Here is a 47,572-nt window from a genome sequence, read left to right on the forward strand (position 1 = left end):
ATGAGATTTCCCATAGCGCAAGCTAGTAAGATCCCTGAAAGATGATCAGGTTGATAGGTCAGAGGTGGAAGCGTGGCGACATGTGTAGCTGACTGATACTAATCGATCGAGGACTTAACCAAACTTTAAAAGCGTAAGCTTTACTCAGCAAACTGTTACCTAGTTTTGAGAGAACAAAACTTTTTAAAAAAGTCTTGCTTTCTTTATCAAATCATGTATAATATAATATGTCTGGTGGCGATAGCGAAGAGGTCACACCCGTTCCCATACCGAACACGGAAGTTAAGCTCTTTAGCGCCAATGGTAGTTGGGACTTTGTCCCTGTGAGAGTAGGACGTTGCCAGGCTGTTATTATTCCACAGTAGCTCAGTGGTAGAGCTATCGGCTGTTAACCGATCGGTCGTAGGTTCGAGTCCTACCTGTGGAGCCAACTGGCCCGTTGGTCAAGCGGTTAAGACACCGCCCTTTCACGGCGGTAACACGGGTTCGAATCCCGTACGGGTCACCATTTATTTTTATCTACATAATAGTGGAGGATTAGCTCAGCTGGGAGAGCACCTGCCTTACAAGCAGGGGGTCGGCGGTTCGATCCCGTCATCCTCCACCACCGTGCCGGTGTAGCTCAACTGGTAGAGCAACTGACTTGTAATCAGTAGGTTGGGGGTTCAAGTCCTCTTGCCGGCACCATTTATATCGGAGGGGTAGCGAAGTGGCTAAACGCGGCGGACTGTAAATCCGCTCCTTCGGGTTCGGCAGTTCGAATCTGCCCCCCTCCACCATTTTTATTGGGCTATCGCCAAGCGGTAAGGCAACGGATTTTGATTCCGTCATGCGTTGGTTCGAATCCAGCTAGCCCAGCCATAGAGAGCCATTAGCTCAGTTGGTAGAGCATCTGACTTTTAATCAGAGGGTCGAAGGTTCGAGTCCTTCATGGCTCATTTTAATAAGCGGAAGTAGTTCAGTGGTAGAACACCACCTTGCCAAGGTGGGGGTCGCGAGTTCGAACCTCGTCTTCCGCTCCATTTCTATATAAAAAAGATTTTGGGGCCTTAGCTCAGCTGGGAGAGCGCCTGCCTTGCACGCAGGAGGTCAGCGGTTCGATCCCGCTAGGCTCCACCATACATATAAACGTATAACCTTTAAGCAATTTGCTTAAAGGTTTTTTTGTGCAGTTTCTACAAATTAGAATTGTATATATATTCAAAAAAGTGTCGAGTTGAGCCATCGCTCATTTAGCCGTTACAATAAGAGAGTAGCAACATTTGTGATGGGGGGACATATTATGAATAAGCTTTCAATTATTGGAGTACCAATGGATTTAGGTCAAACTCGCCGTGGGGTCGATATGGGGCCAAGTGCGATACGATATGCAGGTGTTATTGAACGCATCGAGAATATTGGCTATAGTGTAGAAGATAAAGGGAATATTGAAATTGCCTTAGCTGAACGAGTACATAGTGATGAAAATACAAACTTAAAGAATTTAAAAGCTGTAGCAGATGCTAGCGAGAGGCTTGCTCAGACCGTAAGTGATGTTATTACAAATAAAAGGTTTCCTTTAGTGCTAGGGGGAGATCACAGCATCGCTATCGGAACACTAGCAGGAGTAAGTCGTCATTATCAAAACTTGGGCGTGATTTGGTATGATGCACACGGAGATTTGAATACAGCAGATACGTCTCCTTCAGGAAATATTCACGGTATGCCATTGGCGGCAAGTATAGGTATAGGAGACGACGCATTGACTCGAATTGGCGGTTATACACCTAAAGTCAAGCCGAAAAATATTGTGATTATCGGAGCACGTTCTTTAGATGAAGGAGAAAAAGAGCTAATAAAGGAAAAAGGGATTAAAGTGTATACGATGCATGAGATAGATCGAATGGGTATGACAAAAGTAATGGAAGAAACAATTTTATATTTGCGTGATAAAACAGATGGGGTTCATCTATCACTCGATTTAGATGGACTAGATCCACATGATGCACCTGGAGTAGGAACGCCAGTGATTGGTGGAATAAGCTACAGAGAAAGTCATTTAGCTATGGAGATGTTGGCAGAATCTCAGCTAATCACTTCTGCGGAGTTTGTGGAAGTGAATCCTATTTTAGATGAACGGAATAAAACAGCTACTGTAGCTGTTGCATTAATGGGCTCACTTTTAGGAGAAAAATTAGTATAAAACATTAGTACCTACCAAAAGGTACATCAAACATATATGAAGATAAAAAAAAGAAGCTCTTAGTTCGGATTCGAGAGCTTCTTTATATAGAGAAAAACTTTTCATATTCATTTAATAAACCATCTAACTCTGAACTTACTCTTACCACTGTTAGTGATGATAAAGGGTTTTCTGCTGCAAGAGTGACCATGTTATTTCTGCATTCTTCAATTTGATTCAAAAGGTTCTCTTTTGTATGAGTCAAGCTTTCCACTCCTCTTCTTTTCATCTATACTAATTACATAACCTACGTACGATCTTTTTAAACATATTTGACAAATTTTTGTTAAAATAATTAAGCATAAGTGAAACTTTATGATAAAGTACACGTATATATACTATCCCGCAATGGGCGGAGGTAACCGTTACATGGATTTATTATTAAAAAGGAAAATAAAAAAAGTAAAAAAAGGTGACCAGGATGCGTTTGCTGACATAGTAGAATATCACAAGGATAAACTTTTTCATCTATGTTATCGAATGTTAGGAAACCGGGAAGAAGCGCAAGACGCTGCACAAGAGGCGTTTATTCGAGCCTATGTAAATATTCATAGCTATGACACGAGTAAAAAATTTTCCACCTGGTTATATCGAATTGCTACAAATCTTTGTATTGATCGAATTCGTAAAAAAAAGCCAGACTATTATTTAGATGCAGAAGTAGCCGGGACCGACGGGTTAAATATGTACTCTCAAATAGCTGCCGATCAGGCCTTACCAGAGGAAGAACTAGAGCAAGTAGAATTGCAAGAATTCATTCAGTCGGAAATATTAAAGCTACCTGAGAAATATCGAACTGTCATTGTCCTAAAATATATAGATGAGCTGTCGTTAAAAGAAATCAGCGATATTTTAGACCTGCCGCTTGGTACGGTAAAGACTAGAATTCACAGAGGACGTGAAGCTTTAAGAAATCGACTTCGCCACTTGTAAGGAGTGAACTAAGAATGAAATGTCCAAAAATGTATGTAAATCTCATTCATGAACATTTGGATGGAGATATTACAAAAGAAAATGAACTATTATTAAAAGAGCATTTGCATCAATGCAAAGGTTGTCAGCAGCATATGCATCAGTTAAAAAGAACCATTGCATTTGTGCAAAGCACTTCTCATATAGAATTACCTATGAACTTTACAGCAGGTGTTATGGCTGGGTTACCACGTGAGAAGAATCGAATTCGAATGAATAGATGGTTTACAAACCACCCGATTCTTAGTGCAGCCGCTGTATTTGTGCTGTTAATGTCCGGCACGGTGTTTTCAGCTTGGGAAACGGATGAAGACTTTTCTGTTTCAAAGCAGCCGAACTTGGTCATTCACGATAAAACAGTCGTTGTACCAAAAGGTGAGACCGTCGAAGGTGATATTACTGTGAGAAATGGCGATATTAAAATTGAAGGAAAAGTAGATGGAAATGTTACTGTTATACATGGTGATAAGTACCTAGCTTCTGCAGGAGAAGTGACAGGCAATATTGAAGAGTTAGACAAGATTTTTGACTGGGTGTGGTATAACGTCAAAACTCATGCCAAACAAGCTGTTGACTTTTAATAGTTGAAACATACAACCGTCCGCTTATCTTGTTAGAGAGGAATAGTGGACGGTTTTATTTATATAAAAAGAAGGCTACATTATATAGGAACAAGGATTTAAAAATAAGATGTAATTTACAGTGTAATTTTGTTTTATGGTATAATAAAACGGTTATGTTATCTTTATTACATATATAGAGGAAGTGAGAAGATGCCTATTGGAGACCTGCCAATCCTCTCATATTTAGGAAAAATTGTTGATGTTCTCCTGGTATGGTTCGTCATATATAAATTAATTATGGTCATAAGAGGTACAAAAGCAGTACAGCTTTTAAAAGGAATCACGGTGATTTTAGTTGTCCGCTTTATAAGTAACTTCCTTGGACTAAATACGCTCCAATGGTTAATGGACCAAGCGTTAACGTATGGGTTTTTAGCTATCATTATTATCTTCCAGCCAGAGCTGCGCCGAGCGCTTGAACAGCTTGGGAGAGGACGTTTGTTTTCACGCAGCAATTTGCCTGAAGAAGATGAACGTACCGTTACGATTGAGGCGATTATAAAAGCAACGCATTATATGGCTAAAAGACGCATAGGTGCATTGATCTCAATCGAAAGAGAGACGGGTATGGGTGACTATATTGAAACAGGTATACCGCTCAACTCTAATATTTCTTCTGAATTATTAATCAACTTATTTATACCGAATACACCACTTCATGATGGAGCGGTTATTTTACAGCGGGATCAAGTAGCCGCTGCAGCATGTTACTTACCTTTATCTGAAAGTCCTTTTATTTCAAAAGAATTAGGTACTCGCCATCGTGCTGCTGTAGGAATAAGTGAAGTAACGGATAGTGTGACTGTCATTGTATCTGAAGAAACTGGAGGCATTTCCGTTACCAAAAATGGTGAATTGTATCGTGAATTGACAATTGATACATTGAGAGAAATGCTCGAAAAAGAATTAGTCACAATTTCTAAAGCAACTTCTTCCACTCGTTGGCAATGGAGGTTGAAGAAGAATGGATAAATTGATGAATCGATCGTGGGTTATGAAAATTATCGCGTTGCTATTAGCCTTCATGTTATATTTATCTGTTAATTTAGATGATGGTGCCAGTTCATCAAATAAGTTTCTGAACCGAAGCAGTTCTGCCAACACCGGAGTAGAAACATTAACAGATGTTCCAGTTCAAGTATCCTATAATGAGAAGAACAGAATTGTAAGAGGTGTTCCGGATACGGTTATTATGACACTGGAAGGTCCTAAAAATATTTTGGCTCAAACAAAACTACAAAAAGATTATCAAGCTTATATTGACCTTGATAATTTAAGCTTAGGGCAGCATAGAGTCAAGGTTCAGTATCGAAATATCTCTGATAATTTAAACGTAGTGGTTAAGCCTGATATTGTAAACGTAACAATTGAAGAACGCGATTCAAAGCAATTTTCCGTAGAGGCAAGCTATGATAAAAACAAAGTCAAGAATGGATATGAAGCAGGGGAAGCAATCGTTAGTCCAAGAGCCGTCACGGTAACGGGCGCATCAAGTCAATTAGACCAAGTTGCTTATGTGAAAGCTATTATTGATTTAGATAATGCTTCAAAAACAGTCACGAAACAAGCAACTGTTGTCGCACTAGACAAGAATTTAAATAAATTGAATTTAACAGTTCAACCAGAAACGGTCAATGTAACAATTCCAGTGAAAAATATTAGTAAAAAAGTGCCGATCGATGTGATTCAAGAAGGCACGCCAGGCGACGGTGTCAACATTACGAAGCTAGAGCCTAAAACAGATACAGTGAAAATTATCGGTCCATCTGATTCTTTAGAAAAAATCGATAAAATTGATAATATTCCAGTCGATGTTACCGGTATTACGAAATCTAAAGATATTAAGGTGAACGTCCCTGTTCCAGACGGAATAGATAGTGTAAGTCCTAAACAAATTACCGTTCATGTGGAAGTAGACAAACAAGGTGATGAGCAAGACGCAGAAGAAACGGACGCAAGTGCAGCTGAGACTAAGTCATTTAAGAATTTACCAGTTTCTTTAACTGGTCAATCCTCAAAGTACACGTATGAACTGCTTTCCCCTACTTCAGTAGATGCGGATGTAAAAGGACCAAAATCTGATTTAGATAAGTTAACGAAAAGCGGCATTACCTTGTCAGCGAATGTAGGGAATTTATCTGCCGGGGAGCACACGGTTCCTATTATAATAAATAGTCCCGACTCTGTTACATCAACTCTATCGACTAAACAGGCAAAAGTTCGTGTAACAGCGAAAAAACAATCAGAGACAAATGATGAGCAAACAGATAAAGAAACAAGTGGAAGCACGAGCGGTAAAGAAACAAAGCCAGACACGGGAACTGGATCAGGAACAGGAACAGGAACAGGAACAGGAACAAATCCTGGGACGGGAAATTCAGGTGATTCAGCTGATAAACCAAGCGAAGAGACCGATACACCTGAAGATAATACAGATACACCAACAGATAGTACAGAAACTGGTGACGACAGTAGTAATCAAAGTGATGAAAATTCTACACCCGTAGATGGACAGACAGATAATACATCAGGAAACTAAATGTTTTGACATAAAGGAGAGAAAATTAATGGGTAAGTATTTTGGAACAGACGGAGTACGAGGAGTTGCCAATAGTGAATTAACTCCTGAGCTTGCTTTTAAAATTGGACGCTTAGGTGGTTACGTTCTAACAAAAGATTCAGAGCGACCAAAAGTATTAATCGGACGCGATACACGCGTTTCTGGTCATATGTTAGAAGGAGCGCTTGTTGCAGGATTGCTTTCAATTGGAGCAGAAGTTATGCGACTAGGCGTTATTTCAACTCCAGGGGTAGCGTATTTAACAAAAGCACTTGGCGCACAAGCAGGAGTCATGATCTCTGCTTCGCATAACCCAGTTCAAGATAACGGAATTAAATTCTTTGGTCCAGATGGATTTAAACTTTCAGATGCCCAAGAGAATGAAATTGAAGCGTTAATGGATAGTGAAACAGATCAATTACCAAGACCTGTTGGGGGAGACTTAGGTCAGGTAAATGACTACTTTGAAGGTGGACAAAAATATCTTCAATACTTAAAACAAACGGTTGATGAAGACTTCTCAGGTATTCATGTAGCATTAGACTGTGCGCACGGGGCAACGTCATCGTTAGCAGCACATTTATTTGCGGATTTAGATGCAGATATCTCTACAATGGGAGCATCTCCAAACGGATTAAACATCAATGACGGTGTAGGATCTACACATCCGGAAGCATTAAGTGCCTTCTTAAAAGAAAAAGGAGCGGATGTTGGATTAGCATTTGATGGAGACGGAGATCGTTTAATCGCAATCGATGAAAAAGGCGAGATTGTAGACGGTGATCAAATTATGTTCATTTGTGCAAAATACTTATATGAACAAGGACGTTTAAAGAAAAACACGCTTGTTTCTACCGTTATGAGTAACTTAGGCTTCTATAAAGCACTAGAAGCTAGCGGGATTGAAAGTGCACAAACTGGTGTAGGAGACCGTTACGTAGTAGAAGAAATGAAAGCTAATCAATATAACCTAGGTGGAGAACAGTCAGGTCATATTATTTTCTTAGATTACAACACAACAGGTGACGGTATGCTTTCAGCTATTCAGCTTGTAAACATTATGCAAGCAACGAAAAAGCCTTTATCAGAACTAGCAGCTGAAATGAAGAAATATCCTCAGCTTCTTGTAAATGTAAAAGTAACAGATAAGCATCATGTTACAGATAACGAGAAGGTAAAAGTGGTTATTGAAGAAGTGGAAAAAGAAATGAACGGTAATGGCCGAGTACTTGTACGCCCTTCAGGAACAGAGCCGTTAGTACGTGTTATGGTTGAAGCACAAACACAAGAAGAATGTGAAACTTATGTAACACGTATCGTAGAAGTAGTAAAAGAAGAAATGGGCTTAGAGTAATTCATTAATTATATGCATAAGCGGTGACGTTTCAAGCTGCTTATGCATATTTTTATATTGTTGAGAAAAATTCTTGGAAATTATCTAATGCTAAAGGCTGTTTTTACAGATAGTAAAGAAGATAATTGACGTTTTCTCACTTCTTATTGTAATATTAAATCTGTTCGTCTCTTAATTTATGTAAAGGAGTGAACAATCTATTTTAAAATTGAATACAAAGCGCCTGAACTAAGTAAAGGGACGGAAACGACTTAGTTGACGAGGAGGAGGTTTATCGAAGTATCGGCGGATGCCTCCCGGTTGTTGATTATCACGGCCGAAAACTTGATGTGAAAAACAATGAGGTGACTTATTGGACAAAAGCATTGAGATGATAATCATTGATGATGAAAAGAGACTCTCTTTTCATACATGAAGGAGGATTTTATCTATGTGCGGAATTGTAGGATATATTGGAACAGAAGATTCGAAAGAAATTTTATTACGTGGTCTTGAAAAGTTAGAATATCGTGGCTATGACTCAGCGGGTATTGCAGTTGTTAACAATGAAGGCGTACACGTATTCAAAGAAAAAGGCCGTATTGCAGAATTGCGTCAGGCAGTAGATCACAGTGTTGTAGCACCAGCAGGTATCGGTCATACGCGTTGGGCAACTCATGGTGTACCAAGCCAAGAAAATGCTCACCCGCATCAAAGTACATCTGGACGCTTCACACTTGTGCATAACGGTGTAATTGAAAACTATGCTATTTTGAAACGTGAATATTTACAAGATGTAACGTTCAAAAGCGAAACGGATACAGAAGTAATCGTTCAGTTAATTGAAAAAATCGCAGCAGAAGGCTTAGATGTAGAAGAAGCGTTCCGTAAGACAGTAAGCTTGCTTCACGGTTCTTATGCACTAGCTCTTGTTGATAACGAAGATAAAAATACAATCTACGTAGCTAAAAACAAAAGCCCGCTTCTTGTAGGTGTTGGCGAAGGATTTAACGTTGTAGCGAGTGATGCTATGGCAATGCTTCAAGTAACAGATCAGTACGTAGAATTAATGGATAAAGAAACAGTAATTGTGACAAAAGAAGGCGTAACAATTAAAACGCTTGATGGTGAAGTGGTAGAAAGAGCACCTTATACAGCAGAGCTTGATGCAAGTGATATTGAAAAAGGTACGTACCCTCACTATATGTTAAAAGAAATTGATGAGCAGCCTTTAGTTGTTCGTAAAATCATTCAAGAGTACCAAAATGAGAACAATGAACTGCACATTGATGCAGACATTTTAGGAGCAATGGATGAAGCAGACCGCATCTATATCGTAGCATGTGGAACAAGCTATCATGCAGGCCTAGTAGGTAAACAATTCATTGAAACGTGGGCGAAGGTTCCAGTAGAAGTGCACGTAGCAAGTGAATTCTCTTATAACATGCCGCTTTTATCTGAAAAGCCATTGTTTATCTTTATCTCTCAAAGTGGAGAAACAGCTGACAGCCGTGCAGTATTAGTTCAAATTAAAGAACTAGGTTACAAAGCGTTAACAATCACAAACGTTCCGGGATCAACATTATCTCGTGAATCTGATTATACGTTATTACTTCATGCAGGTCCGGAAATTGCTGTAGCATCAACAAAGGCTTATACAGCTCAATTAGCAGTCCTATCAATTCTAGCGGCTGTAACAGCAAAAAAACGCGGCATTGAATTAGAATTTGATTTAGTTCAAGAGTTAGCAATCGTAGCAAACACAATGGAAGTACTTTGCGACGACAAAGAAGAAATGGAAAGCATTGCTCTTCAATTCTTAGCAACAACTCGCAACGCATTCTTTATTGGACGTTCTGTTGATTATTATGTAGGTTTAGAAGGTGCGTTAAAACTAAAAGAAATCTCTTACATCCAAGCAGAAGGATTTGCTGGAGGAGAGCTTAAGCACGGAACAATCGCTTTAATTGAAAACAATACGCCAATTATTGCATTAGCAACACAAGAACATGTAAACTTAAGCATCCGTGGTAACGTAAAAGAAGTAGTAGCACGTGGAGCTAATCCTTGTATCATTTCAATGAAAGGATTAGAAACAGAAGAAGATCGCTACGTGATTCCGAAAGTTCATGAAACACTTTCACCACTAGCAGCGGTTATTCCTTTACAATTAATCTCTTACTACGCTGCATTGCACCGCGATTGCGATGTAGATAAACCACGTAACTTAGCAAAATCAGTTACTGTAGAATAATAAGGTTCTAGACACCCTTCTATTATAGAAGGGTGTTTTTGTATATAATTCTCATTGAGCTAAAAAATATATTTGCTTGCTCAATTTATTTTATATAATAGAGTAGGTAAATGAACGAAACTCACTTATAAAAAAGGAAGTGAAAAGTATTAGTGGAGTAGCTCAAAGTATAAGGTACGTGTTGCGAGGCATCTTTTTTGTCTTGTATTTCCCCTTTTATTTTGTATTTCAAATTTTGTGTAAGCTATGGATATATTTTATCGCTAAGCCCCTCATATGGATAGGAACAAGAATTATTCAACCTGTCATTGATTTCATTTGGAGATACATTATACGTTTCTTGTTCGTTTATCCTATTTCTTGGCTATGGAGTGTCCTCATCTATCCTTTTATTCTCTTCGTTTGGAAACGATGTTTTTTGCCTATAACTAGATTTATATGGAAGTGCGTTTTATACCCTGTGTTGTATCTAGTTTGTTACCCTTGTTATCTTTTCTGGAAATATGTTGTGCTGCCATTTTACAATGAAATTGTTATTCCTGTGGTTTCATTTTGTCAGCGTATATTCCTCTGTTTCTGGAAAGGAGTTAAGTGGATCATAATTCATATGATCTACTATCCTTTACGGTGGATTTGGATGAGATGTATATACAAACCGCTTAAAGATGTATATACAAAAATCATTCAGCCGGTTATCAAATGGTTTTCTCATTTATTTAGTTAATGAAATATACCAAAAGATTGCTTTTCTTTTTTAAGTATTAAACTCGAAAGATAAGAGGGAATTGATGTATAATAAAGACGGATATATCATTGCCTATTTATTTTATTAGATTCAATTTTGAAAGAGAGTGAAACAATATGGGCCGTAAGTGGAACAATATTAAAGAAAAGAAAGCTTCAAAAGATGCTAATACAAGTCGTATATATGCCAAGTTTGGCCGTGAGATTTATGTGGCTGCGAAACAAGGCGAGCCAGATCCAGAATCAAACCAAGCGTTAAAAGTTGTATTAGAACGCGCGAAAACATACAATGTGCCAAAAGCAATTATTGACCGTGCGATTGAAAAAGCAAAAGGCGGATCAGAAGAAAATTACGATAATCTTCGTTACGAAGGTTTTGGACCAAATGGCTCAATGGTTATCGTAGATGCTCTTACGAATAACGTAAACAGAACAGCTTCAGACGTGCGTGCTGCTTTTGGTAAAAACGGCGGTAATATGGGAGTAAGCGGATCAGTAGCGTACATGTTTGATCCAACAGCTGTTATTGGTGTAGAAGGTAAGGATGAAGAAGAGACGCTAGAACTGTTAATGGAAGCAGATGTAGATGTGCGTGACATTTTAGAAGAAGAAGATTCTGTAATTGTTTATGCTGATCCGGATCAATTCCATGCGGTACAAAAAGCGTTCAACGATGCTGGGATTACGGAATTTACAGTAGCTGAGCAAACGATGCTTGCTCAAAATGATGTAACTCTTCCTGAAGATGCACAAGCTCAGTTTGAAAAAATGATTGATGCATTAGAGGACCTAGAAGATGTGCAGCAAGTATATCACAACGTTGATTTAGGATAATAGTGAAAGAGGCAGACCTATCAAAGAGGTCTGTCTTTTTTTATAGGCCGTGTGAAAAGCATCTATTGACCCTTTCCCTTCGTTTGGAATATGGTAAGATAATGAATTAAGAATAGAAAATAGTAGAATTTTATAAGAGATAAATGGAGGGAAAGCAGTTGAAAAAATTAATGGTGGGGATGGCGTTAACAGCTACACTTGCAACGGCTGTAACGCCTGGCTTTGGCTCAATCGTGGGAAATCAAGAAAAGGCATATGCAGCGACAGTTACATATAAAGTAACGGCAAGCAAGCTAAATGTGAGAAGTGGAGCGGGAACGACTTACGGGATTATTGGCAGCGTAGTGAAAGGTCAAATGCTATCTGTGGTGAGCAAAAGCGGAAGCTGGTACAAAATTAACTACAACGGCCGCACGGGCTACGTAAGCAGCGATTATGTACAAGCATCAGGAACAACAACCCCACCAGCAGAAAGCACAACGTACATAGTAACGGCAAGCACGCTAAATGTAAGAAGCGGAGCAGGCACCAACTATGCATCCATAGGAAGTGTGACAAAAGGCCAGAAGCTGTCCGTGGTGAGCAAAAGCGGAAGCTGGTACAAAATTAACTACAACGGCCGTACAGGCTACGTAAGTAGTGACTACGTACAGGTATCGGGAACAGGAGCAACGCCGCCGGCAGAAAGCACAACGTACACAGTAACGGCAAGCACGTTGAATGTAAGAAGCGGAGCGGGCACTAGCTATGCATCCATAGGAAGTGTGACAAAAGGCCAGAAGCTGTCTGTGGTGGGCAAAAGCGGAAGCTGGTATAAAATTAACTACAACGGCCGTACAGGATATGTAAGCAGTGACTATGTACAGGCTTCAGCTACAGCGTCTCCAAAGCTCGTAGTCGATTCTTTTAAAACGTTAGGTAACGCTCAGCAAGTCATCTTGGTTACAGCAGATAACTACGATACGAAGTCTGCTAAAATTCAAACTTTTGAAAAGGTCGATGGAAAATGGAAGCAAGTTTTAACTGCGAACGGTGTACTTGGACAAAAAGGATTCGCTTTATCTAAAAAAGAAGGAGATATGGAATCTCCGACAGGGAAATATACAATTGGCACAGCATTTGGACGCTATGCAAATCCTGGAACTAAGCTTCCATATCGAAAGATTACAGCAAATGATGTGTGGGTAGACGATTCAAAAAGCTCTCTATATAATACGTGGCAGCAAAAGCCGGCGAATGGCCGCTGGACAAGCGCTGAGAACATGGATATCCCGGCTTATGATTATGGGTTTGTCATTAATTATAATGAATCTAGAACCCCAGGAAAGGGAAGTGCAATCTTCTTTCATGTAGGAACAAATTATACCGCAGGATGTACGGCCACTTCTAAAGAACAAGTTGTCTCTATTTTAAAATGGTTAAATCCAGAGAAAAATCCGGTGATTATTCAATCTCCTGTAAGTGAATTAGATAAATATTAAGTTAGAAAGCAGCTGAATTCGTGTAATTCAGCTGCTTTTTTATGTAATTAAAAGCTTTGTCCGTCTGTGGTACGACAAAGTTAGTTTTCCTATTCATTGAATGAAAGCGTTTAATCTCTTACGATTAAAGTATCATCACGTAGAGAAAGGAAGAGAGCAAATGGCTCAATCTAATATAAAAGTAGCTGTACAAAAGTTTGGGAACTTTCTAAGTTCAATGGTTATGCCAAATATCGGAGCATTTATTGCATGGGGACTTATTACTGCTTTATTTATTCCAACAGGCTTTTTTCCAAATGAAAGCCTTGCCAAACTAGTGGATCCAATGGTCAAGTATTTGCTTCCGCTGCTAATCGGCTACACAGGAGGAAAGCTTGTAAACGATCAGCGCGGAGGCGTTGTAGGTGCTATAGCGACCATGGGCGTCATCGTTGGATCTGATATTCCGATGTTTCTAGGCGCTATGATTATGGGACCGCTTGGCGGTTATATCATCAAGAAGTTTGATCAGTTTATTGAAGGTAAAGTCAAAACAGGATTCGAGATGTTAATTAATAATTTCTCAGCAGGTATTCTTGGAGGAATTCTAGCGATTCTAGCCTTTTTAGGAGTTAGCCCGGCTGTTGATGGATTTACAGGTGCACTTGTAGTGGGTGTAGATTGGATGGTTGCACATGGCCTTCTTCCACTTACAAGTATTCTAATTGAACCAGCTAAAATTTTATTCTTAAATAATGCTATTAATCACGGTATCTTATCTCCGATCGGAGCAGAACAAATTCGAACAAACGGACAGTCCATTCTATTGTTATTAGAAACAAATCCTGGTCCGGGATTAGGAATTCTGTTGGCGTATTGCTTCTTTGGAAAAGGAACAGCAAAACAGTCAGCGCCGGGAGCGGCCATCATTCATTTTATTGGCGGAATTCACGAAATTTACTTCCCTTACGTTTTAATGCGTCCTCTTCTAATCATTGCGGCTATTTTAGGAGGAATGAGCGGCGTATTTACATTTGTTCTTTTAGGCGGAGGCTTACAAGCGGTTGCTTCACCAGGAAGTATTTTGGCTATTTTAGCTGCTACACCAGGTAATGCAGGCAGCTATGTTGCAAATATCTCAGGTGTTCTTGTTGCAGCCGTCGTATCGTTTATTGTAGGTTCGTTAATTTTAAAAACGGGCAAGCAAACAGAAGATTTGGACGAAGCAGCTCGCAAAATGCAAGAGATGAAGGGCAAGAAGAGCTCTGTAGCAGGAAGCTTTACAAAACAGCAAGGCGACGTACCAGCAAGCGTTCAAAAAATTGTTTTTGCCTGTGACGCAGGTATGGGATCGAGTGCAATGGGCGCCTCTCTTCTTCGCAAGAAAGTTAAACAAGCAGATTTAAATATTTCGGTAACAAATACAGCTATCAGTAATATTCCAAGTGATGCTCAAATCGTTATTACACAGGAAGAGCTAACGCCAAGAGCTCAAAATAAAGTTCCAGATGCGTATCATATCTCGGTTGATAATTTTCTATCTAGCCCGGAATATGACAAATTAATTGATCAACTAAAAAATGATCATACTACTTCTAAGGCGGAAGAAGAAAAGAACGTATCTGTAGAAAATAATACAGATAGTAATGATGGTTTATTAAAAGAAGAAAACGTTTTCTTGAATCAGCACTTTTCTTCTAAGGAAGAAGCAATTCGATTTGCAGGAAGTGTGTTAGTAAAAGGCGGATATGTAGAAGAAAACTATGTTGAAGCGATGATTGAGCGCGACAATATGACTTCTACTTATATGGGAAATGACGTAGCGATTCCGCACGGTACGGAAGAAGCGAAAAAGAACGTTTTAAGATCAGGTTTTACAGTGATTCAAGTTCCAGAAGGCGTTTATTTTGATGGTGAGAAAGTTCGTTTAATTTTTGGAATTGCCGGAAAAGACGGCACCCATTTAGAAATTTTATCTGGTATCGCGATTACATGTTCTGATATGGACAATATTGAAAAGATGGTTCATGCCAAATCAGCTAAAGAATTAATGGCTATTATTCAAAGTAACTAACGGGATAGAAAGGCATGGAGATGCCTTTTTATCCTTTGTTTATAAATAAGAAAAGAGTTGATGTTCTTGTTTATTACTTCAAGAGAAAAATCAATCATTGAGTTAATTATTAAAACGGCAGGAAAGCATACAGCACTTACACTTGCTACTTTTTTGAATGTAAGTGTAAGAACCGTTCACCGAGATTTAAAGGCAGTTGAATCAATACTTGAGAAATTTGATTTGAAGCTGATTCGTACACAAGATGAAGGACTAATGATTGAAGGTAAAAATGAACAAATTTTTCGTCTTATCCAAGAGCTGATGAAGATTAAAACGACGGATCAGTCTCCACAGGAAAGAAAATTAATTCTTTTAATTCTTCTTCTAGAAGAAGGAGATTCATTTAAATTACAAACGCTGGCTAAAGACTTAGAAGTAAGTATTACTACACTAACTGCTTATTTAGATGAACTCACGGAGTGGTTAACCACATTTGACGTTTTTCTTCATCGAAAAAGAGGGGTGGGAGTAGAGGTTCAAGCTACTGAAGCCAATAAAAGGAAGGCATTAGCTAATTATTTTCTTGTTCACTTTAATGAAGAGTTAATTGAGTGCTTGTTTCTAGTAGAAAATCAGCAGCATACGAATGAAAAGATTTTGCATTATTTTTATCCGGATTATTTGGCAGAAGTAGACCGAATTGTACATCAAGCGATTAATCAGCATCATTCTAAGCTGGCTGACAGCGATTATATAGGGCTCATTGTTCATATTTGCATTATGATACAGCGAACGAAAAAGCAAATGTATCTAGAAGACGACGGCGGCCAAACGGAAGAGCTGGCGAGTGAACTGTTCTTAATGAAGGATATTTGCCGCGAAATTGAACGGGTATTTTCTCTTTCTTTCACGGAAAAAGATATTCATTTCTTAGCAGTACGGCTGCGTGCAGCAAAGTTCCAAACTACTAGAGACGTATATTACGACAGCGTAGTGGTTGGGCAGATTATTAAGAATATGATTGCTCATGTTTCTGTTCAGCTTAACACCGACTTAACCGGTGATTTTTCCCTTTACCAGGGGCTGCTTGCTCATATGGAGCCGGCAATTTTTCGTCTTAAGCAAAAAATGGAGCTTTTTAATCCATTAACAGAAGAGATTAAGAAAAAGTACCCGGTTTTATTTATGGCTGTGAGAAACAGTATCGATCAAGCGCTGCCGGATTTAGTTTTTCCAGATGATGAAGTAGCATATCTTGTTTTGCATTTCGGTTCCACGCTAGTGCTAAAAGAAGAAGTCATGGAAATTCAGGCACTGATTGTCTGTCCAACTGGAATTGGCACCTCGAAAATGTTAGCTAGCCGTATTCGTAAAGAGATTCCGGAGATTAATTCAGTTGTCGTTAAATCGGTAAAAGGAATCAAAGAAGCCGCGCTTGAAGGGTATGACGTAGTGATTTCAACAGTAAGACTGCCTTTTTTAAATGTCGATTACATTTTAGTCAATCCACTCTTAACCGAAGAGGATATTCAATCCGTCCAGAATTTTTTACAGAAAAACATTCAAAAGTTAACCAAAGATAAGGACTATCGGTCGTTCCAATATAAAAATAAGACCGCTTCTACAGAAAAAATGTCTTTTGAGGAAACGATGAAGCAAATTAAAGATGTGCATGGAAGTATCGAATCAATTCTTCAAAACCTTAGAATGTATCGATTTTCGGATGCAGTGAGTCACGATCAAGTGATTTCGCACGTAGTAAGAGCTGCTGAAAAAGAACGTTTAATAACCAATGCTAACTGCGTTATTCATCAGCTTAAGGAACGAGAAAACAAAGGCGGTTTAGGCATTCCGCAAACGAGCATGGCACTGTTCCATTGCCGTGAACATCGCGTGAACGAGCTGATATTTCAGGTTTCACATTTAGAACAACCTTGCACAGTTAAAGGTATGGACGGAACAAATATGCAGGCGCGTAACCTTCTATTAATGCTCGCACCTGAAGAGTTAAGTGAAGCACAGAAAGAAATCTTAAGTTTAATTAGTACCAGTTTAATTGAAGACCATGAAGCAATGATGATTTTTTCGTCTTCGAACGAAGAGATAATTCGCAAAAAGCTAGAGGATACGTTTCATGAGTACCTTCGAAATAATTTGATAAAGGAATGATTTTTGTGAAACAAGCAGTTCATTTTGGAGCAGGCAATATCGGTCGAGGATTCATTGGGGCATTGTTTTCTCAAAGCAACTATCACGTCACATTCGTAGATATTGCTGAAAAGATTATTAATCAGTTAAACACAGATGAAGGGTATAACGTAGTGACAGCTGCAGAGCACCCGGAGACATTAGCTGTTCAAAACGTATCTGGTTTAAATAATCTAACACAAGAACAAGCGGTCATTAAAGCGATTAAAGAAGCAACGTACATTACGACGGCCATCGGACCGAACGTTCTGCCTCGCATTGCTCCTTTAATTGCTAAAGGTTTGGCTGAACGTGTAAAAACAAGCGACGAAAATGTATATGTGATTGCGTGTGAAAATCAAATCTCTGCGACAGGTTTATTAAAAGGCTATATTTTTGACGCGCTGGATGAAGAGACAAAAGCTCATGTGATAAATAAGGTCTTTTTCTTTAATTCAGCTGTAGATCGTATCGTGCCTATTCAGCATAACCAAGGTTCGCTTGATGTTTTAGTAGAATCCTATTATGAATGGGTAGTAGAGGCACCTGAAGATATTCCTTTTGTAGAAGGAATGACGATTGTGCCTGACCTTGCCCCTTTTATTGAAAGAAAGTTATTTACAGTGAATACGGGACACGCGGTGATTGCATATTTTGGTTATTTAAAAGGAAAAGAAACGATTGATCAAACGTTAAGAGATTCAGATATTTATGAACAAGTACAGCAAACGCTACAAGAAACAGGAAACTATCTAATTAAAAGATATGACTTAGATAGAGAGGAACACGAAGCCTATATTACTAAAATCATTGAACGCTTTAAAAATCCTCATTTAAATGATTCAGTTAAAAGGGTAGGAAGAGCGCCAATTCGCAAGCTTGGACCTCAGGATCGTTTGATTCGTCCAGCGCTAGAAGCAAAAAAAGTGGGTCTTTCTTATACCTATTTAGCAAAGGCTATTGCCGCTGCGCTTTTATTTGACCCGAAAGAAGATAAAGAGGCTATGAAGCTTCAAGCGAATATTCATGAGTATGGTATTGAGTATGTCTTAAAAGAGATTAGTGGTTTAGAGGCAAGTGATGATTTAACAAAAGAAATCATTGCTCAATACAATGCTTTAAAGGCGTGAATGAATTTAGTCTGTGTAAACAGTCCATTTTAAATGGGCTGTTTTTCTTTTAGCAGAAAGGGAATGTTTGTGTATAGGAGGGTGATAAAATGGTAGCTATTACGCACGTTGGATTAGCTGTGCCTGATGTAGAAAAAGCCGTGCAGTGGTATGAAAAAGTTTTAGGTTTTAAGCTGATTGCCGGACCCTATACGTTTAATGCGGAGGAAGAACAAGCTGAAAATATGACTCAAGATTTACTGGGGTCTCATATCAAAAAAATGAAAAATGCTCACATGACAGCTGACAACCAGATAGGCATTGAACTGTTTGAATTTAATAAGCCGCAAATGCCGCTTGTCTTAAAAGACAGCGATGAGCAGTATCAAAGTTATTTTCATATGTGTTTAATAGCCGATGACGTGGAAAAATTAGCGGATAAAATTGAACAATCAGGCGGTAAAAAGCGCAGCCAAGTATGGAATACAAGACCTGGAAAACCTTATTACTTAATTTATTGCGAAAATCCGTTTGGGAATATTATTGAGCTATATTCACACAGTACGGAGCTCATGTATGGGAATAGAGAAGAATAAAAGCTTATCCAAGAAATCTGGATAAGCTTTTATTTTTTCATGGCTGCCCGTAGCCGTATACTTTTGTCAGCTCTTCAAAGGTTTTTGATGAATACGTAATAGTTACAGATGTTCCTACTTCCACTTTACTGAATAATTCTTCGACATCCGCATTATGCATTCGTACGCAGCCGTGGCTTACATATTTGCCGATGCTATCTTCTGAGTTATTGCCGTGAATAGCGTATGTGTCGCCGGTTGTGCCGTTTGCATTAAGCCCTAGCCAGCGAGAGCCAAGAGGGTTATTAAAAGCTCCTCCTGCAATATGCCCTGTATAGTAAGGGCGGTTTTTAATTTTGTTAACAATCTTGAAAAAGCCTACCGGCGTATCGCTCCATGTTTTTCCCGTAGCTACTGAATACGTCTTTTCTAACTTTCCATTATGAAAATAAGCAAGCTGATTTGTTTTTTATTAATAATAATTAAATCTCCACTTGCTTCGTTTTCACTTGCATTCGTCGCACTGGCTGTATAAGAAATGCTGATAATAGCTGCGAGGCATAAAGCAGCTGCTCGCAGTATAATTTTTCTCACGTTCTAGCCATCTCCTCTATTGTTCATTTACATATTTGATGAATTACATGTTATTAGTGTATAAAAGAAAAATGGACTGAATATGAATCTTTCCTGAATGAAAACTGAAAGTGCATTTTATTTATAAGCGAATATAAAGTAAAAATCTGGGCAGAAATACAACTAAAGGTCTGGTACATATCTCATGAAAAAGAGAAAAGTGAAAATGCACCTTGTCTGTTTAATTTAGGATGTATTATCATGAAAGTTTGAAATGAAGGGCAGGAGGTGGAACAAACAGATGCTTAAAGAATTTAAAGAGTTTGCTTTGCGTGGAAATGTATTGGATTTAGCTGTCGGTGTTATTATTGGAGCGGCATTTGGGAAAATTGTAACGTCTCTTGTAAATGATATTATTATGCCGCTGATTGGTTTGTTGTTAGCAGGGATAGACTTTAAAGATTTATCCTTCACGGTTGGAGATGCTACGGTATTATATGGATCTTTTATTCAAACAATTGTTGATTTCTTAATTGTCGCATTCTCGATTTTCTTATTTATTCGTTTCTTTAATCGTTTTAAGAGAAAAGAAGAAGAGAAAGTAGAGGAAGAAGTGGCTGTTCTGTCAAAAGAAGAAGAGATTTTAACAGAAATTCGTGATTTGCTAAAAGCACAAGCAGTGAAAGAGCGTTCATAACAGCAATTTTTTACATACGTATAAAACGGCTAAGAGGCCCGTCTTTTCATAAGAAAAGCGGGCTTTTTTCGTGTGAAATTTCTCGGGAAATGTTAGTGGTATGATTATGGGAAAATTAGGAATGAAAGCGAGAGAGATAGGAATGTTAAAATCATATTAAAAGTGTTAAGATATTGTAAATAGGAGGCTTAAGGTTATGTTTAAACATTTGTATCGTTCTTTGCCAATGCTGGCAGCGTATGGCCTGCTTAGTGTTTTTTTATACAGTGTTGTTATGTTTAATGTGTCAAATGACACAAAAATGTTGTTTGATTGGGCCCAAATCCATACAGCTGGTTTCGTAGTATTAATAGGAGGATGTTCACTTGTTTTATGGGCGCTCACTTTCTATTTGCTGCTTCGATTTAATCACATAGAGAGAATACAAGATTCGCAGTGGTATGCCATTTTTACGGCAATTGTGTTTTCAATTGCCGTAGCAGCCGTTTCTGCTATGGTTTTTGTTATCTATCATATTGATATACATAATCCAGGCAAAACAATAGAGTGGATGCAAGCATATCCTGAACGCTATCTTTTTACGGTATTTTTACTTTCGCTGTTAACACTAGCGATCATTATGCTAGTAGGGGAAGCTTATTTAGGAGCTGGAATTACCTTTGTTCTGTATTTTATTTTAGCTCTTGTAAACTATTATAAAAAAATCTTTCGAAATGAACCATTGTTCCCGAATGATTTTATTCAGGCGAGTCAGTTAAAAGAAGTTATTCCGATGATTAAAGACTCGATTTCAATTCCTATTGTAATAGGAGTTATTGGATCCATTCTCGTACTGGTCGCTCTTTGGTTTTTCTTGCCGAAAATTAAAATTCGATGGTTTCTTCGAATTATTATGATTCTGCCGCTCATCTTTTTAATGAAATCATTTTTATTCTTTGAACACTCGTTTGCTCAACAATATTATGATCAATATGCTGCGCTGATGCCTTGGAATCAGCAAAACAATTATTACTATAATGGACCTGTTATTGGCATGATTTCAAATGTTAAAACAGATGTGCTGCAAGAGCCGGATGACTACTCAGAAGAAGCTATGGCAAAAGTGGCAAAGCGTATTCAGTCAAAGGAAGAGAAAACACAAGAAAGCAAGACTGAAGTCAAACCAAACGTTGTGTTTGTGATGAACGAAACATTTTGGGACCCAACAAAGCTTAACGTGACGTTCTCTGAAGATCCAATGAAAAATACAAGAGAACTTCAAAAGAAATATCCTTCCGGATGGTCTTTAAGTCCTTCGTTTGGCGGGGAAACAGCTAATGTGGAGTTCGAAGCGCTGACGAGCTACTCTTTGTCTTTCTTTAACCCTGGAGGCCTTCCTTATCAGCATGTATTGAGTAAAAAAGAATATCCGTCTTTTGTTTCTTATTTAGAAAAGCAAGGCTATGCTACAACAGCTATGCATCCAAACAGCGGCATGCTTTATATGAGACAAAATGTATATCCAAACTTGGGATTTGATCAAGTGAAGTTTATTGATGAAATGAAGCATACACAAAAAGATAACAAAGAGTTTGTTTCTGATGAAGCGGTAGTGGATGAAGTACTCGATACGCTTCGTCAGTCGAAAAAGCCTGCATTTGTGCATGCTGTAACGATTGCAAATCATCTTCCTTATTCAGCGGATAAATATAATGGTCAGGAAACCATTAAAGTAACCGGTAAAGGGCTATCACCGGAAATGCAAAAGGAAATTGAAATTTATGCTGAAGGAATTAAACGTTCAGATGCTGCTTTAAAACGATTGAACGATGAAATTCAAAAGCTGGACGAGCCGACCATTGTAGTATTTTGGGGAGATCATTTGCCCGCGCTTGGACAAAACCTTCAAGCTTACAAAGAAACGGGTTTTGGAAACGAGAAAACGCAGCAAACATCTCAAAAATTTTATGAGACGCCGCTCTTATTTTTATCTAATTACGATACGAAAATAGATAAAAATCTCGGTACGATGAGTCCCATTTATATTGCTCCGACACTTGTTCAATCTCTTGGTTACAAAAGTAATCTGTTCTACGATCAGTTGAATCAAATGAAAACAGAAGTGCCGGCTTTTCGTTCAAATATGTATATAGATTCAAAAGGAAAGCTAGTAGATGATCAAGCAGCGCTCTCTAAAAAAGCCGCAAAAGACCTTCAAGATTACCATGAAGTTGAGTTTGATACATTATCCGGGAAACAGTACGAAACGCATAAGTTGTATAAATAAAAATAAAAACTCCTTTTAAATAAAAGGAGTTTTTATTTTTTAAGTGTTTAAGGTTGTACTAAAAAATAATTCATGTATAATATTTTAAGGTTAAAAGTAAACTTTAAGTTAAGTAAAACAAAACTTGAGTTTGGAACAGCATGAACAATCATTCATGCTGTTTGCTAATTTTAAATACAGTTGAGGATCGAGAGTATGGAAATAGGAAAGAAAATTAAAAATTTACGATTAAAAAAAGGTTTAACACAAGAAGAGCTAGGAGAACGTACTGATTTAAGCAAAGGCTATATTTCGCAGCTAGAGCGCGATTTAAGTTCACCGTCTTTAGAAACATTTTTTAGTATTTTGGAAGTGCTAGGGTGCGAACCGAAAGAATTCTTCGAAATTGATACGCATGTTCAAAAGGTTGTATACAGAGAGGAAGACTACACGAGTTATTGCGAAGATGAAAAAGGTTACCATATTCAGTGGCTTGTGCATGAATCAAATGAAAAAGAAATGGAGCCAATTCGTCTTATTCTTCATGAAAAAGGCGCATTTAAGAGATTTGAGCCTTCCCTTTCAGAAACGTTTGGCTACATTTTGCGCGGGTGTGTGAAGGTAAAGCTTGGAGGCAGAATATATGAAGCCAAACAAGGAGAAACCATCTATTTTCAAGCTTCTGAAGAACATCAGATTTTAAATGCTCATGACGGAATAACAGAGTTAATTATCGTGGCGACAGAGTCTTATTTATAGAACAAAAGAGGTGAAGTGAAATGACATCTACGAATACAATTATTCAATTTGAAAATGTGACCAAGCAATATGATAATGATTCAGTTGTATTGGATCATGTAAGCTTTGAAATTGAAAAAGGGAAATTTTATACCCTCTTAGGTCCATCGGGATGTGGAAAGACAACGATTTTACGATTAATTGCAGGCTTTACGGAAGCCTCAAGCGGAACGATTTATTTTAATGGGAAAAGAATTAATGATGTCCCGGCTAACAAACGACAGGTTAATACGGTTTTTCAAGACTACGCGCTTTTCCCCCATTTGAATGTATTTGAAAATGTAGCATTTGGTCTTCGAATCAAGAAGATGAAAAATGCTGGTATTGCAATAAAAGTTAAAGAAGCCCTTCGTTTTGTTAACTTAGAAGGATATGAAAACAGAGAAATAAAGGAAATGTCGGGCGGCCAAAGACAGCGTGTAGCAATTGCACGAGCAATTGTAAACCAGCCCGAAGTCATTTTGCTGGACGAGCCGCTTTCAGCTCTTGATCTAAAATTGCGTACAGAAATGCAATACGAGTTAAGGGAATTACAGCGTCGTCTAGGTATTACGTTCATTTTTGTTACGCACGATCAAGAAGAAGCGCTTGCGATGTCCGATGAAATCTTTGTTTTGAACAAAGGAAGAATTCAGCAGAGCGGGGAACCTACAGATATTTATGATGAGCCAATTAATCGTTTTGTTGCCGATTTTATTGGTGAATCAAATATTGTACCAGGTAAAATGATTGCTGACTTTTTAGTGGAGTTTGGCGGCCAGCAATTTGAATGTGTCGATCAAGGATTAAACCAAAATGAGCAGGTTGAAATTGTGATTCGCCCTGAAGATTTAGCCATTACAAGCTCCGATCAAGGAAAGCTGCAAGTTCGTGTAGATTCACAGCTGTTTAGAGGAGTCCATTATGAAATTTTAGGCTATGACCATGCAGGGAATGAGTGGCTCGTTCACTCTACGAAAAAGGCAACGGTTGGAGAAGAAATTGGCTTGTACTTTGAACCTGAAGCTATTCATGTTATGCGATTTAACGAAACGGAAGAAGAATTCGATAAGCGACTCGAAGGTTACGAAGAGGATTACGATGCAAACTAAATCAAGAAATATTTACTTAGTCCCGTACGTGTTATGGATTTTGCTTTTTGTAGTTGCTCCCATTGTATTAGTTGTCTATTATTCTTTTTTCAACATCGATAATGAGCTGACGCTTGAAAACTATAAGAAATTTTTCACCCCAGTTTATTTACAGATGACGCTGAGTTCATTTTGGTATGCCTTTTTAATTACGTTATTTTCCTTGGTTTTTTCTTATCCTACAGCTTATTTACTAACGAAGCTTAAGCACAAGCAGCTTTGGCTTCTACTGATTATTTTACCGACGTGGATTAACCTATTATTAAAAGCTTATGCTTTTTTAGGTATATTTGGCACGTATGGTACGGTTAATAAGTTTACTGAATTTCTAGGACTTGGTACTCATCAAATTTTATTTACTGACTTTAGTTTTGTATTTGTATCGGTGTATATTTTTATCCCCTTTATGATTTTGCCGATCTTTAACTCTTTAGAAGAACTTAATCCCTCGCTTATCTACGCTTCGCGAGACTTGGGGGCATCTTCATGGGTGACATTTAAGCGCGTGGTATTTCCGCTAACGCTAGAAGGGGTTAAATCAGGTTGTCAGGCTGTTTTTATTCCAGCACTATCACTCTTTATGATTACGCGTTTAATTGCTGGAAACCGCGTCATTACACTGGGAACAGCGATTGAACAACATTTTTTAGTGACGCAGGATTGGGGCATGGGCGCCACCATAGCCGTCTTTTTAATTATTGCGATGGCCGTTATGATGCTCATAACAGGCACTGGAAAGAGAGGTGTGTAAAATGAAGAGAAAGTGGAAGTTCAGCCACCTTTATTTATTTTTTGTATTTTTCATTTTATACGCGCCCATTTTTTATTTAATGTATTACTCTTTTAACAGCGGAGGAAACATGCGTGAATTTGAAGGGTTTACGTTAGATTGGTACAAAGAAGTGTTTCAAGACACGCGTTTGCTTATTATTGTCTTGAATACCCTTATTATTGCTCTACTGTCTTCAGGTATTTCAACTATTATTGGCGTGATAGGGGCACTTGCTATCGTATACGTGAAGCGCAGACGTGTTCAAAATACGCTGTTAACATTTAATAATGTGTTAATTGTGAGTCCAGATGTTATTATTGGCGCCTCTTTTTTAATTCTATTTACCATTATCGGTGTAAAGCTCGGGTTTATATCCGTATTATTAGCGCATATTGCATTCAGTGTACCGATTGTGGTCATCATGGTTCTGCCTAAGCTGCAGGAAATGAGTCCGACACTGCTCGATGCAGCCCGTGATTTGGGCGCAAGCCGCTTTGAAGTACTTTCGAAAGTGGTATTGCCATTTATTCGTCCGGGTATCTTTGCAGGCTTTTTTATGGCTTTAACTTACTCTTTGGATGACTTTGCGGTTACGTTCTTTGTGACCGGGAACGGTTTTTCCACGCTTTCAGTAGAAATTTACTCATTAGCAAGAAGAGGGGTCTCGCTGAAAATTAATGCTCTTTCTACGCTTATTTTCATGTTTACCGTGCTGATTGTAATTGGTTATTACTTTATCAGTCAGCGATATAGCAATAAAGTGAAAGGGGTGGCGACTGGAAAATGAAGCAATTAGCAAAGCCGTTTATCTTCATCGTCATCCTTTCTTTCGTTCTCATGTATGTGGTTCATCATTTGAACAATGCCGAAGGATACTCTGGAGGAAATACGCTGACCGTCTATAATTGGGGAGATTATATTGATCCTGATTTAGTGAATCAGTTTGAAAAAGAAACCGGAATTAAAGTCATTTATCAGACCTTTGATTCGAATGAAGCAATGATGACCAAAATTGAACAAGGCGGTACGACATTTGATATTGCTGTGCCTTCTGAGTACGCGATTAGCAAGATGCATGAAGAAAATTTACTATTGCCAATTGATCGTTCGAAGCTGCCTAATTTAAAATACATTAATCCGCGTTTTTTAGACTTATCCTTTGATCCTGGCAATAAGTACTCTATTCCTTATTTTTGGGGAACTGTGGGTATTGTATATAACTCTGATATGATTCATGGCAAGAAGATAAAAAGTTGGAATGATTTATGGGATCCTAAGCTGAAAAATCAAATTTTACTTGCAGATGGCGCTAGAGAAGTGATGGGAATGGGACTAAACAGCTTAAATTATTCATTAAATGATACGAATAAGGCCCATCTTCAAGAAGCAAAAAGAAAGCTTGATACATTAACACCAAATGTCAAAGCCATTGTAGGAGACGAGATTAAGATGCTTCTAGCAAATGAAGAAGCGGCAATTGGCGTTGTTTGGTCAGGCGATGCTTCTGAGATTATGAGCGAAAACGATAAGCTGAATTACGTTGTTCCAGAAGAAGGTTCGAATTTATGGTTTGATAACATGGTTATTCCAAAAACGGCTAAAAACGTAGAAGGCGCACATAAATTCATGAATTTTATGCTAGATCCTAAACACGCTGCTCAAAATGCGGAATATGTAGGGTATTCTACGCCTAATAAAAAAGCGTTAGATTATTTGCCGAAAGAAGTAGCGGAAGATGAACGTTTTTACCCAGAGGAAGAACTAACAAAAAAGCTTGAAGTATATAATAACTTAGGCAAACGAATGCTTGCTTATTACAATGAGTTATTTTTAGAATTTAAAATGCACCGTAAATAAAAGGAACTTAATTAGGTCTTTATACGTAAGTTCTTTGTGGTTTTTGTAAATTCAGTTGCATGATAACAAGAGGAAAGATAAAATACAAACGAGTAAAGCTAATAACATTTATTTTATGTTATTAGCTTTTTTATTTGTAAAACGGGAAAGATAAGAGAAAATTGAATGTTCTACTATTCATCTAGAATTCATATTTCACATTATATAGGAGAGAAAAAGTGAAGCAAAAACAAAAGCAACATATTCAATCCATTTACTTTTTACGATTATTCGCTATGATGATGGTTGTGCTCGTACATGTAACAGCAGCATATGCAACGGTACTGCCATTTGCAAGCGAAGCTTATCAGAAATATCATTTTCTTAACCGAATCGTTCGAATTGAAGCAGGAATCTTCATTGTGATCACAGGTTTAGTTTTCTTTTATAGTTATATTAACAAGCCGTTAACAAAGGCTTTATGGAAAGCATATTATGCTCGAAGAGTGACATATATTTTGGTTCCCTATATTATTTGGGCACTTATTTATGAATTTTATTCGTACTATGTAGGAGCAACAGAATTGAATGCATCTGATATTGTGAAACGTATTTTACGTGGAGAGTCCTACTATCAGCTTCATTTTATCTTTTTAATTGTACAAGTCTATCTCGTGCTGCCGGTTTTTGTATGGCTAGCACAAAAAGTAACCATTTTTAAAAAATACATGTGGCTGTTTGGCATTATCATTCAGCTTGGTTATTTAATGCTTAACAATACGTATCATATCACTTCATTTAATTTATTTTTAAATACAATGGCTACGTTTTTACTCGGCGGTTGGATTGGCATTTATTATCGCGAGCAAGTGGATAAAAAGTACAGTCGTTCGAATATTGTATTATTTCTAGTGACGCTCGGATCGGGAATAGCTATTTCACTGTTAAATTATCACTTGTACACAATGAAGACAATCCAAATTTCAGGCTTTACGTATGAGGCTGTTAATACGCTTTATTTGGTTGCTGGAAGTTATTTCTTCTTCCGGATTGCAGAGATATTAGCTGAAAAGCTTTCTGTGAAGTCCGTGACGATTGTTAAAAATATTGCCATGTACTCGTTTGGATTTTACTTGATTCACCCAATGGTTTTAAACTTTGTGGCAAAAGCAGTACCAATACAAGGCAACTACATGTTTCACGTTGAAATCTTGGCACGCTATATTCTAACATTAGCGGGCTGTTACCTCATCATTTGGGGATGTCATCGTCTTTTACCGTTTGCTAGCTTTTTGTTTGGTAAACTGCCAAAAGAAGCGGTGTTCATTTACCGACGTCCTGATCATAAATAGCGTTTAGTTAAAAGTTATGTCTGCTTGCAGGCATAACTTTTTTTATAAAGTATAAGAAAAGCTGATTTTAAATAATAAAGGTAAGCGATGGAATTCCTTTCACAAGCCTAGCTATTTTGACATACGTAATAATAGTTAATATTTCTGTTTACTATCTAAACGTGCATGATAAAATAGAAAAGATGAATATGTGTTAGGAGGAACATCAGTGAAAATTAAGCTTGGCCTTTTATACGGAGGAAAATCCGCTGAACATAAAGTATCTTTACAAACAGCTCTAGCAGTTTCAAAAGCAATTAATCACGATAAATATGAAGTGCATCCAATTTACATTACAGAAACAGGAAAGTGGATTCGCGGCACACAGCTGACTGGTCCGCTTGAAACAGTTGCTCAATTAGAAATTCAAGATAACGGAACAGCTATTTCACCAGTTTCATTAAATACGGAAATGTTTGCATTAACAGATTCAAAAACAGAGGATCAGCTAGATGTTATTTTTCCACTTCTTCATGGTCCAAATGGAGAAGATGGTACGGTACAAGGATTATTAGAATTATTAAATATTCCTTATGTTGGAAACGGTGTATTAGCTTCAGCAGCTGGTATGGATAAAGTTGTAATGAAGCAGCTGTTTGCACAGGCAGGTCTGCCTCAAGTAGAGTACGTATCATTTATCCGCCGCGAGTGGGAAGCAGATCGAACGGCTGCTTATGAAAAAGTAGAAACACTTGGATACCCTTGCTTTGTTAAACCGGCAAACTTAGGTTCAAGCGTTGGGATTAGCAAATGTGATAACCGCGAAGAGCTAGAAGCGGCATTTGTTGAAGCTTTCTTATTCGATCGGAAAATCATTGTAGAAGCAGCAGCAGTTGGTCGTGAAGTTGAAATTGGTGTGTTAGGGAATGATGAAGCAGCTTGTTCAGTAGTTGGAGAAATCTTACCTAAAAAAGCGTTTTACGATTACAAAGCCAAATATGAAGACGGCGATACAGGTCTTATTATTCCAGCTGAAATTACAGAAGAACAGCATCAAGAAATGTCAGCACTAGCAATCAAAGCATTTAAAGCAATTGATGGATCTGGTCTTGTACGTGCAGATTTCTTCTTAACATCAGAAGGTAAATTCATTATTAATGAAGTGAATACGATGCCTGGTTTTACACCTTTCAGTATGTTCCCGTTATTGTGGAAACACGCGGGCGTTGAATATCCAGATTTAATCGAAAAACTTGTATCACTAGCAATTGAACGTCATACCGAAAAGCAGCAAATTAAACACACAATGTAACTCACACAACACTATTCATCATGAATAGTGTTTCTGTGTTTAGTTTCAATTAAATAGGATCCATAGTTTACTTTATATCGAGAGGAGCAAACCAACAATGATTAAACGTACGCTTACACAGCTAGCTGCAATGATTCCAGGAAGTGTATTTCATAGCGGGGACAAAGCAGATGTAATTGAGGGAGTCTCAATTGATACGAGAACCATTCAGCAAGGCAATTTATATATCCCAATTAAAGGGGAACGTTTTAACGGGCATACATTTGTTCATAAAGCAATTGAAAACGGAGCGGTCGCTACTCTGTGGAACAAAGATGAAGAAAACCCACCGACAGACATTAGTGTTATTTTAGTCGATGATACGCTAGAAGCTCTTCAGCAATTAGCGAAATCCTATCGTCACGAGTTAGATATTAAAGTAGTGGGCATTACAGGAAGTAACGGAAAGACAACGGCAAAAGACATGGTAAAAGCTGTGCTTGATACAACTTACCGTGTTCTGAAAACAGATGGAAACTTTAATAATCATATTGGCATGCCGCTTACTATTTTGCGTTTAGATGAAACTCATGATATTGCAGTTTTAGAAATGGGCATGAGCAGCCGAGGGGAAATTGAGTTTCTTTCTAATTTAGCGGAGCCTGATGTGGCCATTATTACAAATATCGGAGAATCGCACCTTCAAGACTTAGGAAGCCGTGATGGAATTGCGGAGGCAAAATTAGAAATTACAAGCGGCTTAGCTCCAACAGGTCAGCTGGTCTATAACGGTGATGAGCCACTTTTAACGTCGCGCGTTGTTAATCCAGTATTTGAAACGGTGACATTTGGCAGCTCAGAACAAAACGATTTGTATCCAAGTGCTATTTCAGCTGAAGAATTAGGCACCACATTCACTGTTTCACGTGAAACAACATATTCATTCTTTATCCCGGTATTAGGTAAACATAATGTTCACAATGCGCTTTCTGCTATTGCGGTAGGTCATTATTTTGGACTAGACAATGAAACAATCGCTAAGGGATTAAAAGAATTAAAGCTAACCAATATGCGTATGGAGCTCGTGAAACGAACAGATGGCCTGACCTTCATTAATGACGCATATAACGCAAGCCCAACGTCTGTTAAAGCTGCTATTACGTTGATGCATGATTTAGAAGGCTATAAGCAAAAAATTCTTGTTCTTGGGGATATGCTTGAATTAGGCGACCAGGAAAAAGAGTTCCACAAAGAAGTGGGAGAGTTTATTCAAGCAGAAAAAATTGATTATGTTCTAACATACGGTCCCTTATCTGTTGAAATCGAGCAAGGAGCAAAAAATAATTTTGCAGAAGATAAGGTAATACACTTTGAGGAGAAAGATGAGCTTGTTAAAAAATTAACAGCGATTACAACAAGAGAAGATGTGGTTTTAGTGAAAGCATCTCGAGGGATGAAGCTTGAGGAAGTTATCTCAAAAATGATGCATAAATTACCGTGATATTAAAAAGAGTATAAGTAAGCTCTATTGCAAACGGAAAGCCATAGTGTTATGATGTAGTCTGAGTGTCTTGAGGCGCTTATACTCTAAACGTTGAATTTATTGAAGTAGTCGTTTAGAGCATTTTCCGTTTCCTCGGAGAATGCTTTTTTTTGTAAAATATAGATAGTCTAAATATAAAAGGAGTTTGAAAAACTTGGCATTATTTCAAGATTTAGGATTAAGTCAACAGCTTAACAAAGCTGTGAGTAAAATGGGTTTTGAAGAAGCAACACCAATTCAATCAGAAACTATCCCATTAGCACTAGAAGGTCACGATTTGATCGGACAAGCACAAACAGGAACAGGGAAAACAGCGGCATTTGGTATTCCTCTTATTGAAAAAGTTGATGTAAACGTAGATGCAATTCAAGGGTTAATTATTGCTCCTACTCGTGAACTTGCTGTACAGGTATCTGAAGAACTTTACAAAATTGGTCAAACAAAGCGCGTACGCGTGCTATCAATTTACGGTGGTCAAGATATCAGTCGTCAAATTCGTGCATTGAAAAAGCACCCTCATATCATCGTAGGGACACCAGGGCGTATGCTAGATCATATTAATCGTCGTACACTTCGTCTACAAGATGTTCATACGGTTATTTTAGATGAAGCAGATGAAATGTTAAACATGGGATTCATCGAAGACATTGAAAAAATCTTATCAAACGTACCTGAGAACCACCAAACACTTTTATTCTCAGCAACAATGCCTACTCCAATCCGTCGCATTGCTGAAAAATTCATGAACGAACCAAAAGTGGTAAAAGTACAAGCAAAAGAAGTAACGATGCCAAACATTACGCAGTATTATTTAGAAGTACAAGAAAAGCGTAAATTTGATATCCTTACTCGTCTTTTAGATATGCAATCACCTGAATTAGCTATCATCTTTGGTCGTACAAAGCGCCGTGTTGATGAGTTATCAGAAGCATTAAATATGCGCGGTTATTCTGCGCAAGGTATCCATGGTGACTTGACGCAATCGAAACGTCTATCTGTACTACGTCAATTTAAAGAAGGTTCTATTGATGTATTAGTTGCAACGGACGTAGCTGCACGCGGACTTGATATTTCTGGTGTTACTCATGTATACAACTTTGATATCCCTCAAGATCCAGAGAGCTATGTACACCGTATCGGACGTACAGGACGTGCTGGTAAAATGGGTGCTGCTATGACATTTGTAACGCCAAGAGAAACTGGACAGTTACACAATATTGAGCGTACAACAAAACGTAAAATGGAGCGTCTTACTCCTCCAACGCTTGATGAAGCAATGGAAGGTCAACAGCGTATTGCAGCTGACAAATTAACAGAATCTGTGACACAAGGCAACTTATCTTACTACAAACAGTTGGCAGAAGAGTTACTTGAAGAGCACGATTCAGTTTCATTAGTGGCAGCAGCAATCAAATTATTTACAAAAGAACCAAACGAATCACCAATTCAATTAACTGCTGAACCACCGGTAATTGCAAAAGGTGATAAAAACAAACGTGGAAATGGCGGAGGTCGTTCACGTTCTAACTCTAAAAACTACTCACAGCAAAATCGTCGTGGAAACTCAAAGCGTTTTGGTGACAAGCGTCGCGGTGGAAGCAACGGTAGTGATAGTAGAAATCGTAATAGCAGCAGTAATCGTAAAGATTCTCGCAGCAAAGCGTAAAATAAAAACGAGCCTTAACAGGCTCGTTTTTTTTATGTGTTAATTGCTGTTTTATTGGTGCACACTATGAGTAAAATAAAATGGGGTGTTCACTGATGTCGACCATTGTACGGTTAGGTTATGTGGCGATGAGCGTTCATTTGGAAAATAGTTCTCCTTCTCAAACAATGACTTTTGCACAATTTCAGCGTGTGAAAGACCATGAAGCGGCCATTCGCAAGCTCGAACGTATTGCAATATCCAACTTAGAAAACTGCTTACGGTTATTAAAACATAATGCGTGGAGTGAAATTGAGTTTTTTCGATTCAGTTCTAAGTTAATTCCATTAGCTAACCATGAGGCCCTAAAAGAGTGGAACTACATAGCTCCTTTAAAGGATGCTCTTCAGCGTATTTCTGTATTTTTGAAGGAACATCCAATGCGAGTAGATTTTCACCCGGATCATTTTGTTGTTTTAAACTCAACGGATAAAGAGGTTTTTAAGCATTCTATCCAAACTCTTCGCATGCATCAAAAGTTGCTGAAAGGAATGGACATTCCGCTTCAAAATCGCTGTGTTTTACATGTTGGAGGGGCTTATAATGATAAAGAAAAAGCACTGGAGCAGTTTATTCATAATTGGGGGCTTGTACCTCAATCCCTTCAGCAAATGATTATGTTAGAAAACGACGATACAACCTTTCATATAAAGGACGTCTTGTATTTATGTGAAAAACTAAATGTCCCAATCATTTTTGATCTTCATCATCATCAGGCAAACAACGACGAAACTTCATGGCAAGAGCATTGGGACCGTATCATTAGAACATGGGAACAGGAAACGCTTCCTCTAAAAATGCATATATCTAGTCCTAAAAGTGATAAAGAATTTAGAGCCCATGCAGATTATATCGATGTTCACGGGTTTTACAGCTTTTTAAAAGAAGTAAATGGAACGATACCGCAAATTGATTGCATGATTGAAGCTAAGAAAAAAGATGAAGCGCTCTTTCAGTTAGTAAGAGACTTGAAGTCTTATGAAGATGTGGAATTTATTAACTCATCCACTTTTTATATTAAATCTTAAAGCAGGCCTCATATCTGTGGCTTGTTTTTCTGTTTGAACGCGAGAAAAGCGAGAAGAAATCCAGCAATACCTCCAGCGAAATGAGCTGTGTTGTTAGTTCCTGGCGTTAGCAGACCTGAAAGTAATCCAATAATTAAAAAGACGACAATGATTTGCTGGTTGCTTTTAGAAAGCATGTGCTTTTGTTTTATTACAAGGTAGAGGTAGAACCCAAGCAGCCCGAAAATGGCACCGGATGCACCCACATGGCTGTAAAAAGAAGATTGGATTAGAAATGTAACGATATTTCCAAGCAATCCACACGTAAGGTAGAATAGAAGAAACTTATAAGAAGAAAGAATACGCTCAGCACCTGGCCCTAACAAGAACAATGAAAATGAGTTAAAAAGAAGGTGTGAAAAGCTTAGATGCAAAAAGATAGGTGTGAAAAGTCGCCAGTAGTCTCCTTGAGAAATTAAGCTATTCACACCAATAAGCTGATGTATAAAAGATTCTGCAAGGTGTGAGGGAAGAGCGGCAAGTAACCATAGCGCAATGTGGATGCAGATAAGCGTGAAGGTAACAGGATAAAAACGTTTAAATTCAGCTACATTTTCTGTGCGTACGAACATATTTGTCACTCCTTTTTATAAAGGCATTTTTATATACTATTCTGTAAGAGAGGATTAAATGAAAATGATTATAGGAACTGGAATTGATATTACAGAGTTAGAGCGGATTGAAAAAATGGTGCAGCGTCAAAGTGCTTTTGTTACTCGGATTTTAACAAAAAATGAAAAAGAACGCTATGAAAAGCTATCAAGCCGACGTAAGGTCGAATTTTTAGCAGGAAGATTTGCTGTGAAGGAAGCATATTCGAAAGCTCTTGGAACAGGAATAGGAAAAGATTTCAGCTTCCAAGATATAGAAATCGTGAATGATGAAAGAGGAAAGCCCCACATTGTTACAAAACAACCACTGGACGCGTCCGTACACGTATCTATCTCCCACAGTGCCCACTATGCGATTGCTCAAGTAATTATTGAACGCTTGTCAAGCTAGTCTGCATATTCACTATTTCTTGTTCATATATTCATAGTGTGGATAGGGGAGACAAGATATGTTCTTGCTTCTCCGTTTAGCTGTGAATATACGAAATAAAGGAGTTGGGGAAATGCATAAAAAATGGATTGGCTTATTTGTTTGCGCCTTTTTTCTCTTAGCCTTATCAGCATGCGGTGAAAAAAGTCAGCAGGATGTAACAGATGCATTGGATGCCAAGGTACAAGAAATGGCGGGTTATAAATCAGATGCTAAGATGACATTAAATACAGGGAAAGATGCTCAAGTATACGATGTAGAGATTTGGCATAGTAAGCCTATGTATTATCGAGTGAATTTGAAAAATACAAAGAAAGATCAAAGCCAAATGATTTTGCGTAATGATGAAGGGGTTTTTGTTCTAACGCCTGCCTTAAATAAAAGCTTTCGTTTTCAAAGTGACTGGCCGCAAAATAGCAGTCAAGCTTATTTGTATGAATCCCTCGTCCAAGATATTGTGAAGGATGAAAAGGCAAGCTTTAAATCAACGGATAAGCATTATATTTTTGAAACAAAAACCAACTATCAAAATAGCACGATGCTTCCTAAACAAGAAATTACGCTGAATAAAAGTGACTTAGCGCCTGTTTCGGTTAAAATTATGGATACGGATAATAAAGTGTTAATAAAAGTTGATTTCTCTAAGGTCAAATTCGATTCTAAGTTTGATAAAGGGGCTTTTGATACAAAAAGAAATATGACAAGTGCAAAGATTGACGTTCCGACATTAGCGCAGCAAAAATCATTTAGCGTTCTTTATCCTAAGGATGTTCCAAAAGGTACAAAGCTGTCCAAGGAAAAGAAAATTGAGACAGAAAATGGCGAAAGAGTCGTTTTAATGTACAAAGGAGAAAAGCCGTTTACGCTTGTACAAGAAAAAGCGCAAGTAGCTAAAACAGCGACATCTACAGTTACTGCCGGAGAGCCATTTGATTTAGGTTTTACTGTGGGAGCTTTAACGGATAAAAGTCTATCTTGGACATATAATGGAGTAGACTTTATGCTGGCTTCTGATCAGCTAACACCAGATGAATTGAGTACAGTTGCTAGATCTGTGCAAAGTCAGATGGGAAAATAAGAGAAGCTTACAAGCCTGCATATATGTAGGCTTGTTCTTGCTTAATTTGAATAAAGATCGAGATGAAGTTTGGCTATAGATGTATTATACTAACAGAGGAAAGTACGTTTAGAATGGTTCTGAAAAAAGGAAGTGTCGTAGTAATGGATGCATTTTATAGAGAAACATGGGCAGAAATTGATGTAGAAGCCATTTTTCAAAATGTGAATCATGTAAGAGAACTGATACCGGGGCATAAAACGTTAATGGCCGTAGTGAAGGCGAATGCGTACGGGCATGGAGATAAAGAAGTAGCAGAGATTGCGCTTCAAGCTGGTGCTGATATGCTAGCTGTAGCTTTTTTGGATGAAGCTATTGCTCTTCGGAAAAAAGGAATAAAGGAATCCATTTTAGTATTAGGAGCCGTGCCTACCCTACACATTCAAACCGCCTTGGACTGGAATGTAACGGTTACTGCTTATAGCAAAGCTTGGATTGAAGAAGCGGCGTCCATTCTAGGTGAAAACAGTCAGCTGCATATGCATTTAAAAATAGATACAGGCATGGGTCGCTTGGGAGTTAGAACAAAAGAAGAATTACACGAAACGCTGAAAATCATCGCTTCTCATTCGGGATTCGTGCTGGATGGAGTGTTTACACACTTTGCAACAGCAGACGAGCTAAACTCATCTTATTTTGAAGAACAATATACATTCTTTGAAGAAATGGTTCAAATTGTGAAAGAATATAATTTTACACCTCCGATGATTCACTGTGCAAATAGCGCAGCCTTGCTTCGTCGTCCGAAAGATATCTTTAATGGCGTACGCTTAGGTATCTCTATGTATGGCTTGAGTCCTTCTGAGGAATTAAAAGAAGTCTTGCCAATTCCGTTAAAACAGGCTTTTTCGCTGCACAGCCGTATCGTGCATGTTAAAAAAGTCAAAAAAGGCAGTCATATCAGTTACGGAGCTACTTATGAAGCGAAAGAAGATGAATGGATTGCTACTATCCCATTAGGATACGCAGACGGCTGGATCCGTAAATTAAGTAATTTTGAAGTATTAGTAGATGGATTTAAAGTGCCAATTGTTGGTAGAATCTGCATGGACCAATTGATGATTAAATTACCTAAAATGTATAAAATGGGTACAAAAGTAACGTTTATTGGAAAACAAAAAGATGCTGAAATTACAATTGATGAAGTAGCGAAGCATCTTGAAACAATTAATTATGAAATCCCTTGCATGATTGCAGCAAGGGTTCCGAGGGTTTATACAAGAGAGTTGCAGCATATTGATGTTAATAATTATATCTTGCGCTGAATATACATCTTCCTGAGTCAACATAAAAAGTCTGCGAACAAAAGACAATAAAATAATAACTTCCATGCATAAAAGAGGGTATCAATTGACGATAATAGTGTAGAAATTGACAGAATTAACTTTCCATTAAAGCTAATCAATGTTATGATAAGGAAAGATGAGACTATTGGTGTGTGTATTGATGTTGGAGGTGTATGTTTGTGTCTGAAGCGAGCGCAACTACAGAAATCCTAGTAAGATTACCGAAAAATTTAGTATCGGAGCTCGATCTTATGGTTAAACAAGAAAATGGCAACCGAAGTGATTTTATTCACCAAGCAACAAAATTGTACCTTCGTGAGCGAAAAAAACGCCATATTCGCGAATCAATGAGACGTGGATATATGGAGATGGCAAAGATAAACTTAAATATTGCTTCCGAGGCTTTTCTAGCAGAGTATGAAGCTGATCATACTGTGGATCGTTTAGTAAGCGGGGGGTAATGACTTGGTAGTCAAACGTGGCGACGTTTATTTTGCTGACCTATCTCCTGTTGTTGGCTCAGAACAAGGAGGCGTTCGCCCTGTACTTGTCATTCAAAATGATATAGGCAATCGTTTTAGCCCAACTGTTATTGTAGCTGCGATCACTGCTCAAATTCAAAAGGCAAAGTTACCTACGCATGTTGAAATTGATGCAAAGCGCTATGGATTTGAGCGAGATTCAGTTATTTTACTAGAACAAATTCGTACTATTGATAAACAGAGGCTAACAGACAAGATTACCCATTTAGATGATGAAATGATGGACAGAGTGGATGAAGCCTTGCAAATCAGTGTAGGACTTATCGACTTTTAGAATTATACTTCCATTTATGCTAAGTTGCTCCTTTATGAGCAACTTTTTTAATTTGACTAGGAATAATCAGTAAACGTATATTGTAATAAGAAACGTTTTAAAAATGATAATATATATATAGATATAAATGAGTGTATTGACTCACAAGGAGGACCTCATGAATCAAGATTTATTCAATTATATACAAAATCATAAATCAGAAATTTTTGATCGATGGCTAGTGTTAATGAATGATGTGGAAACAGAGCGGATTAAAAACATTGTATCCGAACAAGTGTACGTAAATGTAAGCTCTGATTTTGTAAATTTACTTTTGGCAAAAGCATTCCGTGATCAGGAAAATTTTGCAGAGGAACTAGAAGAAGTAGTAGGACGAGTTGTGAGTTTAGGATGGCCTCTTGCTTATTTGACACAGGGTGTACGTAACTTGGGTCACGTAGTGGTTGAAGGGTATGTAAACAGTGAACATGTGAAGGCTGACCAAACTCATTCTGAATTATTCTATCGGTTTGACAAGTGGTTAAGCCCTATTTACAACAAAATAGTAGAACAATACTCCAACTCGTGGGAAAATACAGTTATGTTGCAAAAAGTTGCACTTCAAGAATTGTCTGCTCCATTAATACCGGTATTTGATAAAATTACAGTAATGCCGCTTGTAGGAACAATCGATACTGATCGCGCAAAGAAAATTATGGAAAACTTACTGCAAGGTGTCGTAAAGCACCGATCAGAGGTCGTATTAATAGATATTACCGGAGTACCAGTAGTGGATACGATGGTTGCCCATCATATCATTCAAGCTGCTGAAGCCGTACGTTTGGTTGGAGCCAAGTGTTTGTTAGTAGGAATTCGTCCGGAAATTGCTCAGACTATTGTGAACTTAGGTATTAACTTAAACGAAATTATTACGAAAAACTCCTTAAAAAAAGGCGTAGAGTTTGCGTTAGAAATGACTGAGCGGAAAATAGTTGATATAGAATCGGAGGAATAAACGTGAGAATACCCATTTTGAAATTGTACGACTATTTATTGGTATCCATTCAATGGGAGCTGGATGATCAAACGGCTATTCAATTCCAAGAAGATTTGCTAAGTAAAATTCATCAAACTGGAGCAAAAGGAGTGGTAATCGATTTAACTTCAATTGATATGATCGATTCATTCATCGCAAAAGTGTTAGGTGACGTGGTTAGCATGTCTAATTTGATGGGGGCTAGAGTAGTATTAACAGGTATCCAGCCTGCAGTAGCTATTACACTTGTTGAGTTAGGGATTGGCCTAAATGATGTTCTTACTGCACTCGATTTAGAAAAAGGTCTTGAGAAACTCCAATCGGAATTGGGGGATTAGTATATGGAATTCCAATCCAGCGTAAAAATCGTAACAGAATGGGACATCGTAGCGGCACGCCAATTAGGTAGAAATGTGTCGAAAGAGCTAGGGTTTGGAACAGTTGACCAAGCTCGTATTACAACCGCCATTTCTGAATTAGCTCGTAATATTTACCTATATGCGGGTAAGGGTCAAATCTATATTGAGAAATTAAATCGTGGAGGAAAAAACGGTCTTCTTGTCGTAGCAACAGATGAAGGGCCAGGTATCCCCGACGTTCGCAAAGTAATGGAAGATGGATACTCAACATCGGGTGGACTAGGAGCTGGGCTTCCTGGGGTAAAACGATTGATGGATGAGTTTGACATCGAAACAAATGTCGGAGAAGGTACTGAGATTAAAGCAGTTAAGTGGCTCCGGTAGGAGGAAATAGATAATGTCTTTTGATAAAGAGATGAGAGATTTATACAAAGATATTTTGGGGAACTATATCCAAACACAAAATGAACAAATTTTGTATCAAGGACAAAAACTAAGTAGAAAATCTTTAGAGAATGAAATATCGCCAGAAGATATTGTGAGCATTCATAAAGAAGTAATTGAAGAAATTTATTCTGATATTCCAGAAAAAGTGCTGCATTCTCTGGACTTTTTACTTGAGGTAATGATTAGCTACGGTCTTGCTCTTCGTGAGCATCAAACATTAAAAAATAAGCAGCGGGAACTTCGTTCTGAGATTGAAGTTGCTGCTAACGTCCAGCAGACGCTGTTGGGGACAAAGGTTCCGGCTAGTTCAACTTTAGAAATTGGTGCGATTAGCGTACCGGCTAAACAGATGAACGGAGATTATTTTCACTTTGTAGAAGAAGAGCACGGCGGGTTAAGTATTGCCATTGCCGATGTAATCGGAAAAGGAATTCCAGCTGCAATGTGTATGTCTATGATCAAATATGCAATGGACAGCTTACCGGACTCAAGAAAAAATCCAAGTTATGTATTAGAGAACTTGAATAATATTGTAGAGCGAAACGTAGATCCAAGTATGTTTATTACGATGTTCTACGGAAGCTATAATCCCGAGACAAACTTATTTGATTATGCTTCTGCAGGGCATGAGCCAGGTTTTTATTATGATGCCAAAGCTGATTCATTTGAAGATTTGGAGGCAAAAGGACTCGTGCTAGGAGTCGATCGCCATGTGAAATATCTTCAGTACGAGCAGCAGCTTTCAAAAGGCGATATGATTGTTCTGTTAACAGATGGCGTAACAGAATGCAGAACTGAAGAAGGATTTATTGAAAGATTGGACATCATAAAATTAATTCGAAAATACATGCATTTGTCTCCTCAAGAAATTGTAGAATCTGTATATAAAGAGCTGGAGAAATTACAGCATTTTCAATTGAGGGATGACTTTACATTGATTATTTTGAAGAGTTTAGTTTAAGTATTCTAAAAAAGGGTACAGAAAAGATAGCACAAAATTAGAGGGGGTCTACTAATACGATGAATTTAAAAATAGATATACAAAAGGACGGTCAAGCATATCGTATTAAGCTGGCTGGAGAGATTGACGCATATACAGCACCTAAGCTAAAAGAAAAGTTCATGGAAATTACTGAACATACTGAACCGGAAATTATAGTCGATTTAACCGATGTATCATACATGGATAGTACAGGACTAGGTGTATTTATTGCATTGTTAAAAGCCAATAAGAAAAATAACGGCTCTTTGAAATTTGTTGGTGTATCAGAGCGCATCAAGCGCTTATTTGATATTACGGGCCTCACAGACATTTTAAACGTGAATTCACAAGTAGAAGGTGGCGTAAAATGAAACAGCCTTATGACTTTGTTGAGATGAAGATTCCTGCTAAGCCAGACTACGTAGCGATTATTCGACTGACGCTGTCTGGTGTAGCGAACCGGATGGGTTTTTCTTATGATGAAATTGAAGATATGAAAATTGCTGTGAGTGAGGCATGTACGAATGCCGTGCAGCATGCTTACAAGAATGAAGAAAATGGTGAAGTGAGAGTAGGTTTTGGTTTATTTGATGACCGTTTAGAAATCATGGTGGTCGATAAAGGTGAAAGCTTTAATTTTGAAGAGCTTAAGGAACATATAGGACCTTATGAAACATCAAAAGAAGTTGAATTTCTTCCTGAAGGTGGACTTGGTTTATATTTAATTGAAACACTAATGGATGAAGTGAAAATGGTCAATTCAAAAGGTGTAACGCTAATGATGACTAAGTATGTGCAAAGAGAGCAGGTGGAGAGTGATGAAAACACAGTCTCAACCTATGAAATTAACTAAAGAACAGGTTCAGGAACGAATTGAGCGCTTTCAAAAAACGCAGGATGAAGAAGCACAAAGTGATCTAGTAGTACATTACAAGAACCTTGTTGAATCTATTGCACGTCGTTATTCAAAAGGCAGAAGCTTACATGAAGATATTGTGCAGGTAGGGATGCTAGGACTGTTAGGAGCTATTAGAAGGTATGATGCTTCATTTGGAAGAAGCTTTGAATCGTTTGCTGTTCCTACAATCATTGGAGAGATTAAGCGATTTTTACGCGATAAAACGTGGAGTGTTCACGTGCCGCGCCGCATCAAAGAATTAGGTCCTAAAATTAAAGCAGCTGTCGAAGAGCTAACAACCCGTTTACAGCGATCTCCTCAAGTGAAAGAAATTGCTGATCATATCGGAGTGACAGAGGAAGAAATTTTAGAAACGATGGAGATGGGGCAAAGTTATCAAGCGTTGTCTGTTGATCATTCCATTGAAGCAGACTCTGATGGAAGCACTGTGACAATCCTTGATTTAGTAGGTGAACAAGAGTCGGGTTATGAGAAAACTGATCAGCGTTTAGTGTTAGAAAAGATTCTTCATGTATTAAGCGATAGAGAAAAAGAAGTGATTCGCTATACCTTTATTGAAAATCTGAGTCAAAAAGATGCCGGTGAGAAGTTAGGGATTTCTCAAATGCATGTATCTCGACTGCAAAGAAGAGCGCTTGATAAGCTAAGGACTGCAGCTCGCTCAGATTCTAACGATTCGGAGTATATGTCGTGATGACAGTAGACCCTAATACAAAGTCGATTCAAACTCATATATACCAAGAACCAAAGCAAGGGAACGTATGTTGTGGAGATAGTTACTATGTCAAAGAAACGGATGACTATTTTCTATGTGCAGTGGCAGATGGATTAGGAAGCGGTGAACAAGCCAGAGCCGCTTCTGTAGCTGTTACGGATGTAGCGAAAGCTCATCATCATCTAGATGTGGATGAAATCATTTCTAAGTGCAACAAAGCTACTCGACATACAAGAGGCGCAGCAGTAGCTATTTTGAAAATTGATAAAAAACATAACGAATTTCATTATACAAATGTAGGTAATATCCGCTTTTATCTGTATTCTCCGGAGGGGAAATTAACGTATCCTCTGCCAATTCAAGGTTTTTTATCAGGGAAAATTCAAAAATTCCGCACACAAACCTTCCCATATGACTCCGGGTCTAAATTTTTGATTCATACAGATGGCTTAGAATTAAAAGAGATTAAATCTGTTTTTGCTAACTCGATGAATGTAGATCAATTGTCGACACGGCTACAGGCAGCTATTCGATCTCATAATGACGATATTACGTATATCGCTGGTCATCTTCCAACTGCATAGCCTTTCTTTTTAGCTCACATGTGTTATTGCATGTGAGTTTTGTTACAATAGAGACAAAGTTTCATTTAGGTAGGAGGATAAGCTGTGTCTGTTGCAACGAAATTAGATAATCAAATTGTTCAACGTGTAAGTAAAGAGGTGGAGATTTCACAGAAGCAAGTACAAAACGTAATTGCTTTAGTAGAAGACGGTAATACAGTTCCCTTTATTGCTCGATATAGAAAAGAACAAACTGGTGCTTTGGATGAAGTCCAAATCCGGAATATTTTAGATTCCTGGAACTACTTAATGAATTTAGAGGAGCGTAAAGAGGAAGTTCTTCGATTAATTGAAGAGCAAGGGAAATTAACTGAGGAACTGGCTGCTCAAATTCATCAAGCGAAGAAATTGCAGCAAGTAGAAGATTTATACCGCCCTTTTAAGCAAAAACGACGTACAAAAGCAACTGTAGCAAAAGAAAAAGGTCTTGAACCATTAGCACAGTGGCTACTAAGTTTTCCACATTCTGACGTGAAGAATGAAGCGCAAACATACATAAATGAAGAAGCGGGAGTTCAATCTTCTGAAGAAGCTATTCAGGGAGCCCTAGACATTGTAGCGGAACAAATTTCTGACGAAGCATCTTACCGTCAATGGATTCGTACGACCACTGTAAAAGATGGCATAATTATTACTTCAGTTAAAGATCCGGAAAAAGATGAAAAAAATATCTATGAAATGTACTATGAATATACAGAAGCGGTAAAGCGAATCGTTCCTCATCGTATCTTAGCTATGAATAGAGGAGAAAAAGACGGTATTTTAAAAGTGAGTATTGATGCGCCTACAGATCGTATTCTTTCATATTTACATAAACAAGTAATCAAAAAAAGGGATTCTTCAGCCGAAAGTTATATCATCTCGGCTATAGAAGATGCTTATAAACGCTTAATAGAACCATCTATTGAACGCGAAATCCGTAAAGAGCTATCAGAAAAAGCGGAAGAAAGAGCCATTCACATCTTTTCTGAAAACTTACGAAAACTGCTTCTCCAACCTCCATTGAAAGGGAAGGTGGTATTAGGAGTAGATCCAGCTTTTCGAACAGGCTGCAAATTAGCTGTAGTAGATGAAACGGGCAAGGTATTAAAAATTGATGTTATTTATCCACATCCTCCTGTGAGAAAAGCAGCTGAAGCGCAAAATAAATTAAAGAAAATGTTCGCTGAATACCCTATTGAAGTAGTAGCAATCGGAAACGGAACGGCATCTCGCGAAACGGAGCAATTTGTAGCGGATGTTCTTAAAGAAATTGAAAACCCAGTTTATTATTTGATTGTGAATGAAGCAGGAGCAAGCGTATATTCGGCTTCTAATGTTGCTAGAGAGGAATTTCCTGATTTTCAAGTAGAAGAGCGAAGCGCTGTATCGATTGCCAGAAGGCTGCAAGATCCGCTGGCTGAACTTGTGAAAATTGATCCTAAGTCCGTAGGGGTAGGGCAGTATCAGCATGATGTGTCTCAAAAGCAATTAAATGATTCACTGACTTTTATTGTAGAGACAGTAGTAAATCAGGTAGGAGTAAATGCAAACACGGCTTCTGCTTCCCTTCTACAATACGTTGCTGGTCTAAATAAGACAGTTGCTCAAAACATTGTAAAATATCGTGATGAAAACGGAAAATTCTCTAACCGAAAACAGTTAAAGAAAATTCCGCGTTTAGGTGCTAAAACGTATGAGCAGTGTATTGGGTTTTTACGTATTATAGAAGGTGAAGAACCCTTAGACAGGACGGGGATCCATCCTGAAACATATGGAGACGTTAAAAAGCTTTTAAAGAAGGCGGAAGTGAAAGAGACTGAGCTTGGAACGGAGAAAGTAAAAGAAGCATTAAAACATATCTCTTTACCCGAAATATCAGAAGAACTAAATATAGGGGAGCTTACTTTAAAAGACATTATAGAAGCGCTCGTAAGGCCCGAAAGAGATCCTCGTGATGAACTGCCAAAACCTTTGCTCCGTCAGGATATTTTGAAGCTAGAAGATCTTGCCAAAGGTATTCAGCTTGAAGGTACTGTGCGAAACGTCGTAGATTTCGGAGCGTTCATCGATATAGGAGTTAAGCAAGACGGTCTAGTCCATATTTCTAAATTAACGAATCGGTACGTTAAGCACCCCCTCGATGTCGTTTCAGTAGGAGATTTGGTGAATGTGTGGGTAGAAGAAGTAGATATGAAAAAAGGAAGAGTCGCACTGACGATGATTCCACCCCATCAATAATAAAATTGCCTTTTCAGATTTTCTGAAAAGGCAATTTTATTTGTAAAAAGAAGTGATTTAAGAAGCGGAGTTATTTTTTTGATAAAAAAACCAACATTGATTGAGCAATTTTATTTGTGCACGGTCTTTTTCAGAATAAGCGCGCCTCATTTGTTTTTGTAGCCACATTGGCATAAGGACAATCACTCCTTTTCATTTATGATAAGGTAAATAGTGAGTATGTAATGAAGTGTATGCCCAAAGAGCTAGTCAGGTGATTTCATACAGTGGAGGAGTATATAAGATGAATGATAAGGATTTACAAATACTTGTAGAAGAAATTTCATTGAAGCTGTTTCACACACCATTTCGTCATGAAGCCACTTTTAATTCTCGTTTACGTACGACAGGTGGAAGGTATTTATTACGTACATCTAATATAGAAGTAAACTACAAATACTTTGAACAATATGGCAGACAAGAAATAGTAGCAATCATTAAACATGAGCTCTGTCACTATCATTTGCATATTGAGGGGAAAGGGTATAAGCATGGAGATCAAGACTTTAAAAGCCTAATGAAAGAAGTAGGTGCCCCCCGATTTTGTCAGGCATTGAAAAAAGAAAGTGATGGAAAGAAAAAAGAGCACATATATGTATGTATGCAGTGTGAGCAAAAATATGTTCGAAAAAGAAAAGTGAACACGGTTAAATATGTTTGTGGGAAGTGTAAAGGTAAATTAAAAAAAATGTAGAAGATGCTTGACTAAAATAGATTGATTATGATAAATTAATAAAGCCGTCTCAAATGAACGGTAAAGAAATCACAAAAACTTATTGACATTACATATAATGTCGATTACAATGTAAGAAGTCTGATAAATATTATTCCACAGTAGCTCAGTGGTAGAGCTATCGGCTGTTAACCGATCGGTCGTAGGTTCGAGTCCTACCTGTGGAGCCATATGGAGAAGTACTCAAGTGGCTGAAGAGGCGCCCCTGCTAAGGGTGTAGGTCGTGTAAGCGGCGCGAGGGTTCAAATCCCTCCTTCTCCGCCATTTTATAATGGCCCGTTGGTCAAGCGGTTAAGACACCGCCCTTTCACGGCGGTAACACGGGTTCGAATCCCGTACGGGTCACCATTGATTTTCATTTGCATATTCTGTGGAGGATTAGCTCAGCTGGGAGAGCACCTGCCTTACAAGCAGGGGGTCGGCGGTTCGATCCCGTCATCCTCCACCATTTGACTGTTTTATACATAATTTTGGATGGTCCCGTGGTGTAGCGGTTAACATGCCTGCCTGTCACGCAGGAGATCGCGGGTTCGATTCCCGTCGGGACCGCCATTTAAATTATTGGGCTATCGCCAAGCGGTAAGGCAACGGATTTTGATTCCGTCATGCGTTGGTTCGAATCCAGCTAGCCCAGCCATAAAGAGCCATTAGCTCAGTTGGTAGAGCATCTGACTTTTAATCAGAGGGTCGAAGGTTCGAGTCCTTCATGGCTCATTTTCATTTCTTGCGGGTGTGGCGGAATTGGCAGACGCGCTAGACTTAGGATCTAGTGTCTTTACGACGTGGGGGTTCAAGTCCCTTCACCCGCATCTTATTCATTTTATGTATTTAGCGGTCGTGGCGGAATGGCAGACGCGCTAGGTTGAGGGCCTAGTGGGGGCGACCCCGTGGAGGTTCAAGTCCTCTCGGCCGCACCAAAAAACTTTTTAAAAAAGTGTTGACATAAGAAAACAGAAATGATATTATAATAAAGTCGCCAAAACAACGGCGGTAAACATCATAAGAAGCGCCCGTAGCTCAATTGGATAGAGCGTTTGACTACGGATCAAAAGGTTAGGGGTTCGACTCCTCTCGGGCGCGCCATATTGCGGGTGTAGTTTAGTGGTAAAACCTCAGCCTTCCAAGCTGATGTCGTGAGTTCGATTCTCATCACCCGCTCCAAATATATTGAACTTTGAAAACTGAACAAAGCGACAAACGTCAACGTTAAATTTTATTTTTTAAATGAGCAAGTCAAACATTTCTTCGGAGAGTTTGATCCTGGCTCAGGATGAACGCTGGCGGCGTGCCTAATACATGCAAGTCGAGCGAACTGATTAGAAGCTTGCTTCTATGACGTTAGCG

General features: G+C 38.3%; 43 protein-coding genes, 20 tRNA genes, 3 rRNA genes and 1 pseudogene. 63 read left to right on the top strand and 4 right to left on the bottom strand.

Features of this window, described 5'->3' with window-relative positions:
* From LJC66_RS00760 to rocF, 12 genes are all read left to right on the top strand, one after another.
* A 23S ribosomal RNA gene (locus LJC66_RS00760) occupies window positions 1-122 on the top strand; the annotation flags it as partial.
* Between the two features lie 108 nt (window positions 123-230).
* Window positions 231-346: ribosomal RNA gene (gene rrf / locus LJC66_RS00765) — 5S ribosomal RNA — on the top strand.
* Between the two features lie 9 nt (window positions 347-355).
* Window positions 356-430: transfer RNA gene (locus tag LJC66_RS00770), tRNA-Asn, on the top strand.
* Between the two features lie 3 nt (window positions 431-433).
* Window positions 434-508: transfer RNA gene (locus LJC66_RS00775), tRNA-Glu, on the top strand.
* A gap of 23 nt (window positions 509-531) precedes the next feature.
* Window positions 532-607, top strand: a tRNA-Val gene (locus LJC66_RS00780).
* Between the two features lie 4 nt (window positions 608-611).
* Window positions 612-687: transfer RNA gene (locus tag LJC66_RS00785), tRNA-Thr, on the top strand.
* A gap of 8 nt (window positions 688-695) precedes the next feature.
* Window positions 696-779: transfer RNA gene (locus LJC66_RS00790), tRNA-Tyr, on the top strand.
* A 7-nt stretch (window positions 780-786) separates the two neighbouring features.
* Window positions 787-861 (top strand) — tRNA-Gln (locus tag LJC66_RS00795).
* Between the two features lie 4 nt (window positions 862-865).
* Window positions 866-938, top strand: a tRNA-Lys gene (locus tag LJC66_RS00800).
* 9 nt (window positions 939-947) lie between these two features.
* Window positions 948-1,022 (top strand) — tRNA-Gly (locus tag LJC66_RS00805).
* Between the two features lie 21 nt (window positions 1,023-1,043).
* Window positions 1,044-1,119, top strand: a tRNA-Ala gene (locus LJC66_RS00810).
* 163 nt (window positions 1,120-1,282) lie between these two features.
* On the top strand, window positions 1,283-2,182 hold the full coding sequence (gene rocF / locus LJC66_RS00815) for an arginase (RefSeq protein ID WP_050690779.1): 900 nt from the start codon (window positions 1,283-1,285) through the stop codon (window positions 2,180-2,182).
* Between the two features lie 82 nt (window positions 2,183-2,264).
* Here rocF and LJC66_RS00820 read toward each other — a convergent pair whose 3' ends face one another.
* A complete protein-coding gene (locus LJC66_RS00820; protein ID WP_013054968.1) occupies window positions 2,265-2,426 on the bottom strand; it encodes an aspartyl-phosphate phosphatase Spo0E family protein in 162 nt (53 codons plus the stop codon).
* Between the two features lie 164 nt (window positions 2,427-2,590).
* Between LJC66_RS00820 and sigW the strand changes: the two genes are divergently transcribed.
* The 12 genes from sigW to LJC66_RS00880 all read left to right on the top strand — a co-directional run bounded on the left by sigW (window position 2,591) and on the right by LJC66_RS00880 (window position 18,949).
* Complete coding sequence (gene sigW, locus LJC66_RS00825; protein WP_013054969.1) at window positions 2,591-3,154, top strand: RNA polymerase sigma factor SigW; 564 nt, start codon at window positions 2,591-2,593, stop codon at window positions 3,152-3,154.
* 14 nt (window positions 3,155-3,168) lie between these two features.
* Window positions 3,169-3,774 (top strand): anti-sigma factor family protein, encoded by a 606-nt coding sequence (locus LJC66_RS00830; protein WP_050690780.1) that lies wholly within the window; start codon window positions 3,169-3,171, stop codon window positions 3,772-3,774.
* 192 nt (window positions 3,775-3,966) lie between these two features.
* Window positions 3,967-4,788, top strand: a complete 822-nt coding sequence (gene cdaA / locus LJC66_RS00835; RefSeq protein WP_050690781.1) for a diadenylate cyclase CdaA — start codon at window positions 3,967-3,969, stop codon at window positions 4,786-4,788.
* On the top strand, window positions 4,781-6,355 hold the full coding sequence (locus tag LJC66_RS00840; RefSeq protein WP_230931645.1) for a CdaR family protein: 1,575 nt from the start codon (window positions 4,781-4,783) through the stop codon (window positions 6,353-6,355). The genes cdaA and LJC66_RS00840 overlap by 8 nt, the downstream gene beginning before the upstream one ends.
* Window positions 6,356-6,383: 28 nt before the next feature.
* Complete coding sequence (glmM, locus tag LJC66_RS00845; RefSeq protein ID WP_025753441.1) at window positions 6,384-7,730, top strand: phosphoglucosamine mutase; 1,347 nt, start codon at window positions 6,384-6,386, stop codon at window positions 7,728-7,730.
* Window positions 7,731-8,160: 430 nt separating this feature from the next.
* Window positions 8,161-9,963 (top strand): glutamine--fructose-6-phosphate transaminase (isomerizing), encoded by a 1,803-nt coding sequence (glmS, locus tag LJC66_RS00850; RefSeq protein WP_230931646.1) that lies wholly within the window; start codon window positions 8,161-8,163, stop codon window positions 9,961-9,963.
* An 861-nt stretch (window positions 9,964-10,824) separates the two neighbouring features.
* The gene (locus LJC66_RS00855) at window positions 10,825-11,541 is read left to right on the top strand and encodes a YebC/PmpR family DNA-binding transcriptional regulator (RefSeq protein WP_013054976.1); all 717 of its coding nucleotides are present in this window, start codon (window positions 10,825-10,827) and stop codon (window positions 11,539-11,541) included.
* 143 nt (window positions 11,542-11,684) lie between these two features.
* Window positions 11,685-13,022: an SH3 domain-containing protein gene (locus LJC66_RS00860; RefSeq protein WP_208732802.1), complete on the top strand. Its 1,338-nt coding sequence runs from the start codon at window positions 11,685-11,687 to the stop codon at window positions 13,020-13,022.
* 160 nt (window positions 13,023-13,182) lie between these two features.
* Window positions 13,183-15,075 carry a PTS mannitol transporter subunit IICBA gene (locus tag LJC66_RS00865; protein ID WP_230931647.1) on the top strand — a complete coding sequence of 631 codons (1,893 nt, stop codon included), beginning with the start codon at window positions 13,183-13,185 and terminating at the stop codon, window positions 15,073-15,075.
* A 60-nt stretch (window positions 15,076-15,135) separates the two neighbouring features.
* Complete coding sequence (locus tag LJC66_RS00870; RefSeq protein ID WP_230931648.1) at window positions 15,136-17,226, top strand: BglG family transcription antiterminator; 2,091 nt, start codon at window positions 15,136-15,138, stop codon at window positions 17,224-17,226.
* 5 nt (window positions 17,227-17,231) lie between these two features.
* Window positions 17,232-18,374, top strand: coding sequence for a mannitol-1-phosphate 5-dehydrogenase (locus tag LJC66_RS00875; RefSeq protein ID WP_230931649.1), 1,143 nt, complete (start codon window positions 17,232-17,234; stop codon window positions 18,372-18,374).
* Between the two features lie 89 nt (window positions 18,375-18,463).
* A complete protein-coding gene (locus tag LJC66_RS00880; protein WP_230931650.1) occupies window positions 18,464-18,949 on the top strand; it encodes a VOC family protein in 486 nt (161 codons plus the stop codon).
* Between the two features lie 37 nt (window positions 18,950-18,986).
* On the opposite strand, the pseudogene LJC66_RS27900 reads toward LJC66_RS00880, so the two are convergent.
* A pseudogene (locus tag LJC66_RS27900) lies at window positions 18,987-19,522 on the bottom strand (L,D-transpeptidase).
* Between the two features lie 280 nt (window positions 19,523-19,802).
* Between LJC66_RS27900 and mscL the strand changes: the two are divergent.
* The 12 genes from mscL (at window position 19,803) to uvsE (ending at window position 33,877) form a co-directional block, all read left to right on the top strand.
* Window positions 19,803-20,198 carry a large conductance mechanosensitive channel protein MscL gene (gene mscL, locus LJC66_RS00895; RefSeq protein ID WP_025753425.1) on the top strand — a complete coding sequence of 132 codons (396 nt, stop codon included), beginning with the start codon at window positions 19,803-19,805 and terminating at the stop codon, window positions 20,196-20,198.
* 196 nt (window positions 20,199-20,394) lie between these two features.
* Window positions 20,395-22,464, top strand: coding sequence for an LTA synthase family protein (locus tag LJC66_RS00900; protein ID WP_230931652.1), 2,070 nt, complete (start codon window positions 20,395-20,397; stop codon window positions 22,462-22,464).
* Window positions 22,465-22,659: 195 nt separating this feature from the next.
* Window positions 22,660-23,202 (top strand): helix-turn-helix domain-containing protein, encoded by a 543-nt coding sequence (locus LJC66_RS00905; RefSeq protein WP_013054985.1) that lies wholly within the window; start codon window positions 22,660-22,662, stop codon window positions 23,200-23,202.
* 20 nt (window positions 23,203-23,222) lie between these two features.
* On the top strand, window positions 23,223-24,332 hold the full coding sequence (locus LJC66_RS00910) for an ABC transporter ATP-binding protein (RefSeq protein ID WP_230931653.1): 1,110 nt from the start codon (window positions 23,223-23,225) through the stop codon (window positions 24,330-24,332).
* Entirely contained in the window at window positions 24,322-25,122 is an 801-nt protein-coding gene (locus tag LJC66_RS00915; RefSeq protein WP_016762745.1) for an ABC transporter permease, read from the top strand. Before LJC66_RS00910 ends, LJC66_RS00915 begins: the two co-directional genes overlap by 11 nt.
* 1 nt (window position 25,123) lies before the next feature.
* Entirely contained in the window at window positions 25,124-25,930 is an 807-nt protein-coding gene (locus LJC66_RS00920) for an ABC transporter permease (RefSeq protein ID WP_043977800.1), read from the top strand.
* Window positions 25,927-27,000, top strand: coding sequence for an ABC transporter substrate-binding protein (locus tag LJC66_RS00925; protein ID WP_195695596.1), 1,074 nt, complete (start codon window positions 25,927-25,929; stop codon window positions 26,998-27,000). Before LJC66_RS00920 ends, LJC66_RS00925 begins: the two co-directional genes overlap by 4 nt.
* 218 nt (window positions 27,001-27,218) lie before the next feature.
* A complete protein-coding gene (locus LJC66_RS00930; RefSeq protein WP_230931654.1) occupies window positions 27,219-28,331 on the top strand; it encodes an acyltransferase in 1,113 nt (370 codons plus the stop codon).
* A gap of 208 nt (window positions 28,332-28,539) precedes the next feature.
* On the top strand, window positions 28,540-29,622 hold the full coding sequence (locus LJC66_RS00935) for a D-alanine--D-alanine ligase (protein WP_182007235.1): 1,083 nt from the start codon (window positions 28,540-28,542) through the stop codon (window positions 29,620-29,622).
* A gap of 97 nt (window positions 29,623-29,719) precedes the next feature.
* A complete protein-coding gene (locus tag LJC66_RS00940) occupies window positions 29,720-31,102 on the top strand; it encodes a UDP-N-acetylmuramoyl-tripeptide--D-alanyl-D-alanine ligase (RefSeq protein ID WP_230931655.1) in 1,383 nt (460 codons plus the stop codon).
* Between the two features lie 196 nt (window positions 31,103-31,298).
* Window positions 31,299-32,810 carry a degradosome RNA helicase CshA gene (gene cshA / locus LJC66_RS00945; RefSeq protein ID WP_116516916.1) on the top strand — a complete coding sequence of 504 codons (1,512 nt, stop codon included), beginning with the start codon at window positions 31,299-31,301 and terminating at the stop codon, window positions 32,808-32,810.
* Window positions 32,811-32,905: 95 nt separating this feature from the next.
* Entirely contained in the window at window positions 32,906-33,877 is a 972-nt protein-coding gene (gene uvsE, locus LJC66_RS00950) for a UV DNA damage repair endonuclease UvsE (RefSeq protein ID WP_050690798.1), read from the top strand.
* Between the two features lie 8 nt (window positions 33,878-33,885).
* Here the strand turns inward: uvsE and LJC66_RS00955 are convergent, their stop codons facing one another.
* Window positions 33,886-34,488 (bottom strand): rhomboid family intramembrane serine protease, encoded by a 603-nt coding sequence (locus LJC66_RS00955; RefSeq protein WP_195695592.1) that lies wholly within the window; start codon window positions 34,486-34,488, stop codon window positions 33,886-33,888.
* Between the two features lie 64 nt (window positions 34,489-34,552).
* On the opposite strand from LJC66_RS00955, the gene acpS reads away from it, so the two are divergent.
* The 14 genes from acpS to LJC66_RS01025 all read left to right on the top strand — a co-directional run bounded on the left by acpS (window position 34,553) and on the right by LJC66_RS01025 (window position 45,456).
* Entirely contained in the window at window positions 34,553-34,918 is a 366-nt protein-coding gene (acpS, locus tag LJC66_RS00960) for a holo-ACP synthase (RefSeq protein ID WP_025753519.1), read from the top strand.
* Window positions 34,919-34,976: 58 nt separating this feature from the next.
* Window positions 34,977-36,035 carry a LolA family protein gene (locus tag LJC66_RS00965; RefSeq protein WP_013055001.1) on the top strand — a complete coding sequence of 353 codons (1,059 nt, stop codon included), beginning with the start codon at window positions 34,977-34,979 and terminating at the stop codon, window positions 36,033-36,035.
* A 143-nt stretch (window positions 36,036-36,178) separates the two neighbouring features.
* Window positions 36,179-37,339: an alanine racemase gene (gene alr / locus LJC66_RS00970; RefSeq protein ID WP_483879670.1), complete on the top strand. Its 1,161-nt coding sequence runs from the start codon at window positions 36,179-36,181 to the stop codon at window positions 37,337-37,339.
* A gap of 200 nt (window positions 37,340-37,539) precedes the next feature.
* Window positions 37,540-37,821, top strand: a complete 282-nt coding sequence (locus tag LJC66_RS00975; RefSeq protein WP_013055003.1) for a CopG family ribbon-helix-helix protein — start codon at window positions 37,540-37,542, stop codon at window positions 37,819-37,821.
* A gap of 4 nt (window positions 37,822-37,825) precedes the next feature.
* Complete coding sequence (gene ndoA, locus LJC66_RS00980) at window positions 37,826-38,176, top strand: type II toxin-antitoxin system endoribonuclease NdoA (RefSeq protein WP_013055004.1); 351 nt, start codon at window positions 37,826-37,828, stop codon at window positions 38,174-38,176.
* A gap of 157 nt (window positions 38,177-38,333) precedes the next feature.
* On the top strand, window positions 38,334-39,170 hold the full coding sequence (locus LJC66_RS00985) for an RsbT co-antagonist protein RsbRA (RefSeq protein WP_013055005.1): 837 nt from the start codon (window positions 38,334-38,336) through the stop codon (window positions 39,168-39,170).
* Between the two features lie 2 nt (window positions 39,171-39,172).
* Entirely contained in the window at window positions 39,173-39,529 is a 357-nt protein-coding gene (locus LJC66_RS00990; RefSeq protein ID WP_013055006.1) for an STAS domain-containing protein, read from the top strand.
* A 3-nt stretch (window positions 39,530-39,532) separates the two neighbouring features.
* Window positions 39,533-39,934: an anti-sigma regulatory factor gene (locus LJC66_RS00995; RefSeq protein ID WP_013055007.1), complete on the top strand. Its 402-nt coding sequence runs from the start codon at window positions 39,533-39,535 to the stop codon at window positions 39,932-39,934.
* Between the two features lie 13 nt (window positions 39,935-39,947).
* Entirely contained in the window at window positions 39,948-40,958 is a 1,011-nt protein-coding gene (locus LJC66_RS01000; protein ID WP_013055008.1) for a PP2C family protein-serine/threonine phosphatase, read from the top strand.
* Window positions 40,959-41,017: 59 nt separating this feature from the next.
* Window positions 41,018-41,350 carry an anti-sigma factor antagonist gene (locus LJC66_RS01005; RefSeq protein WP_013055009.1) on the top strand — a complete coding sequence of 111 codons (333 nt, stop codon included), beginning with the start codon at window positions 41,018-41,020 and terminating at the stop codon, window positions 41,348-41,350.
* Complete coding sequence (gene rsbW / locus LJC66_RS01010; RefSeq protein WP_013055010.1) at window positions 41,347-41,832, top strand: anti-sigma B factor RsbW; 486 nt, start codon at window positions 41,347-41,349, stop codon at window positions 41,830-41,832. The genes LJC66_RS01005 and rsbW overlap by 4 nt, the downstream gene beginning before the upstream one ends.
* A complete protein-coding gene (sigB, locus tag LJC66_RS01015) occupies window positions 41,798-42,592 on the top strand; it encodes an RNA polymerase sigma factor SigB (protein ID WP_013055011.1) in 795 nt (264 codons plus the stop codon). The genes rsbW and sigB overlap by 35 nt, the downstream gene beginning before the upstream one ends.
* Window positions 42,592-43,197: a PP2C family serine/threonine-protein phosphatase gene (locus LJC66_RS01020; RefSeq protein WP_033580804.1), complete on the top strand. Its 606-nt coding sequence runs from the start codon at window positions 42,592-42,594 to the stop codon at window positions 43,195-43,197. Before sigB ends, LJC66_RS01020 begins: the two co-directional genes overlap by 1 nt.
* Window positions 43,198-43,281: 84 nt before the next feature.
* Window positions 43,282-45,456: a Tex family protein gene (locus LJC66_RS01025; RefSeq protein WP_230931657.1), complete on the top strand. Its 2,175-nt coding sequence runs from the start codon at window positions 43,282-43,284 to the stop codon at window positions 45,454-45,456.
* A gap of 57 nt (window positions 45,457-45,513) precedes the next feature.
* Here the strand turns inward: LJC66_RS01025 and cmpA are convergent, their stop codons facing one another.
* A complete protein-coding gene (cmpA, locus tag LJC66_RS01030) occupies window positions 45,514-45,630 on the bottom strand; it encodes a cortex morphogenetic protein CmpA (RefSeq protein WP_013055014.1) in 117 nt (38 codons plus the stop codon).
* A 109-nt stretch (window positions 45,631-45,739) separates the two neighbouring features.
* Here cmpA and LJC66_RS01035 point away from each other — a divergent pair, with 109 nt between their 5' ends.
* The 13 genes from LJC66_RS01035 to LJC66_RS01095 all read left to right on the top strand — a co-directional run.
* On the top strand, window positions 45,740-46,189 hold the full coding sequence (locus LJC66_RS01035; RefSeq protein ID WP_230931658.1) for a SprT family protein: 450 nt from the start codon (window positions 45,740-45,742) through the stop codon (window positions 46,187-46,189).
* Between the two features lie 134 nt (window positions 46,190-46,323).
* Window positions 46,324-46,398 (top strand) — tRNA-Asn (locus LJC66_RS01040).
* Window positions 46,399-46,401: 3 nt separating this feature from the next.
* Window positions 46,402-46,492: transfer RNA gene (locus LJC66_RS01045), tRNA-Ser, on the top strand.
* A 9-nt stretch (window positions 46,493-46,501) separates the two neighbouring features.
* Window positions 46,502-46,576 (top strand) — tRNA-Glu (locus tag LJC66_RS01050).
* A gap of 24 nt (window positions 46,577-46,600) precedes the next feature.
* Window positions 46,601-46,676 (top strand) — tRNA-Val (locus LJC66_RS01055).
* 28 nt (window positions 46,677-46,704) lie between these two features.
* Window positions 46,705-46,780, top strand: a tRNA-Asp gene (locus LJC66_RS01060).
* Between the two features lie 10 nt (window positions 46,781-46,790).
* Window positions 46,791-46,865: transfer RNA gene (locus LJC66_RS01065), tRNA-Gln, on the top strand.
* 4 nt (window positions 46,866-46,869) lie between these two features.
* Window positions 46,870-46,942 (top strand) — tRNA-Lys (locus LJC66_RS01070).
* Between the two features lie 12 nt (window positions 46,943-46,954).
* Window positions 46,955-47,037 (top strand) — tRNA-Leu (locus LJC66_RS01075).
* A gap of 22 nt (window positions 47,038-47,059) precedes the next feature.
* Window positions 47,060-47,145 (top strand) — tRNA-Leu (locus LJC66_RS01080).
* Between the two features lie 89 nt (window positions 47,146-47,234).
* Window positions 47,235-47,311: transfer RNA gene (locus LJC66_RS01085), tRNA-Arg, on the top strand.
* A gap of 4 nt (window positions 47,312-47,315) precedes the next feature.
* Window positions 47,316-47,389 (top strand) — tRNA-Gly (locus tag LJC66_RS01090).
* Window positions 47,390-47,470: 81 nt separating this feature from the next.
* A 16S ribosomal RNA gene (locus LJC66_RS01095) occupies window positions 47,471-47,572 on the top strand; the annotation flags it as partial.

The sequence above is a fragment of the Priestia sp. TSO9 genome (genome assembly GCF_021029645.1).
Lineage (GTDB): Bacteria > Bacillota > Bacilli > Bacillales > Bacillaceae_H > Priestia > Priestia megaterium_E.

Bases quoted from the DNA above. Each gene is read 5' to 3' on its own strand.
- rocF (WP_050690779.1), top strand. From the start codon at position 1,283: ATGAATAAGCTTTCAATTATTGGAGTACCAATGGATTTAGGTCAAACT.
- sigW (WP_013054969.1), top strand. From the start codon at position 2,591: ATGGATTTATTATTAAAAAGGAAAATAAAAAAAGTAAAAAAAGGTGAC.
- LJC66_RS00830 (WP_050690780.1), top strand. From the start codon at position 3,169: ATGAAATGTCCAAAAATGTATGTAAATCTCATTCATGAACATTTGGAT.
- cdaA (WP_050690781.1), top strand. From the start codon at position 3,967: ATGCCTATTGGAGACCTGCCAATCCTCTCATATTTAGGAAAAATTGTT.
- LJC66_RS00840 (WP_230931645.1), top strand. From the start codon at position 4,781: ATGGATAAATTGATGAATCGATCGTGGGTTATGAAAATTATCGCGTTG.
- glmM (WP_025753441.1), top strand. From the start codon at position 6,384: ATGGGTAAGTATTTTGGAACAGACGGAGTACGAGGAGTTGCCAATAGT.
- glmS (WP_230931646.1), top strand. From the start codon at position 8,161: ATGTGCGGAATTGTAGGATATATTGGAACAGAAGATTCGAAAGAAATT.
- LJC66_RS00855 (WP_013054976.1), top strand. From the start codon at position 10,825: ATGGGCCGTAAGTGGAACAATATTAAAGAAAAGAAAGCTTCAAAAGAT.
- LJC66_RS00860 (WP_208732802.1), top strand. From the start codon at position 11,685: ATGGAGGGAAAGCAGTTGAAAAAATTAATGGTGGGGATGGCGTTAACA.
- LJC66_RS00865 (WP_230931647.1), top strand. From the start codon at position 13,183: ATGGCTCAATCTAATATAAAAGTAGCTGTACAAAAGTTTGGGAACTTT.
- LJC66_RS00870 (WP_230931648.1), top strand. From the start codon at position 15,136: ATGTTCTTGTTTATTACTTCAAGAGAAAAATCAATCATTGAGTTAATT.
- LJC66_RS00880 (WP_230931650.1), top strand. From the start codon at position 18,464: ATGGTAGCTATTACGCACGTTGGATTAGCTGTGCCTGATGTAGAAAAA.
- mscL (WP_025753425.1), top strand. From the start codon at position 19,803: ATGCTTAAAGAATTTAAAGAGTTTGCTTTGCGTGGAAATGTATTGGAT.
- LJC66_RS00900 (WP_230931652.1), top strand. From the start codon at position 20,395: ATGTTTAAACATTTGTATCGTTCTTTGCCAATGCTGGCAGCGTATGGC.
- LJC66_RS00905 (WP_013054985.1), top strand. From the start codon at position 22,660: ATGGAAATAGGAAAGAAAATTAAAAATTTACGATTAAAAAAAGGTTTA.
- LJC66_RS00910 (WP_230931653.1), top strand. From the start codon at position 23,223: ATGACATCTACGAATACAATTATTCAATTTGAAAATGTGACCAAGCAA.
- LJC66_RS00915 (WP_016762745.1), top strand. From the start codon at position 24,322: ATGCAAACTAAATCAAGAAATATTTACTTAGTCCCGTACGTGTTATGG.
- LJC66_RS00920 (WP_043977800.1), top strand. From the start codon at position 25,124: ATGAAGAGAAAGTGGAAGTTCAGCCACCTTTATTTATTTTTTGTATTT.
- LJC66_RS00925 (WP_195695596.1), top strand. From the start codon at position 25,927: ATGAAGCAATTAGCAAAGCCGTTTATCTTCATCGTCATCCTTTCTTTC.
- LJC66_RS00940 (WP_230931655.1), top strand. From the start codon at position 29,720: ATGATTAAACGTACGCTTACACAGCTAGCTGCAATGATTCCAGGAAGT.
- uvsE (WP_050690798.1), top strand. From the start codon at position 32,906: ATGTCGACCATTGTACGGTTAGGTTATGTGGCGATGAGCGTTCATTTG.
- LJC66_RS00955 (WP_195695592.1), bottom strand. From the start codon at position 34,488: ATGTTCGTACGCACAGAAAATGTAGCTGAATTTAAACGTTTTTATCCT.
- acpS (WP_025753519.1), top strand. From the start codon at position 34,553: ATGATTATAGGAACTGGAATTGATATTACAGAGTTAGAGCGGATTGAA.
- LJC66_RS00965 (WP_013055001.1), top strand. From the start codon at position 34,977: ATGTTCTTGCTTCTCCGTTTAGCTGTGAATATACGAAATAAAGGAGTT.
- alr (WP_483879670.1), top strand. From the start codon at position 36,179: ATGGATGCATTTTATAGAGAAACATGGGCAGAAATTGATGTAGAAGCC.
- LJC66_RS00985 (WP_013055005.1), top strand. From the start codon at position 38,334: ATGAATCAAGATTTATTCAATTATATACAAAATCATAAATCAGAAATT.
- LJC66_RS00995 (WP_013055007.1), top strand. From the start codon at position 39,533: ATGGAATTCCAATCCAGCGTAAAAATCGTAACAGAATGGGACATCGTA.
- LJC66_RS01000 (WP_013055008.1), top strand. From the start codon at position 39,948: ATGTCTTTTGATAAAGAGATGAGAGATTTATACAAAGATATTTTGGGG.
- LJC66_RS01005 (WP_013055009.1), top strand. From the start codon at position 41,018: ATGAATTTAAAAATAGATATACAAAAGGACGGTCAAGCATATCGTATT.
- rsbW (WP_013055010.1), top strand. From the start codon at position 41,347: ATGAAACAGCCTTATGACTTTGTTGAGATGAAGATTCCTGCTAAGCCA.
- sigB (WP_013055011.1), top strand. From the start codon at position 41,798: ATGAAAACACAGTCTCAACCTATGAAATTAACTAAAGAACAGGTTCAG.
- LJC66_RS01020 (WP_033580804.1), top strand. From the start codon at position 42,592: ATGACAGTAGACCCTAATACAAAGTCGATTCAAACTCATATATACCAA.
- cmpA (WP_013055014.1), bottom strand. From the start codon at position 45,630: ATGCCAATGTGGCTACAAAAACAAATGAGGCGCGCTTATTCTGAAAAA.
- LJC66_RS01035 (WP_230931658.1), top strand. From the start codon at position 45,740: ATGAATGATAAGGATTTACAAATACTTGTAGAAGAAATTTCATTGAAG.